The 57,671-nt window shown below is 44.1% G+C and carries 53 protein-coding genes, 1 tRNA gene and 1 pseudogene (1 of these 55 running past the window's edge); 44 read left to right on the plus strand and 11 right to left on the minus strand.

The annotated features are described in order from the left end of the window. Positions 1-203: 203 nt before the first annotated feature. The 7 genes from LPKJCM_RS07395 to LPKJCM_RS07420 all read left to right on the plus strand — a co-directional run bounded on the left by LPKJCM_RS07395 (position 204) and on the right by LPKJCM_RS07420 (position 5,337). Positions 204-276, plus strand: a tRNA-Thr gene (locus LPKJCM_RS07395). 438 nt (positions 277-714) lie between these two features. Next, positions 715-1,209 carry an NEAT domain-containing protein gene (locus tag LPKJCM_RS13575; RefSeq protein ID WP_225364156.1) on the plus strand — a complete coding sequence of 165 codons (495 nt, stop codon included), beginning with the start codon at positions 715-717 and terminating at the stop codon, positions 1,207-1,209. A gap of 78 nt (positions 1,210-1,287) precedes the next feature. After that, on the plus strand, positions 1,288-1,899 hold the full coding sequence (locus tag LPKJCM_RS13580; RefSeq protein WP_225364157.1) for an LPXTG cell wall anchor domain-containing protein: 612 nt from the start codon (positions 1,288-1,290) through the stop codon (positions 1,897-1,899). Next, a complete protein-coding gene (locus LPKJCM_RS07405; RefSeq protein ID WP_057963352.1) occupies positions 1,883-2,695 on the plus strand; it encodes an NEAT domain-containing protein in 813 nt (270 codons plus the stop codon). The genes LPKJCM_RS13580 and LPKJCM_RS07405 overlap by 17 nt, the downstream gene beginning before the upstream one ends. A gap of 17 nt (positions 2,696-2,712) precedes the next feature. Continuing rightward, positions 2,713-3,618, plus strand: a complete 906-nt coding sequence (gene isdE, locus LPKJCM_RS07410; protein WP_057963353.1) for a heme ABC transporter substrate-binding protein IsdE — start codon at positions 2,713-2,715, stop codon at positions 3,616-3,618. Further along, positions 3,615-4,580, plus strand: coding sequence for an iron ABC transporter permease (locus LPKJCM_RS07415; RefSeq protein ID WP_057963354.1), 966 nt, complete (start codon positions 3,615-3,617; stop codon positions 4,578-4,580). The genes isdE and LPKJCM_RS07415 overlap by 4 nt, the downstream gene beginning before the upstream one ends. Beyond that, complete coding sequence (locus tag LPKJCM_RS07420; RefSeq protein ID WP_057963355.1) at positions 4,561-5,337, plus strand: ABC transporter ATP-binding protein; 777 nt, start codon at positions 4,561-4,563, stop codon at positions 5,335-5,337. Before LPKJCM_RS07415 ends, LPKJCM_RS07420 begins: the two co-directional genes overlap by 20 nt. 70 nt (positions 5,338-5,407) lie before the next feature. On the opposite strand, the gene LPKJCM_RS07425 is transcribed toward LPKJCM_RS07420, so the two are convergent. Beyond that, entirely contained in the window at positions 5,408-7,039 is a 1,632-nt protein-coding gene (locus tag LPKJCM_RS07425) for an NAD(P)/FAD-dependent oxidoreductase (protein WP_057963356.1), read from the minus strand. Positions 7,040-7,381: 342 nt separating this feature from the next. Here LPKJCM_RS07425 and LPKJCM_RS07430 point away from each other — a divergent pair, with 342 nt between their 5' ends. The 4 genes from LPKJCM_RS07430 to cydC all read left to right on the plus strand — a co-directional run bounded on the left by LPKJCM_RS07430 (position 7,382) and on the right by cydC (position 13,568). Next, the gene (locus tag LPKJCM_RS07430) at positions 7,382-8,836 is read left to right on the plus strand and encodes a cytochrome ubiquinol oxidase subunit I (protein WP_057963357.1); all 1,455 of its coding nucleotides are present in this window, start codon (positions 7,382-7,384) and stop codon (positions 8,834-8,836) included. Beyond that, entirely contained in the window at positions 8,829-9,842 is a 1,014-nt protein-coding gene (cydB, locus tag LPKJCM_RS07435; RefSeq protein WP_057963358.1) for a cytochrome d ubiquinol oxidase subunit II, read from the plus strand. The genes LPKJCM_RS07430 and cydB overlap by 8 nt, the downstream gene beginning before the upstream one ends. A gap of 256 nt (positions 9,843-10,098) precedes the next feature. After that, positions 10,099-11,829 carry a thiol reductant ABC exporter subunit CydD gene (gene cydD / locus LPKJCM_RS07440; protein WP_057963359.1) on the plus strand — a complete coding sequence of 577 codons (1,731 nt, stop codon included), beginning with the start codon at positions 10,099-10,101 and terminating at the stop codon, positions 11,827-11,829. After that, positions 11,826-13,568: a thiol reductant ABC exporter subunit CydC gene (gene cydC, locus LPKJCM_RS07445; protein ID WP_057963360.1), complete on the plus strand. Its 1,743-nt coding sequence runs from the start codon at positions 11,826-11,828 to the stop codon at positions 13,566-13,568. The genes cydD and cydC overlap by 4 nt, the downstream gene beginning before the upstream one ends. A gap of 213 nt (positions 13,569-13,781) precedes the next feature. On the opposite strand, the gene LPKJCM_RS07450 is transcribed toward cydC, so the two are convergent. Further along, positions 13,782-14,759 carry a polyprenyl synthetase family protein gene (locus LPKJCM_RS07450; RefSeq protein WP_057963361.1) on the minus strand — a complete coding sequence of 326 codons (978 nt, stop codon included), beginning with the start codon at positions 14,757-14,759 and terminating at the stop codon, positions 13,782-13,784. A gap of 183 nt (positions 14,760-14,942) precedes the next feature. Here LPKJCM_RS07450 and LPKJCM_RS07455 point away from each other — a divergent pair, with 183 nt between their 5' ends. Then, positions 14,943-16,271 (plus strand): dihydrolipoyl dehydrogenase family protein, encoded by a 1,329-nt coding sequence (locus LPKJCM_RS07455; RefSeq protein WP_057963362.1) that lies wholly within the window; start codon positions 14,943-14,945, stop codon positions 16,269-16,271. 340 nt (positions 16,272-16,611) lie between these two features. Here the strand turns inward: LPKJCM_RS07455 and helD are convergent, their stop codons facing one another. Then, positions 16,612-18,921, minus strand: coding sequence for an RNA polymerase recycling motor HelD (gene helD / locus LPKJCM_RS07465; protein WP_057963364.1), 2,310 nt, complete (start codon positions 18,919-18,921; stop codon positions 16,612-16,614). Between the two features lie 183 nt (positions 18,922-19,104). On the opposite strand from helD, the gene LPKJCM_RS07470 reads away from it, so the two are divergent. The 19 genes from LPKJCM_RS07470 (at position 19,105) to LPKJCM_RS07560 (ending at position 37,771) form a co-directional block, all read left to right on the plus strand. Then, the gene (locus LPKJCM_RS07470) at positions 19,105-20,052 is read left to right on the plus strand and encodes an NAD(P)-dependent oxidoreductase (protein ID WP_057963365.1); all 948 of its coding nucleotides are present in this window, start codon (positions 19,105-19,107) and stop codon (positions 20,050-20,052) included. Between the two features lie 269 nt (positions 20,053-20,321). Continuing rightward, entirely contained in the window at positions 20,322-21,338 is a 1,017-nt protein-coding gene (gene trpS / locus LPKJCM_RS07475) for a tryptophan--tRNA ligase (RefSeq protein WP_057963366.1), read from the plus strand. Positions 21,339-21,361: 23 nt separating this feature from the next. Next, positions 21,362-22,294: a Ppx/GppA family phosphatase gene (locus tag LPKJCM_RS07480; RefSeq protein WP_057963367.1), complete on the plus strand. Its 933-nt coding sequence runs from the start codon at positions 21,362-21,364 to the stop codon at positions 22,292-22,294. A 217-nt stretch (positions 22,295-22,511) separates the two neighbouring features. Beyond that, positions 22,512-23,762 (plus strand): hydroxymethylglutaryl-CoA reductase, degradative, encoded by a 1,251-nt coding sequence (locus LPKJCM_RS07485; protein ID WP_057963368.1) that lies wholly within the window; start codon positions 22,512-22,514, stop codon positions 23,760-23,762. 9 nt (positions 23,763-23,771) lie between these two features. Next, a complete protein-coding gene (locus LPKJCM_RS07490; protein ID WP_057963369.1) occupies positions 23,772-24,743 on the plus strand; it encodes a hypothetical protein in 972 nt (323 codons plus the stop codon). Between the two features lie 23 nt (positions 24,744-24,766). Further along, positions 24,767-25,483, plus strand: a complete 717-nt coding sequence (locus tag LPKJCM_RS07495; protein ID WP_057963370.1) for an NAD-dependent protein deacylase — start codon at positions 24,767-24,769, stop codon at positions 25,481-25,483. A gap of 20 nt (positions 25,484-25,503) precedes the next feature. Continuing rightward, positions 25,504-26,352, plus strand: a complete 849-nt coding sequence (locus tag LPKJCM_RS07500) for a DUF72 domain-containing protein (RefSeq protein WP_057963371.1) — start codon at positions 25,504-25,506, stop codon at positions 26,350-26,352. A 330-nt stretch (positions 26,353-26,682) separates the two neighbouring features. Next, positions 26,683-28,710: a methionine--tRNA ligase gene (gene metG, locus LPKJCM_RS07505; protein WP_057963372.1), complete on the plus strand. Its 2,028-nt coding sequence runs from the start codon at positions 26,683-26,685 to the stop codon at positions 28,708-28,710. 106 nt (positions 28,711-28,816) lie between these two features. Further along, entirely contained in the window at positions 28,817-29,593 is a 777-nt protein-coding gene (locus LPKJCM_RS07510; RefSeq protein ID WP_057963373.1) for a TatD family hydrolase, read from the plus strand. Continuing rightward, positions 29,590-30,156 (plus strand): ribonuclease M5, encoded by a 567-nt coding sequence (rnmV, locus tag LPKJCM_RS07515; protein WP_057963374.1) that lies wholly within the window; start codon positions 29,590-29,592, stop codon positions 30,154-30,156. Before LPKJCM_RS07510 ends, rnmV begins: the two co-directional genes overlap by 4 nt. After that, complete coding sequence (rsmA, locus tag LPKJCM_RS07520) at positions 30,149-31,039, plus strand: 16S rRNA (adenine(1518)-N(6)/adenine(1519)-N(6))-dimethyltransferase RsmA (RefSeq protein WP_057963375.1); 891 nt, start codon at positions 30,149-30,151, stop codon at positions 31,037-31,039. The genes rnmV and rsmA overlap by 8 nt, the downstream gene beginning before the upstream one ends. A 97-nt stretch (positions 31,040-31,136) precedes the next feature. After that, the gene (locus LPKJCM_RS07525; protein ID WP_057963376.1) at positions 31,137-31,385 is read left to right on the plus strand and encodes a Veg family protein; all 249 of its coding nucleotides are present in this window, start codon (positions 31,137-31,139) and stop codon (positions 31,383-31,385) included. Between the two features lie 149 nt (positions 31,386-31,534). Next, the gene (gene ispE, locus LPKJCM_RS07530) at positions 31,535-32,407 is read left to right on the plus strand and encodes a 4-(cytidine 5'-diphospho)-2-C-methyl-D-erythritol kinase (RefSeq protein WP_057963377.1); all 873 of its coding nucleotides are present in this window, start codon (positions 31,535-31,537) and stop codon (positions 32,405-32,407) included. A 144-nt stretch (positions 32,408-32,551) separates the two neighbouring features. Continuing rightward, positions 32,552-33,235 (plus strand): metal ABC transporter ATP-binding protein, encoded by a 684-nt coding sequence (locus LPKJCM_RS07535; protein WP_057963378.1) that lies wholly within the window; start codon positions 32,552-32,554, stop codon positions 33,233-33,235. Continuing rightward, a complete protein-coding gene (locus LPKJCM_RS07540; RefSeq protein ID WP_057963379.1) occupies positions 33,228-34,031 on the plus strand; it encodes a metal ABC transporter permease in 804 nt (267 codons plus the stop codon). Before LPKJCM_RS07535 ends, LPKJCM_RS07540 begins: the two co-directional genes overlap by 8 nt. Positions 34,032-34,127: 96 nt before the next feature. After that, positions 34,128-34,946 (plus strand): pur operon repressor, encoded by an 819-nt coding sequence (gene purR / locus LPKJCM_RS07545; RefSeq protein ID WP_087069590.1) that lies wholly within the window; start codon positions 34,128-34,130, stop codon positions 34,944-34,946. 20 nt (positions 34,947-34,966) lie between these two features. Continuing rightward, a complete protein-coding gene (gene glmU / locus LPKJCM_RS07550; protein ID WP_057963380.1) occupies positions 34,967-36,343 on the plus strand; it encodes a bifunctional UDP-N-acetylglucosamine diphosphorylase/glucosamine-1-phosphate N-acetyltransferase GlmU in 1,377 nt (458 codons plus the stop codon). 76 nt (positions 36,344-36,419) lie between these two features. Beyond that, positions 36,420-37,400, plus strand: coding sequence for a ribose-phosphate diphosphokinase (locus tag LPKJCM_RS07555; RefSeq protein ID WP_057963381.1), 981 nt, complete (start codon positions 36,420-36,422; stop codon positions 37,398-37,400). Then, positions 37,400-37,771 carry a DUF3899 domain-containing protein gene (locus LPKJCM_RS07560; RefSeq protein WP_057963382.1) on the plus strand — a complete coding sequence of 124 codons (372 nt, stop codon included), beginning with the start codon at positions 37,400-37,402 and terminating at the stop codon, positions 37,769-37,771. Before LPKJCM_RS07555 ends, LPKJCM_RS07560 begins: the two co-directional genes overlap by 1 nt. A gap of 240 nt (positions 37,772-38,011) precedes the next feature. On the opposite strand, the gene yidA is transcribed toward LPKJCM_RS07560, so the two are convergent. The 3 genes from yidA to LPKJCM_RS07575 are packed head-to-tail and all read right to left on the minus strand — an operon-like array spanning position 38,012 to position 41,013. After that, entirely contained in the window at positions 38,012-38,821 is an 810-nt protein-coding gene (gene yidA / locus LPKJCM_RS07565; protein WP_057963383.1) for a sugar-phosphatase, read from the minus strand. Between the two features lie 17 nt (positions 38,822-38,838). Beyond that, a complete protein-coding gene (locus LPKJCM_RS07570) occupies positions 38,839-40,173 on the minus strand; it encodes an HD domain-containing protein (protein ID WP_057963384.1) in 1,335 nt (444 codons plus the stop codon). Between the two features lie 12 nt (positions 40,174-40,185). Then, positions 40,186-41,013: a lipoate--protein ligase family protein gene (locus LPKJCM_RS07575; RefSeq protein WP_057963385.1), complete on the minus strand. Its 828-nt coding sequence runs from the start codon at positions 41,011-41,013 to the stop codon at positions 40,186-40,188. A 165-nt stretch (positions 41,014-41,178) separates the two neighbouring features. Between LPKJCM_RS07575 and LPKJCM_RS07580 the strand changes: the two genes are divergently transcribed. The 5 genes from LPKJCM_RS07580 to LPKJCM_RS07600 all read left to right on the plus strand — a co-directional run bounded on the left by LPKJCM_RS07580 (position 41,179) and on the right by LPKJCM_RS07600 (position 46,153). Then, entirely contained in the window at positions 41,179-41,613 is a 435-nt protein-coding gene (locus LPKJCM_RS07580; RefSeq protein ID WP_057963386.1) for a YwiB family protein, read from the plus strand. 55 nt (positions 41,614-41,668) lie between these two features. Then, positions 41,669-42,286 carry a DNA-directed RNA polymerase subunit delta gene (gene rpoE / locus LPKJCM_RS07585; protein ID WP_057963387.1) on the plus strand — a complete coding sequence of 206 codons (618 nt, stop codon included), beginning with the start codon at positions 41,669-41,671 and terminating at the stop codon, positions 42,284-42,286. Positions 42,287-42,447: 161 nt separating this feature from the next. Beyond that, positions 42,448-44,064: a CTP synthase gene (gene pyrG / locus LPKJCM_RS07590; protein ID WP_057963388.1), complete on the plus strand. Its 1,617-nt coding sequence runs from the start codon at positions 42,448-42,450 to the stop codon at positions 44,062-44,064. A gap of 452 nt (positions 44,065-44,516) precedes the next feature. Then, on the plus strand, positions 44,517-45,800 hold the full coding sequence (murA, locus tag LPKJCM_RS07595; RefSeq protein ID WP_057963389.1) for a UDP-N-acetylglucosamine 1-carboxyvinyltransferase: 1,284 nt from the start codon (positions 44,517-44,519) through the stop codon (positions 45,798-45,800). A 98-nt stretch (positions 45,801-45,898) separates the two neighbouring features. Next, positions 45,899-46,153, plus strand: coding sequence for a type B 50S ribosomal protein L31 (locus LPKJCM_RS07600; protein ID WP_057963390.1), 255 nt, complete (start codon positions 45,899-45,901; stop codon positions 46,151-46,153). A gap of 130 nt (positions 46,154-46,283) precedes the next feature. Here the strand turns inward: LPKJCM_RS07600 and LPKJCM_RS07605 are convergent, their stop codons facing one another. Then, positions 46,284-47,231, minus strand: coding sequence for a GRP family sugar transporter (locus tag LPKJCM_RS07605; RefSeq protein ID WP_057963391.1), 948 nt, complete (start codon positions 47,229-47,231; stop codon positions 46,284-46,286). Positions 47,232-47,452: 221 nt separating this feature from the next. Then, positions 47,453-48,673: pseudogene (locus LPKJCM_RS07610) on the minus strand (multidrug efflux MFS transporter). Between the two features lie 59 nt (positions 48,674-48,732). Between LPKJCM_RS07610 and LPKJCM_RS07615 the strand changes: the two are divergent. Continuing rightward, on the plus strand, positions 48,733-49,452 hold the full coding sequence (locus tag LPKJCM_RS07615) for a class A sortase (RefSeq protein WP_057963392.1): 720 nt from the start codon (positions 48,733-48,735) through the stop codon (positions 49,450-49,452). A gap of 5 nt (positions 49,453-49,457) precedes the next feature. Here the strand turns inward: LPKJCM_RS07615 and LPKJCM_RS07620 are convergent, their stop codons facing one another. Beyond that, positions 49,458-49,916 carry a low molecular weight protein-tyrosine-phosphatase gene (locus LPKJCM_RS07620; RefSeq protein ID WP_057963393.1) on the minus strand — a complete coding sequence of 153 codons (459 nt, stop codon included), beginning with the start codon at positions 49,914-49,916 and terminating at the stop codon, positions 49,458-49,460. 150 nt (positions 49,917-50,066) lie between these two features. Here LPKJCM_RS07620 and LPKJCM_RS07625 point away from each other — a divergent pair, with 150 nt between their 5' ends. The 7 genes from LPKJCM_RS07625 to LPKJCM_RS07655 all read left to right on the plus strand — a co-directional run bounded on the left by LPKJCM_RS07625 (position 50,067) and on the right by LPKJCM_RS07655 (position 56,383). Beyond that, the gene (locus LPKJCM_RS07625; RefSeq protein WP_057963394.1) at positions 50,067-50,834 is read left to right on the plus strand and encodes a hypothetical protein; all 768 of its coding nucleotides are present in this window, start codon (positions 50,067-50,069) and stop codon (positions 50,832-50,834) included. Between the two features lie 57 nt (positions 50,835-50,891). Then, the gene (locus LPKJCM_RS07630; protein WP_057963395.1) at positions 50,892-52,274 is read left to right on the plus strand and encodes a UDP-N-acetylmuramoyl-tripeptide--D-alanyl-D-alanine ligase; all 1,383 of its coding nucleotides are present in this window, start codon (positions 50,892-50,894) and stop codon (positions 52,272-52,274) included. Positions 52,275-52,452: 178 nt separating this feature from the next. Beyond that, complete coding sequence (gene cshA / locus LPKJCM_RS07635) at positions 52,453-53,967, plus strand: degradosome RNA helicase CshA (protein WP_087069591.1); 1,515 nt, start codon at positions 52,453-52,455, stop codon at positions 53,965-53,967. 192 nt (positions 53,968-54,159) lie between these two features. Further along, positions 54,160-54,519 (plus strand): holo-ACP synthase, encoded by a 360-nt coding sequence (gene acpS / locus LPKJCM_RS07640; protein WP_057963396.1) that lies wholly within the window; start codon positions 54,160-54,162, stop codon positions 54,517-54,519. Positions 54,520-54,522: 3 nt separating this feature from the next. Then, positions 54,523-55,647, plus strand: coding sequence for an alanine racemase (gene alr, locus LPKJCM_RS07645; RefSeq protein WP_057963408.1), 1,125 nt, complete (start codon positions 54,523-54,525; stop codon positions 55,645-55,647). Positions 55,648-55,712: 65 nt separating this feature from the next. After that, entirely contained in the window at positions 55,713-55,997 is a 285-nt protein-coding gene (locus LPKJCM_RS07650; protein ID WP_057963397.1) for a hypothetical protein, read from the plus strand. Positions 55,998-56,008: 11 nt separating this feature from the next. After that, positions 56,009-56,383, plus strand: coding sequence for a type II toxin-antitoxin system PemK/MazF family toxin (locus tag LPKJCM_RS07655; protein WP_041805701.1), 375 nt, complete (start codon positions 56,009-56,011; stop codon positions 56,381-56,383). Between the two features lie 116 nt (positions 56,384-56,499). On the opposite strand, the gene cbpA is transcribed toward LPKJCM_RS07655, so the two are convergent. Next, positions 56,500-57,144 (minus strand): cyclic di-AMP binding protein CbpA, encoded by a 645-nt coding sequence (gene cbpA, locus LPKJCM_RS07660; protein ID WP_020281983.1) that lies wholly within the window; start codon positions 57,142-57,144, stop codon positions 56,500-56,502. Positions 57,145-57,448: 304 nt separating this feature from the next. After that, positions 57,449-57,671 carry the 3' portion of an L-lactate dehydrogenase gene (locus LPKJCM_RS07665; RefSeq protein ID WP_057963398.1) on the minus strand. The gene runs 734 nt beyond the window's last position, so the window shows 223 of its 957 coding nt (coding positions 735-957); its start codon lies beyond the right edge, outside the window — the gene reads right to left on this strand; it ends in the stop codon at positions 57,449-57,451.

The following is a 57,671-nucleotide window of genomic DNA, read 5'->3' on the forward strand; positions in this document are numbered from 1 at the left end:
TCATAAAAAATACCTCCAAAGCTAAAGTTTTTACTTTAACTTTGGGGGTATAGCTCAAAATGTCCGCTTTTTTATTCTAATGATAAATAAAAAAACTGTCATCAGTAATAGATAAAAATCTATTACCAACAACAGATATTGTAGAACCTTTACTATCGGTGCTTTTTTTGATAATATCAATTTGTGCTGATCGATTCAATTATGCCGTTGTAGCTCAGAAGGTAGAGCATTTCCATGGTAAGGAAAAGGTCCCAGGTTCAAATCCTGGCAATGGCTGTCAGATGTTTTAATCCATAAACGGTTCAAGTGCTTCTAACCCTTTTAACGAGCGTTAGAAGCATTTTTACTAAGTCTGCATTCCCGACCCTTGCACCCAGGTAGGGCCAATCAACCCTTTTCTGATGATGTCAAAGATCGAGCCAGGAAAATCTGAGTAGTCGCCGATACAATGCGGCTATTCGTTACGGATCAGATTTATTTTTTGAGTGGAAAGGCGCCAAAATCATACTTGTCAATGGTTTGTGGTGCGACAGCCTCGATTAATGAATCCTATTCGCTGGTTGGATGGATTCCTATAAATATTTTGTCAAGAAAGCGCTTCAGAAAAAGTAATGCTTTTTGCCGGTCAATTCACAAATTTGTCGTTATTAATGTCCTCACAAATGGTAAACTTACTGTGTACAATTATTTTTATACCTAGAGGGGGATTTTCGCATGAAAAAACGTTTTGTGCATTTTATTCAATTTATTTTCGTAGCAATTATTTTTGCATTTGTGGGGGCAACAGGCTCAAGCAATGCCAAGGCCGATTCAGTCAGCCTAAGTGACGCATCTTATACGGTACCAATTACTTTATTAAAAAGTGGTAGCAGCTCACAATCAATGGCCAACCACTTTTTTGACCAGACTGCCAAAGTAACGGTATCTAAAGGAGTTTATACCACAGTCATTACGACTAACGGTGCCAACTATATCGCTAGTATGACCATGGGTGGGCAAAGTGTGGCACCTGTGGTAACTTCTGGTAATAACGGAACCCTGACGTTTAATTTAACCAATCCAAGCAACAACATGCCAGTGAGTTTTGTGCTTTACAATATTCCGGTTATTCAAAGAATGGAAGAATCTGCCAACTTTTCCTTTGACTGGGCAGATGCTGTAAAAGTGCCTGGTTCAGATTCCACGTCAACAAGTAGTCCCACTGATTAAAGTACAGCAACCACACCGTCAGACACCAGCAGTAGTGCCACAACGCCGGCTGCCAGCAGCAGTTCAACTGAAACACCAGTGCAAACGGCCACGCCAGTCGCAACCAAAAAGAAGGCTACTGCTCAAGCAAAAGTACCAACCACGACTCGGAAGTATGTGGTTTTAAAAGGTGACTCGAACGCCAAATCAATGGCAAACCAATACTACACTCGAACAGCGGTAATCAAGAAGGTTGCCAAACACTATAACGTTCAACTGAAGGTTGCTTACAAGAAGAGCTTAAAGTTGGGATCAAAGGCTGTTCGCCCCGTGACTATCAATGGGCGTAAAGTAAAGTCATCAGTTGTTAGTTATGGTCAAACCAGTAAATACTACACCATGACTTATTCATTTAATATTTCATCATTCAAAACATTGAAGAAAGTCATCAAGGGTTCAATCCACGTGGTTGTTCCACAGGCACAGATCAATACAACTTGGCCAGTCCGCTTTAAGTTTAGTCAAAAAGCACCTGCCAAAGCCAGCAAGCACATTGTAATTGCAACTCCCGTTAGCAAAGCAGTTGCGCCAAGCCAAACCAAATTACCACAAACCGGAGAGGCTAAACAGACCGGTCTATCAATGCTTGGATTAGTTTTGGCATCAGGATTATCATTTGTTTGGGGGAGTAATCATGGAATCGTCAAATAGAACGAAGTGGCTCTTGGGCCTCTTTGTTGCCCTTTTTCTATTCATCATCTCCTTCACTTCAGCTAATGCACAAACCATCGCTTACCATCCATTGCGTTACGGAACTAATCAAACCTCAATGGCAGATGGCTATTTTGTTAAGCCAGCTAATGTGGTGGTTAAGAATCATTTATATTATGTGACGATGGAAATAAAAACCGCTAAAAGTTTGTCATCATTTCCTGTCAAAGTTAACTGGGTGAATGGGAAAGCGCCTTTAAATGTCCGCCGAATGAAAGATCGGGCAGGAAATTCATTGATGTACTATTCATTTTATGCTAATAATTTAAAAAAAAGGATCAATGCCAAACTCGCAATCGATGTCCCAAAGGTATACAAGGCTCACCATCTGATTTCCTTCAAATTTAGTACCGCTGGACTACCAAGTTTGGGACACAGTCATGTCGTTGCCACGCCAAAAAAGACGCCAACGACACCTAAAGCGTCTACCAGTGCTAGTACAAAATCACAGCAAACTAGCAGTCAGCCTAAAGCCAAACAGCCAAAGAAGACTAAAAAGACAGCAAACAATCCAAAGAAAGCCAGCTCAACCAAGAAAAAGCAGCCAAAAGCAAAACATCTTACTGCTAAGAAAGCTTCATCAAAACCCAGCAAATCCAGTAGTAATCTTACTAAGCCAGCTCAGAAAACTTCAAGTAAACCACAGTCCAAAAAAAGTGGGGTTCCTTGGATTGTCGGTGGCGTCACTGTCATTGCCGGGCTCTCAGCCGGGTTGTGGATCTACTTTAAGCACTAGAGGGGGCAATAACAATCATGAAAGGATCTCGTAAGATCGCTTTAATTGTGCTCTCGCTTGTGTTGGTGATTGGGGTGGCTGCCGGCTTCTTCATGAGTCGCGTTGGTACGGCTAACCATCAGAAAAAAGCCAGAATTGTTGCCACGACATTTGCGGTTGTTCAAATTGCAGATAAGCTTGATCTGCCATTAGTCGGCGTGCCGACGACTCAAAACAAAATTCCAGCGCGTTATGCTCATGTTGCTCGGGTTGGCAATCCGATGAATCCGAGTGTTGAAAAGATTGCCAGTTTGAAGCCGACGGTTGTCTATTCAGTGACGACTCTTCAAGATCAATTTGGGAAAGCGTTCAAGGAGCGACATATTACGCCTCATTTTCTTAATTTGACCAGCGTTTCCAAATTGAAACAAACGGTGACTGAAATGGGAAAACAGTATCATCGCACTCATAAAGCCAAACAGGCTGTTGATGAAATCAATCACACGGAACAACAAGTTCAAATGGTTGCCAAACGCCATCCCGAAAAACCTCGTGTGCTTGTCTTAATGGGCCTACCTGGGGCTTCATATATGATCGCGACTAATCAATCTTACGTTGGTGATTTAGTATCAATTGCTGGGGGTCACAATGTTTTTTCCTCCAAGACACAGGAGTTTGTTTCACCGAATGATGAAGCAATCAAAAAAGCGCAACCACAGGTTATCCTGAGGTTAGCGCATGCATTACCTAACATTGTGATTCCACAATTTGATTCAGCCTTTAAATCTGATCCAATGTGGCGGACACTTCCAGCCGTTAAGAATCACCGGGTTTATGATCTCGAAGAGCCCAATTTTGATGCAACTGCTAATATGCGTGCTTCAAGAGCCTTGATGATTGTTTCGAATTGGCTATATCCGAAAGAAGGGGGCCAAACGAAGTGACCAAATCTGAAAAAGTATGGTATCCAATCATTTTGGTGATGCTTGTCATCACCATTTTGTTTGCGATGATGCTTGGAGCCAGCTTCATTACTCCGCAGCAAATGGTAACCGCTTTTAAAGGTGGCAACCCTAATCAACTGGATATTTTAATCAACATTCGCTTTCCACGAATTCTAGCGGCCATGCTTTGTGGCGGCATGCTTGCAGTAGCGGGGGCCGCCAGTCAGGCTGCTTTTCGAAACGTGTTGGCAGATCCGAGCATTCTAGGAGTCACCAGCGCCTCAGATTTCTTTATCCTCATTGGTGCTATATTGATTCCGGCGTTTCCTGGGAGTAAACTGCTCTTCTCTATTTTGGGTGGTTTGTTTGCGTTAGCACTATTAACTAGGGGGCCAGCACTCAAGAGTCCGTATCGGTTAATTATTATCGGTGTGGCGATGATGCTGACCTTCACGGGCTTTGAGCAGCTTTTTGCCAATGGCTTTGGCGGCCAGACACTTGGTTCGTTTAACGGGATTACCTGGTCACAGACCGAGATGCTATTATTGTTGGGTGTCAGCGGGATGATCGCTGCGGTCATCATTTCTCCATGGGCTAACTATCTCAAGCTATCCACCGAGCAGTTGCAAACAAAAGGGGTTTCAGTGTCACTGATGCGAATTGCATTGCTTTTGGTGGTTGTCTACCTTTCCTCTGGCGTTTCTTCAGTTGTTGGAACTGTTCCATTCATGGGAATCGTTGTGCCCAATGTTGTCCGTTATTTGGTTGGGCGAGATTATCAAACCATTATCCCGTTGTCGATGTTAGTGGGTGCTTGGTTGCTGTTAGTTGTTGACACTATCGGCCGAATTGCCGTGTTACCCAGCGAGCTGTCGGCTGCGGTCATTATGACCGTCATTGGCGGTCCGTTCCTAATCTTGATGCTGCAAAGGAAGAATTTTAATGGACTTAAATCAAGTTAGTTATCATTATCCACAACAACCAATTCTTTTAAACCACATTAGTGCACGGGTTCCAGTAGGGCACATTTTGTCGATTATTGGTCCAAATGGTGCCGGTAAATCAACGTTACTGAAGTTAATGACTGGAATCATTCAACCGTCCGCCGGCCAAGTTCAATTGGATGGGCAGCCGATTAGTTCGATTCCGCAAAAACAATTGGCCACTAAGGTTGCATTGGTCAGCCAGCAAAACGATATTTTTGATGATATGAAAGTCATTGACGTTGTTAAAACCGGCAGGCTGGCCCACCATAATTTGTTAGCAACGATTGCGGATGATGAAGTGGCCCAATACATCCAAGCTACCCATTTAGATGCGCTGGCACAGCGCCCGATGTCTTCGTTGTCTGGCGGCCAACGCCAACGGGTTTGGTTGGCTTCAGCTCTTGCCCAGGATCCCAACTATTTACTGTTAGATGAGCCAACTACTTATCTGGATATTCATTATCAAGCAGAACTAATGGCTATTTTGAGCCGACTAAATCAGCAGAAACACATCACGGTTATCATGGTGCTCCATGATATTAATCAGGCATTTAAGATTAGTGACGTACTATGGCTGGTTAAGCAAGGGCAATTGGTCAAGGTTGCCCCTCCAGCTGAATGTTATGATCGTCAGTTGTTGGCATCGATATTTGAAACAAATATTCAGATCGTTGATGTGCCCAATTATGGTAAATATATTGTTGAAATTCCAGAAGTTAGGGCTGAATCATAATTGAGTCAAAAAATAAACTCAGCGTAAATTGCAGTATTGCAATTTACGCTGAGTTTATTTTTTATATCAATTACTGATTATTTTTGTAAATGGATTTTGGGACTCCATAACGTGAATGACCCCAAGTCTTCTGCAACCATGGAACGAACCAGTAATCCAATCCAATTGAACGACCAGATCCGTTCATCAATGCAATCGCCGCAAAGACGATCCAAGCGTGCGGCCAACTGGCAATTCCCATAAAGAAGATAATGATTAATGCCAAATTAGCAATCCAGGTAAATAGGCCAAAGAACAACAGACAGCCAATAATTGCTTCAATTGCTGTCAGACCAAAACCAACCGGAATAATGACGTTGTATGAAAAGGCGTCAACCATTAAGACAATTCCCAAGAACATTCTCAAGGGGACACTCCACAAAGCGTTACTCTGTCGAGCGGTAATGCCAGGTAGGACGGTCCGATTATTATTGACCCTGAAGAATTCGTCCAGGATATACTGCATCATGAAGTAACCCGAATGAATTCGCATAAAGTAAAGTAAGTTGGTCCCATGCTTCATAATGGTTGCCAGCCAGCCACGCACCCGCTTGCCGCCAAAGACCTGTGCAATACCGTAGTAGGCACCAAATGAAACGGTAAAGCCCATATTCTTGTCGTGGAACTCAGTGTAGTTATGGTTGCCTTCAATGTCAGCAGCAATGTTAGCCGAAGAAACGGTGGCTTCATTTTCAGCTTCCTGCGCAGTTTGTGGAACAGCCCGCTCTGCGCCTTGTTCAGTGGCATTAGCATCATCACCGGCAACGTAGATACTTTTATCTTCAAAGCCTTTGGCCTGAAGATATTGGTTGGTAACCAAACGACCGCCACGGCCAGCGTCAATCCCGAAACTGTCGGCAACGTGGTTGGTTTTAACACCAGCGGTCCAAATCAAGGTGTTGGTTGGAATTGAATCCTGATCTTTAATGTCAACACTGTCCGGATTAACTGAGGTGATCATTGAAGAAGTTCGAATTTCAACGTTATTCTTCTTGATGTATTTCTCAGCATGAGCAGCGTTTGTTCGATCCAACATATTAATGATGGTTGGTGCGGCTTCTACCAGTAAGACGTGGATTTCACTTGGATCCAGTTTGTAGTCCTTTGCCAATACTTTCTTATAGTCAATCAGTTCACCAATTGTTTCGGCACCGGTAAATCCAGACCCACAAACGACGATGGTTAACATGGCTCTTCGTTTGTCAGGATCGCGTTCGATGGCACCTTTGGCAACGATATTTCTGATGTGGGCTCGAAGTCGTAATGCATCTTCCATTGACCAAAGTGTGAAGCCGTTCTCCTTAACACCAGGGGTGCCAAAGTCGTTTGGTTCGCCACCCATACTGATGAGTAGGCTGTCAAATGGGTAAGTCCCATTTTCACCATTGACAACTTTTTTGTCCTTATCAACGGAAGCAACATTATCCGTAATCAGCTGAACATTCTTTTGTTTGTGAAAAATTCGTTCCAGATCATACTGAATGCTGTTTGGGTCAACCCGTTCGGTGGCAACTTCGTGCAGCCGAGTGAGGTAAGTGAAGTACGAGTGACGATCGATCAAGGTGATTTTGACGTCAGAGTTGCTTTTGAAGCGTTTTGCCAATTTTTTGGTTGCGTAAACGCCCGCAAAACCGGCACCAATGACGACGATATTCTTTATCATGAAAATTTCCCCCTTTGAAATAATTAGAATAAGATTGCTTTAGAAAATTACAATAATAGCATAAACTAATCTTATCACCCTTATTATAAATGTGGGGTAGGCAATTGTCTAATGAAAGCCATTGCAATAATTTCACAAACATTTTTGCCCAAAAATGGGGCGCCAGTTGGATTGATTGATGGCGGTTACATCATTTTGAACAGATTGGGGCAACCGGTGTGCAGGATTATGAGTAATTGCTGATAATTAATACTGATTTTGATTGAATGTTGACCCGTTTCTATATACAATGGGGGTATATGAGGATAACTCATTAATATTTAGTAAGGGGGGGATACAATAATGTTAAATATTGGTGTCACGATGCTTGGGTTGTCGCGGTTTCAATTCGCGATGACCACGGTGTTTCACTTCTTCTTCGTACCATTTTCCATTGGTTTAGCTTTTATTGTTGCAATTATGGAAACATGTTATGTTGCGACCAAGGATGAAACATACAAAAACATGACAAAATTTTGGGGGAAGATTTTCCTGTACAGTTTTGCCGTTGGTGTTGTAACTGGTATTATTCAAGAGTTCCAGTTCGGAATGAACTGGTCGGATTATTCAAGATTCATGGGGGATATTTTTGGTGCGCCACTGGCAATTGAAGCTTTGGCTGCCTTCTTCATGGAGTCTACGTTTATTGGTCTTTGGATGTTCACCTGGGATCGCTTCAATAAAGTGGTTCACTGTTTATTCATTTGGCTGACTGCTTTTGGTTCAACATTATCCGCACTCTGGATTTTGGCCGCCAACAGTTTTATGCAAAATCCAGTTGGTTATGCGATGAATGCACCGCAACACAAAGTTGAAATGACCAGCTTCTCTGCTGTTATTATGAACCGTCAGCTGTGGAATGAATTCCCACACGTTATTTTCGGCGCATTTTTAACGGCTGCATTTGTTGTTGCAGGCTGTTCCGCATGGCGTTTACTTAAGAAGGATCATGAACACTTCTACCGTAAGTCCATGAAAGTTTCATTGATTATTGGATTGATTGCCTGCTTAGGTTCAGTATGGTCAGGTGATACGCAAACGCGTTATCTTATCAACAATCAGCCAATGAAGTACGCTGCAATGGAAGGCCTTTGGAAGAATTCTACTCAAAAAGGCGATTGGACGATTATCCAAGGAACTAAGAATCATAAGACAACTTGGTCAATTGAAATTCCTTATGTGTTGAATATTTTAGGCCACCACAGTTTGAACGGAACCTTTAAAGGACAACAACAAGTTAATAAGGAACTCAAAGCAAAGTATAATAAGAATGGCGAAACACGTAACTACTATGTTCCGACTAGAACCTTATTCTATAGCTTTAGAATTATGGCAGTTTCTGCCGGCTTGTTTGCATTAGTTGCCATTATTGGATTATGGTTCAACCGTAAGAAATCACAAAGCATTATGAGGCAACGCTGGTTCCTATATCTCATGGGCTTGATGATTTGGCTGCCGTTTATCGTTAATACCTGTGGCTGGTTCGTCACCGAATTTGGCCGTTATCCATGGGTTGTTTATGGATTGCTGACCATCGCTGATGCCGTTTCACCAACGTCTACCGTGGCAAGCTTGATGTTTACCAACATCGTTTACTTCTTGATCTTTGCATCGCTGGGTGCTGTCATGATTATCCTGAGTCATCGAGTTCTCAAACAAGGCCCAGATTCAGTTGAGACTGATGGCTACTCAAGCGAACCACAACCATCAGACAAAAAGGTAGATCCATACGAAATGGGGGCGGCTCATAATGACTAGTTATCAATTTATTTGGTTCCTATTGATTGGCGTGTTGTTTAGTGGCTTCTTCTTCCTGGAAGGATTTGATTTTGGTATTGGAATGTCCGTTCGATTCTTTGCTAAGAACCGGGCTGAACGTGATACCGTTATCCAAACGATCGGTCCGCACTGGGATGGAAATGAAGTTTGGCTGATCACTGCCGGTGGTGCAATGTTTGCATCATTCCCAATGTGGTACGCTTCATTATTCTCAGGATATTACATCGTGTTGTTCTTAATTTTAGTTGCCTTGATTTTCCGTGGTGTTTCATTTGAATTTCGGGCCAACATGCAGACGGATACTTGGCGTAATTTCTGGGAATGGGCATCCTCAATCGGTAGCTTCTGTGCAGCATTCTTATTTGGCATGATGTTTACCAGTATGATTCAAGGGGTTCCGATTGACAAAAATGGTGACATTTTTGGTAGCTTCACGACCTATGTCAACTGGTTCTCAATTGTCGGCGGTGTTGCCGTTTCGCTGCTTTGCTTCATTCACGGGTTAAACTTCTTGCGTTTGAAGACCAGCGGTGAATTAAGGCAACGAGCAGAAAAGTGGAGCAAAGTCCTCTATCCGGTTCTATTGGCAGGCGAGGTAGTCTTTGTTATCTTACTTTACTTAACAACTGACTTCTTCACTCGTAAGCCAATGTCAACTTGGGGAATCTTGATTGCGCTGGTTATCTTTACCTTAGCTGCATGGTGGGGCGCACAGTCCAGCCACGATTGGGCATCATTCATTGCAAGTGGGCTTTCCTTAATCAGTGTCGTTGTTTTGATTTTCAACGGCTTGTTCCCACGGGTGATGATTGCGACTAACAATGCAAATTCAATTTTAATTAAAAATGCTTCAAGCTCACCATACACGCTGCATTTGATGACGATTTTAACATTCACGATCTTGCCGATTGTTCTCATTTACTTCATTTGGAGTTATTGGGTATTCTACAAGCGAATTAAGTCACCGAAGCAAGTTGCTGAATAGTCTTCTCTGACCCAACTCGTTCAGAAAGATGACTTTTAGCTATGTATGCAGATGAACTAAAAAGCCAGTGATAAACGTATTTTCGTTTATTACTGGCTTTTTTGGGTTGTCCAGAATGTTTGTGGGTGTCGTCAGAATGTAAAATCGCTGGTAAAACCAAATAAACCCAGAAATAAACCGCTCACATATTTCATTGTGCGCAACAATTCTTTATACTAGGTATTGTAATTAATTTTGTTCTGGGGGAGTGAAAAGTTTGATTGATAAAAGATTGTTTGATCTGCCGGGAATGAAAAAGTATGTCGTCATTTTAGGGATACTGGTCTTCATCCAGGCAATCGCAATAATTGCTCAGGCTCGTGCACTGTCAATTGCGATCGTGAACTTGTGGAATCTGCAGTCGATCAACACAATTATTGGCCCAATCATTGTGTTTACCGTTGCATTTTTAGCGCGGCATTTATTGACAGTCGCTGAAAACCACGTTCTATTTCCATTTGTCGAAAAGACGAGTGGCGATATGCGTGAAGATTTAATGGCCAAAATCTTTCGATTGGGACCTGCTGAAATTGACAAACGAGGAACTGGCAACATTGTCACGATGGCACTTGAAGGCATTGATCAGGTTCAGACCTATTTGATGTTGGTCGTGATCAAGATTTTGGATATGTCAATTACACCATGGCTAATCCTGCTATATGTTCTGTTTCTACGTTGGGAACAAGCAATTTTCTTATTTGCTATATTTCCGGTTATCATTTTATTTATGATTATTCTTGGACTTGCAGCTCAAAGTAAGGCTGATCGGCAATATGAGGGCTACCAATGGCTTTCTAATCACTTTGTGGATACCTTACGGGGACTTCCAACCTTGAAGCAGCTGGGCCTTTCTAAGCGCTATGCCGACAATGTTTATGAAGTCAGCGAATCTTATCGGAAAGAAACCATGTCTACGTTAAGAATTGCTTTAACGTCTACTTTTGCATTGGACTTTTTTACCACCTTGTCGATCGCGGTAGTGGCCGTCTTTCTAGGATTTGATTTGATGGATGGTAAAGTGATGCTTCTGCCGGCGCTGACAATTCTGGTACTCGCACCAGAGTATTTTCTGCCAATTCGGAACTTTGCGAATGATTACCATGCTACCTTGAATGGTAAAAACGCAATGAGTGCCGTCATGGATGTGCTTCATGAACCTGAAATGAGTCAGCGGGAAGTTTTACCTGATTTGAAGTGGAACGATGATTCAACATTGAAGTTGAACCAGGTTTCTTTGACCTATCCGGGAAGCAAGGAACCAACCCTAAAAGATATTTCAATTGATGTCAAAGGGATGCACAAGATTGGGATTATTGGCGCATCAGGGTCTGGAAAGTCTACCCTGATTAACCTGATTGGCGGATTCCTATCCCCGGATGGTCAAAATCAAATCTCGATTAACGGCCAGCCACTGCCACATTTGAACCAAGCTAACTGGCAGAAAAACTTTCTGTATATTCCCCAAAACCCATATCTCTTTCACGCCACTTTAGCGGCTAACATTTCCTTTTACGTAGCCGGAGCTTCTGAGGCTGCGATTACCAGTGCCGCGGACAAAGCTGGTCTGAGTGACTGGATCAAAACCTTGCCTAACGGACTCAACACCATGATCGGTGAGGGAGCTCGAACGGTCAGCGGTGGTCAGGCACAGCGGATTGCTTTGGCGCGTGCCTTTCTCGATCCAAACCGAAAAGTGCTTTTATTTGATGAACCGACCGCTCATTTGGATATTGAAACCGAAGCCGGTTTGAAGCAGGATATTTTACCGGTCTTCAATAATCACTTGGTATTCTTCGCAACTCATAGGCTGCACTGGATTGGTGAAATGGACTACGTTTTGGTGATGGATCATGGCCGATTGGTTGAACAAGGGATCCCTGACCAACTCGCCCAGCGAAATGGCGATTATGTCAAACTTCGTTCAGAAATGGAGGCGGCAGACCTATGAAGAATCTAAAAAAAACGTTTGAAAACGATACCTGGGTCATGCCTTATCTGCGCAAATATAAAGGTTTATTGGTTCTGGTCTTATTCCTAGGTTTCATGACCTTCTTTTCCGGTGGGGCGTTGATGTTTAACTCGGGTTATCTAATTAGTGAAGCTGCCAGACAGCCGGCCAGCATTATTTATATTTACGTGCCGGTTGTTTTAGCCCGCGCCTTTGGGATCGCCCGACCAGTCTTTAGATATGTTGAACGGTTGACGAGTCACAATTGGGTGCTTAGAATCGTCTCTGATTTCAGGAAAAAGTTGTATCAAACTGTTGAACAAAAGGCCTCTGCCATTCAACGTTCTCATCAAACTGGTGACATTTTGAGTATTCTGGCAGATGATATTGATCACATTGAAAATTTGTATCTGCGAACCGTTTTTCCGATGGTTATTGGTTGGCTGTTGTACATTTTTATGGTGATCGGAGTCGGATCTTTGAACTGGGGCGTTGGTCTATTAATGCTGCTGTTATTGGGTATTATTACCATTGTGATGCCTCTGGCTTCTGTAGCAACCAACGGCGTTCGTGAATTTAAGCAGCATCAGATTCAACATACCTTTTATACCAATTTGACTGATGAAGTTTTAGGCTTAGGTGATTGGCTCATTTCTGGCCGTTATAACGATTTTATTAATCTTCAAAAGAAGCCAATCAAATCGATTGCGGCCTTACGAAAGCGCGACCATTACTTCCAGTGGTGGCGGTCATTTCTAGTTCAAATTGTCATTTTACTCACTACGTTGGTGCTATTGGTTTGGTCAGCAAATCAATTTACATCATCCAAATCTTTGGCTAATTGGGTTGCTGCCTTCGCACTGGCGATTTTTCCTGCAGTGTCCCCATTTGTCAATATGAGTCAAGGTGCCAGTGAATGGCCGGTTTACAAGCGCTCAATTGAACGAGTGAACGCGCTGGACGACGGTGGTGTTCAACCCGTTGAACAGACGTCTTTGGCTGAACCATTTAACCAGCTTTCCATCAACAATTTGACTTTCAAATACGCAGATGGCAACAGAAATGTGGTTAAAAATATCTCAATGACGATTCACCCAGGGGAGAAGGTTGCACTGCTTGGACCCAGCGGAACTGGGAAGAGTACCTTTTTGAAATTGGTAGTTGGTGATTTGACGCCATCAGATGGTCAAGTACTGATTAACCAGCAAAACATCTTAAGTCTGCAGGATGTCCGCTCATCTTTGTTCGGTATTCTTGACCAGCAACCGTATCTTTTTGACACGACGGTGATGAACAATGTCCGATTGGGAAACGTGAATGCAAGTGACCAACAGGTAAAGGATGCCATCGCAGCTGTTGGACTTAAGGATTTAATTGAGTCTCTGCCCGACAAGTACGATACCCAAGTTCAAGAGGCGGGTAAACGTTTTTCTGGTGGTGAGCGTCAGCGGCTGTCACTGGCTCGAATTTTACTCCAGGATGCACCGATTATTATTTTGGATGAGCCAACGGTTAGTTTGGATCCAATCACTGAAAAGAAGTTATTGGACAAAGTATTTGAGTTACTCCACGACAAGACCATCATCTGGGTAACTCATCATTTGGCAGGTATCGCCCATGTCGATCAAGTTCGTTTCATGGAAAACGGCCAGTTCGATATGCAAGGTACCCCGCAGGAATTGTATAAGACTCAACCAAGATTCAGACAACTGTACGATTTGGATAGAGGAAGAGTGTGACGGGAGCCGGTTAGCTTTTGAGCATTAGTGTGATAACAGTAGTTGACGCTGGTCTTGCGTCGGCTACTGTTATCGGACTAAGCGGAGAAAGCTGGCTCACGGAGCACGTTTCGGTCAGTAACGGGCTTTGACCTTGAGTCACGTTAAGCACAAAAAATTGCCACAACTCGTGGGACAACGTGTCCTTTGGGTTGTGGCAATTTTTTTGAAATTTTACTGTTTTCGGGTCAATAATAGCTGAGTCAACGCCTGCAGATCGTGCTTGGCCTTTTGCTCAGGCAATTGGGCAATCAATTGTTGGGCTTTGGCCGTTAATTGATTAGCCGCTTGGATTGCCTGATTCAAACCACCTGACTGCACAACAATTGTTTGTATCTCAGCAATATCATCGTGCGTCAGTTGTTCGCGCTTATCCAACAGCGGTTTTAACTGTTTTCGAGCTGTCTGTAGGGCAAGTATCAGTGGCAGCGTGTAGACCCCGGACTTTAGGTCTTCAAGGACCGGCTTCTTTGTCTGGTGAGGATCACCACTGTAATCTAAAATATCATCTAAAATCTGGTAGGCTTGACCGATTGCCAAACCGATTTGGCCGCCAAGCTTGAAAATTTCGTTAGATGCCTGGGAGACAAGCGCACTTTGCTGGAAACAAAGCCTAAATAATTCGGCAGTCTTGCCGGTAATTTCATGAAAATAATCTGCCTCCGTCATTTGTTGATTGAAGTTGTACTTCATTTGATCCAATTCACCAGCCAAAATGGTTTGCATGGCATCGACGTGTCGCTTCATATTCACCGGGTCCTGCGTTGATTTGAGCACCTGGTTAAAGTAACACGTGAAGAGGTAATCACCGGCATAAATGGCGTTTTTTTGGCCATATTCGGTATGAATCGTCTCAACGCCTCGACGAATTGGTGATTCATCAATGACATCATCATGAATCAGGGTTGCGACATGTAACAATTCAACCGCAGCAGCACCGGCCTTAATTCTAGCGGGATCTCCCCCTTGGCCAAACTCTGAATATATGTAAAAGAAGCCGGGGCGCAAGAATTTGCCGCCGGATTTTAACAACTGGCTGATCTTATGGTGAATCGGTTGGTTAGGAAGGTTAACGGCGTTTAACAAATAGGGTTCCAAAGCTATTAATTTTAGATTAATGCGCGGAAATTGGCGCCAAAGTGCATGGACCATGATATACCTCAATTTAATAAAATTTTAATTACATTATCTAAGATACAAATTCCATGGTGAGTTGTCAATCAACGCAACGTGGAAATATTTCCGAAGTGTTGTACAATAGATTTAAGGTTCAGAAATGATCACTGTGTCATATTAGCAATTAATGATTAATTTAGCCTTTATGGAGGAATAGGAATGACAAAACAATACGATGTCGTTATTCTTGGTGGCGGGGTTGCCGGTGGGTCTCTGGCACACTCGCTTAGAAGACAGCATAAAACCGTGGCAGTCGTCGAAGACAATTTGTTTGGTGGCACCTGTCCCAACCGGGGATGTGATCCAAAGAAAATTTTAATGTCTGGCTTAGAGGTTACCCAAGTTGTCAGCGATATGCAGGGAAACGGGATTACCGGCAGTGTGTCGGTTAATTGGCCGGATCTTATGCGTCACAAGCGGCAGTATACGAATCCAATTTCAGATGCCACTCGAAATGGCTTAATTTCAGATGGGGTGGATACCTATCATGAACATGCCCATTTTAATTCTGACGGGCTGCTTGATGCTGGTAACCAAATCCTGGCTGGGAAGCAATATGTTATTGCAACTGGTCAGCGCCCGGCCATCTTGGCCATTCCCGGCAGTCAATTTTTCAAAACCAGCACTGACTTTTTGAACCTGGATAACCTGCCAAAGGACGTGACCTTTGTCGGTGGTGGCTACATCGGTTTTGAATTGGCCGGCATTGCCCGAGCTGCCGGAGCAACTGTCCATCTGGTTCATCATAATAATCGGCCTCTCAAACAATTTGATCAGCAATTAGTCTATGAGGAAATCAAGCGACTATCCAAGCTGGGAGTTGATTTTCATCTGAACACTGACGTTGAGAAGATCACACAGGTTGGTGAGCAATTTGTCTTGTCGGGAGAAAAATTTCGACTGCCGACGGATATGGTCTTCTGCACGGCGGGGAGGATTCCCAATGTGGACACACTTGGTTTGGAAAATGTTGGGGTGAAGGTCGACCAACACGGTGTTATCGTGGACGATCACTTAAAGACGTCGAATCCAAACATCTTTGCAATGGGGGATGTGGTCAGTACCAAACGTCCCAAGTTAACGCCGGTTGCCGGTTTTGAAGCGGGCTATTTGGCAAGCTATTTTAACGGTGCAACCGATCCGATTCAATTTAAAGCAATCCCAACAATTGTGTTTGGCCAGCCGTCACTGGGCCAAGTGGGATTGCCGTCGAGTGTGGCGACTGATGATAGTCGATATATGCTGATTACCAATGATATGACCAAGTGGTACAGCTATCATCGATTAAACGAACCATTGGCCAAGGCAAAGGTGGTTATTGATCGTGATGCAGAAACCGTCGTTGGGGCAACTGTGTTAAGTAATCACGCCGATTATTTGATCAATATCTTAACGATGATGATCGATCAGCAAATGAAAATCGGCGACTTCAACCAACAAATCCTCGCTTATCCTACTGTGGCGAGTGATGTGCAGTATTTGATATAGAGAGTGCAATTTGGAGCGTTTAGCAAGTACACCATAAGCCATCCAGACGGAAACCGAGTCAGGTTTTCGGCTGGATGGCTTATGGTGTACTTGCTGCTCCAAATTGCACGTTTCAACAAAGTAAAAGCAAAGAGAATGCGGAAACCGAGTCAGGTTTTCGGCTGGATGGCTTATGGGTTACTTGCTGCTCCAAATCGCACGTTTCAGCAAACAAAAAGTGACAACGCGACTGTAAAACGCGTCTTCCACAATTTACTGAAACCAAAAACTGGGGCTGTGATCAAAAGTTAATTTAATCACAGCCCCAGTTCCTCATTTAATGATTGGCTATCTTTCTACATCACTTGCGAATCTTTTTCTCGATTTTAATTTTGCGATCAGTCAAGCTCTCATCTGAAATTAGTGGTGTCACATCACCCAAACTGATCAGGGTTAAATGGTGCATGGCTCGGGTGATAATCGTGTATAGGGTGCCGAGCAAACTTTCATCCGGATAGTTTTTCTCGGAGGTATCCCAAGCAATCACAGAATCAAATTCCAAGCCCTTTGCCAAATAGATTGGCAATACCAAAATGCCCTTTGGCAGTGTTCTGTCAGCATCCTGTAGTAAAGTCACGTTCCCTAGGGCATGCAGCTTTTCATAAACCTGTTGGGCTTCCGTCATATTTTTGGTTAAAATCGCAACGGTCGCGTATTGGGCCTGCTGGTCGGTAATCACCTTACGAAGCTGTTTAATGCCGTCATTGAAGTCGGATGTTAGAACTAATTCTGGGATGTCGCCGGGACGGGTAAACGCCTCAATGTCATCCCCATTCGGCAAAATCGATTTAGCAAAGTTGGTAATCGGCAGCGTTGAACGATATGACCGCATCAAACTGATGAGTCGTGACCGACGAACATGGAAGGCAGCGTTTAATTTATCAAGAATTTCTTTCGGCTGTTCAACGTCCTTGAACAGTGCCTGCTCACTGTCACCCAGCAATGTCCACTTAGTCTTTGGGAATGCGTAACGTAGATATTTGAGCTGAGCAACTGAATAATCCTGCATTTCATCAACGAACAGGTATTTCATGGTGTTATTTTGGCCGCTGTTACACATGTAGTCGCGCATATAAAGCAATGGGGCACAATCGTCAAGCTTAATGGCGTGAAACTCAATCGAATGATTAAATTCATCAACCGACTGCAGCCATTGGGGCGTTTCAATTGTTTGCGGCAGGTCAACTTTTTTCAAGAAGTCGCCATATTGCAGGTAAGCGTCAAAGAAGTTATCGTTAAAAATCGCATCATAGACGACCCGCAGCCGAGCACTAACAATTTTTCTGGCAATAAAGAATCGCTCGGCATCTTCGTTTTGGAACTTGCCAAGTTCCTTGCCGGCCAATAGATCGTGGTATTGCTCATTACTCATTTGATCGATTTCGTCATTAACCCAATCGGCTTTGGTTTCATCATCAATTCGGCGTTTTAAGCGTTTGATCAATTCATTCTTGGTGTGCAAAAAGCGGTCATATACCTTGGCAGCCTTTGGAAAGCTGTCGAAAATATCTTGAATTTCCTGCTTGGAAAAGAAGATCGAGTCATTGAAAATAATATCGCTGAAGAAGATTTGGGATGGCTGCAGGTTGTCGCAGTATTCCTGAACTTCATCCATAAATTTAGCAGACTCCTTGAACCCACGGACCAATCGCTGTTGTTCAGTCAATTTCCCGTCAGTTTCATATCGTTCAAACAAACTTTGAACGTTTAGCCCTTTCAGACGGTTATCGATAAATTCATCAAAGGTGACCTGGCGCATATTCCGCTCACCCAGACTGGGGAGAACTTCGGAAATATAGTGGCTGAACAGTTTATTAGGCGAAAACAAAATAATTTGATCCGCTTCCAAGGTATCGCGGCTATGATACAGTAAAAAGGCAATGCGCTGCAGAATAGCGGACGTTTTACCTGAGCCGGCGACCCCTTGGACGACCAGCAAATGACTGGTGGTGTCCCGAATAATATCGTTTTGTTCATGCTGGATGGTGGCGACGATGTTTTGCATATACTCATCATTTTGTTCGCCCAAGGCACTTTGAAGCATTTCATCACCAACGGTTTCGTTGGTATCAAACATGTTGCGGATATCGCCATCGACAATCTGAAATTGACGCTTCTTTTTTAAATTAGTCAATTGGCGGCCCATCGGCGTGTCGTAAGCGACCTCGCCCAACGTACCATTGTAGTAAACACTGGAAATGGGTGCCCGCCAGTCGTACACCAAAAACTCACCGTCCTCATTTTCGAATGAGGCGATGCCAATGTACAATTTTTCTGTTTGATCTTCACCATCGTCTTGGATATCAATCCGGCCAAAGTACGGTGATTTTTTTAAATCTTTGAGCGTGGAAAGTTGGGTTTTTAAAATACTTTCATTTTCAGTTAAGCGAGAAACCAATCCGCGCTGCTGTTGGAGTTCGGCACTGGTTTCAATTCGATCATCGACCTCAAAGTAATTCACTGAGGTATTGTCGGAATAGGTTTGTTGAACCTTTTTGGTTTCTGCGTGGGCGCGGTTAAATTCATCATCGGTGCTGATAATTTTTTGATCAATTTTAGCAACCACTTCATCCACCCGTGACTGTTCGATTTTCTTTTCGTTATTTTCCAAAAGGGTTCCTCCATTCGGATTCGACTCGACTGTGAATTAAGCATGCTTCGACAATTTTAGTTGGAATTAACACCATTGTCAATTGTGTTGCCCCTGAATGTGGTATAGGGACTTTTCTTTGTTTGAGCCAGGTTGAAGCGTATACTTTTTGTTGAGATCAAAACGAATGAAAGGGATGTAAAAATGAAAATTCTCGACTTATTTAATTTAACCGGTGAACAACGGGCCAAACTCGAATCACTTGGTGAGGTGCAGGTTATTGAACCGGCGGAGTTGAATGACAACAATATTAAAAATATCAATGGTATCTATGGTTGGAATAAAAAGGCCCAAAACGTGCTGGGACAATCGACTGAGTTGAAATTTGTGCAGTCCAACTCTGCTGGGGTGGACTACATGCCACTGAGCGACTTCGCTGACAAAGGCATTACGTTAACCAACGTTAGCGGCATTCATGCCGAACCGATTAGTGAGATGGTTGTGGCATACGTTCTAGCCTTTGCCAGGGGAATTGTCACCAGTCAAGCTGCCCGCCGTGATCAAAAATGGATTGGCGATCAAGTTCGAATGCAGAATTATACGATCAAGAATCGAACGGCAGTCATTTTTGGGACTGGTCATATTGGCCGGGCGATTGCTGAGAAGCTACAAGCCTTTGGCACCAGAACGGTTGGGGTTAGTCGTCATGGCAAACCGGTGGCTCATTTTGACCAGGTCGTCGGTGACCAAAAGGGGGTTCTTCAGGCTGCCAAGGCTGATTTTGTTATTAATATCATGCCATTGACCCCAACAACCCGTTATTTCTTCAATCAGGCCTTCTTTGATCAAATGACCAATCAGCCAATTTTCATTAATGTCGGTCGCGGCCCTTCGGTGGACACTAAGGCGTTGATTGCGGCGTTGGATCAACATCAATTGGCGGGCGCCGGACTGGACGTTTTTGAATCAGAACCATTGCCAAGTGACTCACCGCTTTGGGGGATGGAGAATGTCATTTTAACCCCACATATTTCCGGTGGTTTCCAAGAATATGGTGATGAGGCATTTGCCATTTTGTATCAAAATATTGCCAGCTTTATTCAGACTGGTGAGGCTGCCATCAATAAAGTTGATTTATCTGCAGGATACTAGGCAAAACTTCCCGTATTTTACCCGCAAACAGGGTTTACTTTTTAGCGGTTTATCAGTAAAATTAGATTGTTATTAAAAACTGAGTAGAATCGTCAACAACAGAGAGGCTGACCTGCTGAAAACAGCTGTGACGAAACGAATTGGAGCGTAAAAGGGTGACACCCATATCGTCTCGAGCGGTAACTTGATATAAGTTACAATTTAGGTGGTACCACGTATAAGCGTCCTATTGTTAAATCAATAGGGCGTTTTTTGAAAGGATGGTTACAATGACGAAAAAAATTATTTTGACAGGTGACAGACCCACGGGCAAGCTACATATCGGCCATTATGTGGGTTCATTAAAGAACCGGGTTGAACTTCAAAATTCCGGAGATTATGAAACATTCATCATGATCGCTGATATGCAGGCACTGACTGACAATGCCCGTGATCCTGAAAAGATCCGTCACAGCTTGATCCAAGTGGCATTGGACTATTTGGCAGTCGGCATTGACCCGCAAAAGTCGACCATTTTGGTTCAGTCACAAATTCCAGCCTTGCCAGAGTTGACGCAGCACTATTCCAATTTAGTGACCGTTTCCCGGTTAAATCGGAATCCAACGGTTAAGAATGAAATTAGACAAAAGAAGTTCGGCCAAAGTGTGCCGGTTGGCTTTGCCATGTATCCAATTAGTCAGGCTGCTGATATTACCGCTTTTAAGGCGACAACCGTTCCTGTCGGTGATGACCAAGAGCCAATGTTGGAGCAAACCAGAGAAATTGTTCGGATCTTCAATTCTGTCTACAATGACGACATTTTGGTTGAACCGGAAGGCTACTTCCCACCAAAAGGAATGGGAAGAATCCCCGGCCTTGATGGCAACGCCAAGATGAGTAAATCTTTGGGGAATGCGATTTATCTTGCTGACGATGAAGACACCATTCAAAAAAAGGTCATGTCAATGTATACCGACCCCAATCACATTCACGTTGAAGATCCGGGTCAAGTTGAGGGCAACACCGTCTTCACCTACTTGGATATTTTTGATTCAGACAAACCAAAAGTTCAGGAACTAAAAGATCAGTACAGCCATGGTGGCCTTGGAGATGTTAAGATTAAGCGTTACTTGAACGATGTCTTACAAGCTGAATTAAAACCAATTCGTGAACGCCGTCAACGGTACGCAGAAGATGAACAGGGTGTTTACCAGATTCTCAAAAAGGGCAGCGAACGCGCTAACGAGGTTGCCAATCAAACCCTTAAAGAAGTTCGCGATGCAATTGGCATTAACTATTTTGACTAATATGTCCAGAAAGGGTGGCAGGGATGGAAAACCTTGTAATTTTGGATATTGGTTCCAATTCGGTCAGAATGGCAATTAATCAAATTTCTGATGATGGCAGTTATCGCGAAATCAAACGGATTAAAAGTGACAGTCGTCTTTCTGAAGGCATGGGTAGGGGGAAGGTTCTTCAATCTGCGGCAATGGAACGAACAATTAAGTCACTTTTGGACTTTAAACGAATTTATTCACAGTACGAGGCCAAGCGCGTTGTTGGGATTGCCACGGCCGCCGTTCGCCAGGCTAAAAACCAAGCCAAGTTTCTAAAGGCCGTTCAAGATCGAATTGGCATTTCACTAGAAGTTCTTTCAGGTAATCAAGAAGCTTATTATGATTACTTGGGCGTGATTAACCGACTCGGTATCAAGAATTGCCTGATTTTAGATATCGGTGGCGCCAGTTGTGAGTTAATTCGGGTCAATGATGGGGAAAGTTCAAACCTCACCAGTATTCCGATTGGGGCAGTCAACATTACTGAAAGATACCATTTAAATGATAATATTACTGGTGCCAACTTATTTAACGCACAGGTTAATATTAGAAAGATCTATTCAAGAATTGATTGGTTAAACCGGGCAGCTCACCAGCCACTCGTTCTTTTAGGGGGTGCCAATCGAACGTTGGCCAGAATTAATCGGCGTCGTCAAAATATGGTGCGAATTGATGCCATTCATGGCTATCATTTAACTGCCGAACAGGTTAATCGAACTTACCTGAATTTGTTGAAGGGTAACGTCAATCGGCGCCGAAAAATTCAGGGCCTCGAACACGACCGTGCCGATATTATCGTCGGCGGGCTTTTGCCGTTAATTGTTTTGATGGACAAAATTGAGGCCAAGAAAGTGTTGTTTTCAGAAAGTGGTGTCAGGGAAGGCATCATTACTGAATATATTCAAAAGGAATATGGCACCAAGTAGAGTGGGACATAAAGCGGTTAGTTTCCAGAATATAAGCAAGAAATCCGAATATCCCGGGCTTGGATATTTGGATTTCTTGCTTATATGGCCGGAAACTGCTTTATTTCCCACGTTTCAGCAATATAGTAGGCGTAGTCGAACTCACAAAGTAGGGGTCGGACAGCAAATAATTTTGTTTCACCCTCTTTGGCCCCTCCAGCAGATTGATGGTGATATGATGGAAAATAAATGGGATCATTTTTATAAGAAATCTTATGAAGAACGTCTTAAGATGATTGCTGAAGCCACTCATTTATCAGCGGCTCAATTGACCCTGCTTCGGCAGCAGTTGAACCCGGTATCTGGAGAATTAGTTGAAAATAATTTAGTGGACTATTCGCTTCCAGAAGGAATTGCGGTTGGCCTGGTTGTCAACGGCCAAGAACATTTGGTGCCGATGGTCACGGAAGAACCGTCGGTGATCGCTGCTGCCAGTAATGGTGCTAAACTATTGTCAGCTGGTGAGGGAATAAAGTGTCGGTGTTCTGATAAATTGGTGAGCGGTCAAATAATTGTTAAGGGTGCCGATCCAGATCAGGTCACCAAGTTTGTCCGTGATCATCATCAGCAGCTCATTCAAATTGCCAACCAAAGTCATCCAAGTATTCTAAACTATGGCGGTGGCGCTAAACGGCTTGATGTCCGGGTCCTCTCCAATCAGTTCCTGTCGGTCGATTTGCTGGTTGATACCGGAGAGGCGATGGGGGCTAATATCGTCAATACGATGTTGGAAGCCGCGTCAAACTGGCTTTCCGATCAACTGGCCGTTGAAACCACGATGGCAATTTTGACAAATTTTGCCGATCATGCACTGGTTAAGGTCACCGGCACGGTTGCGGTCTCCAAATTAGCCACCAAATCGTTGTCTGGCAGTCGAGTAGCCCAGAAGATCGCCGATGCCAGCGAAGTTGCTCAGTTGGATATCCAACGGGCAACAACGCATAACAAGGGGATTATGAATGGTGTTGACGCTGCTGTGATCGCTTTTGGAAACGATTGGCGGGCGGTTGAAAGTGCTGCGCATGCCTTTGCAGCGCGGGGGGATTCTTATCAGGGATTGAGCAAGTGGCGAGTTGTGAACGACCAGCTGGTGGGTCAAATGACGCTGCCAGTCCCGATCGGATTTGTCGGCGGTGCCAGTAAGGTTTTGCCATTAGTCGGCATTAACAAGCAGATTGCACAGCTTCATAACTCTCGAGAGGAAATGCAGGTGGTCGCAGCAATCGGCTTAGCTCAGAATCTGGCTGCCCTAAAAGCCCTGGTAACCGAGGGGATTCAAAAGGGCCATATGAACCTTCAACTGAGATCCCTCGCCCTTTCAAACGGTGCAACCGTCAAAGAGCTGCCAGCCGTTGTTAAACAACTTGGCACGGTTCATAATCCTAATTCACAAACAGTTAAAGAAATCTTGAAAACAATTCGCAGATAGGAGAAGAGAATGGATAACAATATTGATATCGAGTTAAATAAAGACGTTCACGGCTTGATTGACGCCGTTAATAACTTCTTCCCGGGGAAGGTCACCGTTACCTTCATTGGCCAACTGCAATCCGGATACGTTAGGCACGATCAGGCCCAAACCGTTCAAGACGGTAAGAATGTCATTGTTCAGATTGCCGATTTAAGTGCACCCAACTATACGGCTTCACACGAACTGTTGCATTTATTGATGGTTCTTCGCGGCTTTCCACAGGTCTTTTATTCACTCACGACCGGCGATGATACCCTGGATGAACAGTTAAAAATGATGGGCACTGAGCTCTACGACATCGTCTCGCACTTCGTGGTGGTTTCCGAACAACGTAAGCACAACCTGATCGATGATGAGATCGAAGGCATGTACCTCAAAGGGGTTTACGCAACCATTAAACCTGAGCCCAAGCCCCTGGACGATCAGATGATGCTGCGGTTAACCACGTTACTGGACGCACTGGTCTTTTATGGCGAGGGGATCGATAAAGTTGCCGATAAATTCAAGCAGGATTTCCCGATTTCATTTGAAGCAGCCAAAAAGCTCTATCAAGTCATTACCGACAAACCAACTGATTCACCGTTTGGTCTGCGACGTAACGTTGTGAAGCTATTTAAAGCCTTTGACGAACAATTAAAGGACTGGGAACTGCCAGCGCTGCATAACACGGAATTCACAACGCTGACCAGTGTTTTGTCCGAGCGTCAGCTGGGGTTAAAAGTGAAACAGTTATTTGAAATTTATCACTCCGATCTAGTTGAGGTTAACAGCAACACCAAGGGTTACGTTGGTTTCAATCGAGTGGATGATCAGAATTCGTTCGTTCTGGCCAATCCCAAAGGCAACCAGGATGATCCAGCCTTTTTCAAAGCGGTTTATGATAAAAGTGTCAAGCAGTTGTTTGATGATCTTAAAATGCCTTATATCGTTCGCAAATAATGAACTTTTAAAGGAGGAATACGATGATTGATTCAGAATTGCAAACTGAGTTTGATAACGCAAAAAGAATTGTCTTTCTGACCGGTGCCGGCGTTTCAACGGCCTCGGGGATTCCTGACTATCGTTCAAAGAACGGGCTGTATACCAATGATAAATCTGACAAACCCGCTGAATATTATTTAAGTACCGATTGTCTTCGCGGTGAGCCCAAGGTTTTTTGGGAATACGAAAAGTCGAATATGTATTACCCGGATGCTAAGCCGAACGTGATTCATGAGCGTCAAGCTGAATTCACCCAAAAGCGCAATGCGGTCGTCGTGACGCAAAATATTGACAGTTTGTATCGTAAGGCGAATACGCAGCATTTAGTTGAGTTTCATGGCAATCTGTACAACGTATACTGTCAAAAGTGCCATAAAAAGTTCGATTACAAAGACTATTTAAAGAGTATGTATCATGAAAATTGCGGTGGCATCTTGCGGCCGGACATCGTGTTGTATGGTGAGGGACTTGACCCAGTCGCAATTTCCAAGAGTGTTGAGGCTGTATCTAAAGCCGATCTAATTGTGATTGTCGGCACTTCAATGCGGGTATACCCGTTTGCCGGCTTGATTGATTATCGTTCTCAAAACGCCAAGGTTTTGGCAGTAAATGAGGAGCCGCTGCAGTTTGGTTTTCCATTTACGATGGTCAAAGAAAATGCCGTTGATTTCTTTAGCGATTTAACAGTCACTGTCTAAGCATTCAGGAGGTGGGTTGATTGATTACCATTGGGTTAACCACGTTTTCGGAGCACCCCTCATTGATTGATGGTGCGAAACGCAAAGTCCGCTTAACTGAATATAGTGGGCATTTTCCGGTTGTTGAACTGGACACACCGTTTTATGCGATTCCAAAGGTTGAGGCTGTGACTAACTGGCAAAAACAAGTTCCCAAGAATTTTCAATTTATTTTGAAAGCTAACCGGGTCATGACAATGCACGATCAGGGCAGCGCCGATCCGGTAGATAATGAGCAGCGTTTTTCGGCTTTCAGTGAGTATAAGCGGGCGATTGCACCCCTGATGGCTGCCGGTCAACTCAAGGCAATTTTGTTTCAATTTCCACCGTATTTTGCAAGGAAGATTGCGACGATTCAGTATCTAAGACGGATTAGCCAGTTGATGGCGGGGTATCCCGTTGCCGTAGAGTTTCGCAACTCAACTTGGTATGGAGAGGAGATTACCGATGACGTTGCCGGCTATCTAAAGGAATTGGGAATGACGCTGGTGGCGGTGGATGAACCTCACACGACCAATGCGGGCGTACCGTTTGAACCACGTGTGACCACAGATAGTTTAGCGTTATTGCGACTACACGGCAGAAACGTCAAGGGCTGGACAGAGCAGTCGGCGGATTGGCGGGGAAAACGGACGTTGTACCGCTATTCTGGTGAGGAACTAGCCGATTTTAGAAAAGTGGTTTTGAATCTCGATCAGCAGGCTAAGGAAGTTTGCATTATCTTTAACAACAATAGTGGCGGTGATGCAGCGGATAATGCTTTACAGCTGAAGAAGATGCTGGGCATTGAATTTGGTGGTTTGTCGCCGGTGCAGATGGATTTGTTTTGAATGAGTGCGATACGGAGCGGTTAGCAACCGGAGGCTAAGGGTGGTCGGGTGAAAATCATTTTGATTTTTACCCGGCGGCCCTTAGGTGCAGGTTGCTGCTCCGTTGAGCACGTTACCACTAGGTAAAAGCAAACCGACACCAAGTTGCTGCTCCAGTCAGCACGTTACCACTAGGTGAAAGTAAACCCACCACCGATTCAAAGCAATATGTAACTTCGACACAGAGCCATCTCACCCCAAAATCCAATTCCCATCGCCATTCCAAAAAATATTTGCTATACTGGATTGTAATATCCTAAAGAATAATTAAGCATGAAAAGAGGACCTTTCATGGCAGAAAGTAAGCCAACATTTTATATCACAACACCAATTTATTATCCATCCGGGAAGCTACATATTGGCAATTCCTATACAACGATTGCCTGTGATGCCGAAGCGCGTTTCAAGCGGGCGATGGGCTATGATGTTTTCTTCCTTACGGGGACGGATGAGCACGGACTGAAAATTGAACAAAAAGCTGAACAGCTGGGCATGTCACCAAAAGACTACGTCGATAAAATGGCTGCTTCAATCAAACAACTTTGGAAAAAACTGGAAATTTCTAATACGAAATTTATTCGAACCACTGATGACTACCACGAGAAGGCAGTGGCGGATATCTTCCAGAAATTACTGGATAATGGCGACATTTATCTGGGCGAATATACTGGATGGTATTCCGTATCCGACGAAGAATACTTTACTGAAAGCCAGCTTGCCGAAGTCTATCGAGATGAAAACGGCAAGGTGACTGGCGGTAAAGCACCTAGTGGTCACGAAGTTCAATTGGTTCACGAACAGTCGTATTTCTTCAAAATGAGTAAATATGCTGATTGGCTGTTGCAATATTATAAGGATCACCCTGATTTCATTCAGCCGGCAACCCGGATGAACGAAATGATCAAAAACTTTATTGAACCCGGGTTGGAAGACCTGGCCGTTTCTCGGACAACTTTTACCTGGGGCGTGCCGGTTAAGTCGGATCCAAAGCATGTCGTTTATGTTTGGATTGATGCGTTGACCAACTATATCACCGCTTTGGGTTATGATGGCAAGGACGACAGTAACTTTAAGAAGTACTGGCCAGCCAATGTCCAAATGGTGGGGAAAGAAATTGTCCGTTTCCATACCATCTACTGGCCAATTATTCTCCATGCCTTGGGTCTGCCGCTGCCTAAAACCGTTTATGGTCATGGTTGGCTGTTGATGAAAGACGGCAAAATGTCCAAATCTAAGGGCAATGTCATTTACCCTGAGACCTTAGTTGACCGTTATGGTTTGGATGCGCTGCGTTATTACTTGCTTCGGGCAATGCCTTATGCCAATGATGGGTTATTTACACCGGAAGACTTCATTGACCGATTGAACTTTGATTTGGCCAACGACCTTGGTAACTTATTGAACCGAACGGTTTCTATGATTAACAAATATGACGACGGTGTCTTGCCCGCTTATCACGCCGACATCAATGAAGCCGACAATGAATTGGAAGAGACGGCCGCAACTGTCATTGCTAATTACAAGCAATTGATGAACGATTTGCACTTCTCTGATGCTTTGGCCGAGACTTGGAAATTGGTAGCTCAGACCAACAAATATATCGATCAAACGGAACCATGGAATTTGGCAAAAAAGCCTGATGATAAGGTTAAGCTCGATGCCGTAATGGCCCATTTGGCTGCCGGATTACGAGTCATCGCCGAATTAATCAGTCCTGTTATGACCCACGCACCCAAAGAAATTTTTGCTCAGCTGGGGATTAAAGAGGCCATTGACCTTGAAGGGCTGAAGTTTGAGGACGTTCCTGCCGGCGTTAAAGCCGTTTCCAAGGGGACGCCAATCTTCCCACGGGTTGAAGTTGATGATGAGGTCGATTACATCAAGCAGCAAATGACCAAGACCGATAAAGCCAAGGGCCGGGCTGCCATGCAAAAAGCGGCTGAGGCTGACTTTGATCCGGAAACAACTAATCTGAATTTGACTAAGAAAGAAGTCCGTTTTGACGCCTTCGAAAAGATTGAGCTCAAGGTTGCCGAAATTAAGGACGTTAACAAGGTTGAAGGGGCTGACAAACTGCTTCAATTCCGGTTGGATGCCGGCGATGATGGTGATCGCCAAATTTTATCGGGAATCGCTGAGTGGTATCCAGATTATCAACAGTTAATTGGTAAAAAAGTGATCATTGTGTCGAACTTAAAACCACGAAAAATGCGGGGTCAGGTCAGCCAGGGAATGTTATTGTCCGTTGAACATAAGGACGGAAACGTTGAGCTGGTGACTGTCGGCTCTCACTTGGAAAATGGGGTCACACTGGAATAAAGCCCCAATTTGTGGCAAAGTAAACATTGTGAGAGACTAGGGATTGGCAACAAGACGCGAGTTTTGTCACAATCCCTATTTCTATTTAAAAAGTTTGGAGCAAATAATGAAAATTTTTGATTCACACACCCATTTGAATGACGAACACCTCTATTCAAACGCCGACCAATATTTCAAGCATGCACAAAACTTGGGAGTCGTTAAGCTTGCTAATGTCGGGTCCAACCAACAGTTGAACGATCGTTCCTTGGCATTAGCGGCAAAATATCCTGATATGTACTCAATTATCGGCTGGCACCCAGAAGATTCAATCAATTATCACGAACCGCAAGAGCAGCTGCTGATTGAACAGCTGCAGAGTCACAAAGTCGTTGCATTGGGTGAAATTGGCTTGGATTATCATCAAACAAGTTCGCCGAGGGATGTTCAAAAACGCGTTTTTAAACGCCAAATTGACATTGCCAAGCAACTTCATCTGCCAATTTCGGTTCATAATCGGGATGCTTTTGAGGACACTTATGCCATCCTAAAAGAAATGGATGTTTCCGGTATCCGAGGGGTGATGCATAGCTTTAATGGTGATCCCGAATGGCTAAAGAAATTTTTAGACTTGGGGATGCTGGTGTCATATAGCGGTGTCGCCAGTTTTAAGAAAACACATGAAGTTCATGATGCCGTGCGGCAAACCCCGTTCGACAGCATGTTGGTGGAAACTGACGCGCCTTACTTGTCACCGGAACCGTTGCGTGGCAAACAAAACGAGCCCGCTTATTCGCTTTACACCGTAGAAGCATTGGCTCGAATTTGTGATGTTAATCCGGATGTGATCGCAGCGCATACCTATCAAAATACGATGCGCCTATTTGGAATCGAGGAATCATGAAAAAAATTAAAGAAGTGATTGTCGTTGAAGGCAAAGACGACACCAAACGAATTCAACGAGCAGTCGACGCCGACACTATTGAAACGCGTGGCTCGGCGATTCCAGAAGAAACGCTGAACCTCATCAAAAAGGTCGCCCAAACTCGTGGGATTATTGTCTTTACTGATCCGGATTTTTCCGGTGAAAAAATCCGTAAAGTTATTTCTGGAGAAGTTCCCAACGCCAAACATGCTTTTATTACCAAGAAGCAGGGCGTGCCCAGCCGATCCGACGGGTCGCTTGGTGTTGAGCACGCCAGTGTTGAATCGATCCGTGAAGCCTTGAGTCAGGTTTACACTGAAGATGACGCTGCCGGCGAATTGATTTCAAAAGCAGAGTTGATGAAATACGGCCTGATGGGGAACCCAAGTGCCAAAAAACGGCGGGAACGACTGGGTGAAATTTTGCGAATCGGATACGTTAACGGAAAACAGCTGCAGCACCGCCTTAGAATGTTTGGAATCAAACACGATGCTTTTTTAGCTGCTGTTGAACAGATTAACCAGGAGGAAGCTAATGACTGAATACCCACAGATTGCCAGTCCAACCCGGACCCAAGCAATTTTGAATCGTTATCATTTATCTGCCAAGAAGAGTTTGGGACAAAATTTCCTAATCGATTTGGGTGTCCTGGATAACATTGTTGAGGCAGCCGAGATTACCAAGGCTGACAACGTGATTGAAATTGGACCCGGAATTGGGGGACTCACTGAGCAGCTGGCCAAGGCTGCCCACAAGGTAGTGGCCTTTGAAATCGATGCTAACTTGCTGCCGGTTCTGGATGAAACACTGGCGCCCTATGACAATATCGAAATTATTAATCAAGATATTCTCAAGGCCAACTTGCCCAAAATCATTGATGAGGTCTTTGATGCCGGAAAGCCACTCAAAGTGGTGGCCAATTTGCCTTATTACATTACAACCCCAATTGTGATGGACTTAATCACTGGAGGGACGCACTTTGATACCATAGTGGTAATGATGCAAAAAGAAGTGGCTGAGCGGCTGAATGCTAAGCCATCAACAAAACCCTATGGATCATTATCCGTGATCGTCCAAGAATTGAATCAGGTTGAGATTTCATTCATTGTTCCTAAAACCGCCTTTATTCCACAACCTAAAGTCGATTCCGCTATTGTTAAATTAACTCCTAAAAGTAAAAGGCCGGTTGAGCCTTTTGATCAGAAGGCTTTTATCAGTTTTGTCCGCGGCTGTTTTATGCATCAGCGAAAGACGCTCTGGAATAATTTGCAGGGAATTTTTGGTAAAACTGGAGAGGTTAAGTCAGCCATTAAAGAGGTTTTGGCTGCTGTAAATATTGATGCAGGTGTTCGGCCTGAAAGCCTGACTGTCGACCAGTTTGTGAACCTTGCTAACACCTGTCATACTTTGAAAAATTTAATCTAAATATTAGTGTTTTATTATTGCCAGATGGATAAAATTATGGTAAAAATTGCATTTCTATTACTCTTATGATATAATTAGCTATCGTGAGGTGAGTAGAATGCCAGTGACTTTATCTGTTATCAAGCATAAGATGGACGATCATATCGGCCAGCACGTCCTTGTAACTTCTCAAATTGGGCGAAGAAAGACTACCAAACGCCAGGGGATTTTGAGGGAAACATTTCCTGCTGTTTTTGTGGTTGAATTAGATCCGGGGAAGGCTAATTTTGAGCGAGTTTCATACAGTTATACAGATATTTTAACCAAAAATATTGAAGTTGATTTTGATGCTTCTCAAGCAGTTTAGCTGTTGAATAACAAGATCTTTTGGGGCCTGTGAGGCCTTTTTATTTTGGAAACTTTTAGAGTAGACTGTCTTTTATCCGTCAATAACTGACATTTTATTAATAATTTAGTATAATTTTGTTATTAATTAAACGAAGGGGGTTGATCCAGGTGAAGCGAATCGTTAGAGCACCAGCAAAATTGAATCTTGGCTTGGATGCCCCCTTCGTTCATCCGGATGGATCGATTGAATGGCGGATGGTCATGACTTCGATTGGCCTGAGCGATCACATTCAGATTAATGCCACTAGCAGTCATTCGGCCATTCGAATCTTGTCAAACAGCGGCTTTCTGCCAAACGATCGACGAAACTTAGCGTATCAGGCTGCCCGCTTATTTTTCGACCAAGTCGGCTTTAAAGTCGGTTTGGAAATTTCGATTGAGAAAAAGATTCCCGTGGCAGCTGGACTAGGTGGCGGATCGTCAGATGCTGCTGCTGTTTTACGCGGGCTCAATGACATGTTTCAGACCGGTTTATCCTTTGAGGAATTAGCCAAAATCGGCATTCAAGTAGATTCCGATGTCCCCTATTGTGTGTACAGTCGAACGGCATTGGTCAGTGGTCGTGGAGAAACGGTTACGCCACTGCCCAAGCTTCCCAAGATGTGGTTTGTTTTGGCTAAGCCGCATGTCAGTGTGTCAACGCCTAAAATTCTCAAGCAGCTTGCAACAACGGCCGTCACCCATCCACCGATTGACGAACTGTTGGCAGGAATTGAAAATGAAGATTATGACCGGATTGTGGCTCACATTGGTAACTCACTGGAAGGGATCACCACCGCCAGCCACCCGCAAATCAACACGCTAAAATCACGCTTGATTGAATATGGTGCCGATGGTTCGCAAATGAGTGGCAGTGGACCAACCGTTTTTGGGATCTGCCGAACCGAGTCAAGAGCCCATCGGGTATACAACAGTATTTCCGGTTTCTGTAATGAAGCCTACATTTCCCAACCGGAATGTGACTCATATCCAGTTATTTAAATGACTCGAAACGGGCTGCCGACAAAGCTTAAGTTTTGTTCAAGCAGTCCTTTTAATTTGCCAACAGCGATTGACAAAAACTGAATTTAATCTAAACTAAAATAGTAATAATTACTTTTTACAAAGTTGTGGAGGGATTTTCATTTGAGTGAAACACTAATTTCGGTTGAAGATTTATCGTTAAGTTTTGCCAATCATCAAGTGCTCGCTGACCTCACTTTTGCGGTTCATCGAGGCGAGTTTCTTGGCGTGATTGGCGAAAATGGGGTGGGTAAAACCACCCTGATCAGGGTTATTTTAAACCAGCTTAAACCGTCGGCAGGGCGAATTAAGCTGGAAAACGGCTTAAAAATCGGCTACGTTCCGCAATTTCGCAACGTTGACGTTGAGTACCCATTGTCAATTGAGGATTTTATCTCACTCAATTTTACTGGTATTAAGTTGCCGTGGTTGTCCCGAAAAGAAAAACAGAAGATTCAGACCGTTATTAACCAGGTTAATCTTGAACATATCTCAAAGCGCCCACTGGGGTTGGCATCAGGGGGAGAAAAGCAGAAAGCCTATCTTGCCCAGGCGTTGATTAATGATCCCGATTTGCTGATTTTGGATGAATCAACCGCCAGTCTTGATCCCAATACTAAGCGGGAGTTGCTGGACGTGGTCAAACGACTCAATCAAACCTTGGGGCTGACGATTATTTTCGTTTCCCACGATATGCAGGTCATTCATGAATATCCGGATCACTTTCTGTGGCTGACGAAGAATGGTTACACCGCTGGGCCAATCAGTGAACTGCATAATGATTCTAAGGAGGGCGAATATGTTTAGTTTTGAATTTATGCAAAACGCCTACCTTGCGGGCACGTTGATTGCCATTGTCAGTGGGATCATGGGCGTCTTTGTTGTCGCCCGCAATATGCCTTTTATGACCCATACGCTGTCAGAAATTGGTTTTGCCGGGGCAGCCTTTGGTATTTTCGTTGGCTGGACGCCATTAAACGGGATGCTGGCATTTACCACGGTTAGTTCAATCTTAGTTGGTGAGCTGAGTGGCGCGGTGGAGTCTCGCCGTGAGTCGGTCATTAGTGCGATTTCTGGTTTATTCATTGGACTGGGGATTTTATTCTTATCGTTGTCCAATAAAAATGCCAGTTATGCAACCAACATTTTATTTGGAAGCGTCATTGGAATCAGCCGACAAGAAGTGGTTCAAATGGCATCCTTGTCTGTTTTGGTACTGATTGTCCTCTTCTTTATTTTTAGAAATCTGAAGGATGACTCATTTGACGCAGTCGGAGCCAAAACCAATCATATCCACAGTGCACTGATTTCAATTGTCTTTTTGGTGCTGTTGGCATTCAGCGTCAGTGTTGCTGCTCAGATCGTCGGCTCCTTACTGATCTTCGTCTTATTGACATTGCCGGCTGCCAGTTCAAAGTATTTTGCTCATACCGTCATTCAAATGATGCTATTAGCAATCGGCTTTGCAATCTTTGGTGTTTGGCTTGGACTTTACCTTGGCTATATCACCAACTGGCCGGTGACCTTCTTTATTGCCAGTATTGAGGCGGCCATTTATGGATTAGCACTTATTTATAATTCAATTACCAATAAGAGCCGTTAAATTTAAGTTATGATGATATTTTGCTAGATATTCCCCCGAAAGACGAACAATTATGATAAAATCAAATAGATATTACATAAACTCGAGGTGGAATTTTTGAAAGTAAGAAGAAGTGATCGACTGATTGATATGACCCGTTATTTATTGGAGCGGCCACACACACTTGTGCCGTTGACCTTTTTTGCGGATCGTTACGATTCAGCCAAGTCCTCGATTAGTGAAGACTTATCTATTTTAAAACGAACATTTCAAAACCGGGGGACCGGTCTGCTTGAAACCATTCCTGGTGCCGCTGGTGGGACCAGGTTTTTGCCGTACATTCTCAAAGAAGAGGCTCAAGAAGTGGTCAACAAATTAATTGCGGAAATGTCCTCTGACACCCGTTATCTTCCGGGTGGTTATGTCTACATGTCCGATTTGTTAGGCAGTCCGGCAACCTTGAGAGAAATTGGTCGCATTTTTGCGACTCAGTACCTGAACCAAAGTGTCGATGCGGTCATGACCATTGCAACTAAGGGTGTTCCCATTGCTCAAAGTGTGGCTGACTTCTTAAACGTCCCGTTTGTCATCGTCAGACACGATACTGAAATTACCGAGGGATCTACTGTGAACGTGAATTACGTTTCCGGTTCATCAACCCGAATTGAAAAGATGTCTTTGTCAAAGCGTAGTCTAAAGCCTGATTCAAACGTTCTGATTGTTGATGACTACATGCGTGGCGGGGGAACGGTCGGCGGCATGATATCGATGGTCGAGGAATTTGACGCAAATCTGATTGGCGTCGGCGTCGTGGCAGAAAGTACTGCGCCAAACGGTCGGACAATCGGTGATTACACGTCATTGATGCGCGTGGACGCTGAAAACAACACGGTTGTGTCACAGCCTGGGAACTATATCGAGAAAATATTTAATTAAGCATTGGGGAGAAATAGATAATGGCAACAAAAAACACAATTATATTGGCAGCCGGTAAGGGAACCCGGATGAAATCCAAGCTTTACAAGGTTCTGCACCGTTTGTGCGGTAAAACGATGGTTGATCACGTTCTAACTGCTATCGAAAAAGCCAGTATGGATAATGTTGTAACGGTGGTTGGTTTTGGTGCCGACTCCGTCCAACAGAATCTCGGCAGTCGAACGCAATATGTTGTTCAGGAACAACAACTCGGAACTGGGCATGCTGTTTTACAGGCCGAAAAGCTGTTGGGCAATTTGGATGGGATGACGATGGTTGTCAGTGGTGACACGCCATTATTGACCACCAAGACATTTGAAGATTTGTTTAGGTATCACCAAAATAAAAAAGCCAAAGCGACGATTTTGACTTCTAAAGCACCTGATCCAACCGGGTACGGTCGAATTGTCCGCAACGATTTGGGAATTGTTGAAAAAATTGTTGAGCAAAAAGATGCCACCAGAGAAGAACAGGCGATTGATGAAATTAATACCGGTGTTTATGTTTTCGACAACCAGGCATTATTTGATGCGCTGCATAAGCTTACGAACGACAATGCCCAGGGGGAATACTATCTGACTGATGTCATTGAAATTTTGAAATCTGAAGGCGAAACCATTGCTGCCTATAAAATGGATGATTTTGACGAGTCGATGGGGGTCAATGACCGGATTGCTTTAGCTAGAGCAACTAAAATCATGCGCAATCGAATTAACCGTCGGCACATGATGGACGGTATTTCAATGATTGATCCGGAACGAACGTATATCGATGCTGATGTTAAAATCGGCTCCGATACGATTATCGAACCAGGTGTTCAGCTAAAAGGCCACACCATTATTGGAAATGACTGTTATATTGGGGCGAATTCTGAAATTCGTGACTCAATCCTGCATGATCACGTCACTGTGACATCTTCTTTGATTGAAGAGTCTGAGATGATGGATCATTCAGACATTGGACCGAATAGTCATTTGCGTCCAGAAGCCAAAATTGGCAAGCACGTTCATCTGGGCAACTTTGTTGAAATCAAGAAATCATCAATTGACGAGGGGACCAAAGTTGGCCATTTGACGTATGTTGGCAATGCCAAACTCGGCAAGAACATCAACGTCGGCTGCGGTGTCATTTTTGCCAACTATGACGGTGCTCACAAGCATGAAACAACCGTTGGCGATGACTCCTTCATTGGCAGTAATGCCAATTTAATTGCACCGCTGGAAGTTGCGGACCACTCATTTATCGCTGCCGGATCCACCATTAATAAGACAGTTAATCAATACGACATGGCGATTGCCCGTGCCCGCCAAACAAATAAAGCCGGCTATTTTAAAAAATTGCCCTATCAGAAAGATTAACTCTGAATTTTAATTAAAACATTGTATAATTAAGTTATTGAGATGTGAGTTAACAAAAAACATATTGGAGGATCATATGGCTCAGCAATATTTTGATTCGAAACTAAAGATCTTCGCTTTGAATTCTAATCGGCCTTTGGCTGAAAAGATTGCAGAAACGGTTGGCGTTCCGCTTGGCAAGACCTCAGTTGACCGATTTAGTGACGGTGAAATCCGCATCAATATCGACGAAAGTATCCGCGGTGACAATATTTTCATCATCCAGTCAACGTCGGCTCCGGTTAACGATAACTTGATGGAATTGTTAATCATGGTTGATGCCTTACGGCGGGCCAGTGCCGGAATGATTAACGTTGTCATTCCATACTATGGTTATGCCCGTCAGGATCGAAAGGCGCGTTCACGTGAACCAATTACCGCCAAGTTAGTCGCAAATATGTTACAGACTGATGGTGTGGATCGGGTGGTTGCACTTGATTTACACGCTGCTCAGATTCAAGGGTTCTTCGATATTCCCGTTGACCATTTGATGGGCGCACCGCTATTGGCTGATCACTTTATCAAGCAAGGCTTTGGGAGCGATGATGTGGTCGTATCTCCTGATCATGGTGGTGTATCACGGGCACGCGCGCTAGCTGAATTTTTGAAGGCACCGATTGCCATTATCGATAAACGCCGTCCCCGTGCTAACGTTGCCGAGATTATGAATATTATTGGTGATGTCAAGGGCAAACGTTGCTTAATGATTGATGACATGATTGATACTGCCGGAACGATTACGTTAGGCGCCCAAGCATTGATGGACGCTGGTGCCAGCGAGGTTTACGCCTGCTGTACACATCCGGTGCTGTCAGGCCCCGCAATCCAGCGAATTCAAGATTCCCCAATCAAACAACTGGTTGTGACCGATTCGATTCAGTTACCCAAAGAAAAACATATCGATAAAATTGAACAGGTTTCAGTGGGACCTTTAATTGGGGATGCCATTAAACGCATCAATGAAAATAAACCAGTGAGTCCATTGTTTAATAATCGATTTCGTGGTGAAGAGAATTAATGGAGGATTGGATTAAAAAGTCACCAGTTTGGTCTTCGGTTATCGTTGCCGTGCTCATTAACTTTTTGCTAATTCTATTCCAAATGCCGAAGATGGTAATTGGTAACTTGGATTTTTTGGTGGGATTGTTTCTGATTGTTTTAGGATCAGTCTTCATCGTTGGATCTGGTCATCTATTTACCGGTTGGCGGTTTCATATTCGAAAGAAGAACGATCTGGAAGCAGAAAACGACCCGAAGCACCCTAAGGCAAAGGATGTTGGTTCAATCAAAAATCAGCCGATCAAGGTTAGCAAATACGCCCGATATTGCTTGGGCGTTGGTGGTTTTTTGATTGTATTAGGTGTCGTTCTAACTAGTTTACCCAAATGAGATTGAGACGAAGGGCTTTTGATCTCAGAATTTAACGCAATAAGGCGATCATTCCTTAATTTTGGAATGATCGCCTTATTGCGTTAAATGGCCGGGATTAACCGTTTGCTGAGTAAGTTAGGCAAACGGTGGTGGCCGTCGTCCTAAGGTTTGTCAATGTGGAAGGGGGGAGTCTCAGTTGCAATTTGGCATATAGTATCGGGTAATACCCCCCTACTTGATTAATTCTTGTTGAAGTTCTTAACGGTTCACGTATTTGTTGATGGCAAATGCAACGCCATCTTCTGTGTTTGGTTTGGTAATAAATTGAGCCGCTTTTTTTACTTCATCAATCGCATTTCCCATGGCGACTCCCAGTCCCGCAGCTTTCACCATCGTTAAATCGTTGCCCTGGTCGCCAATGGCCATCAGGTTGTCTTTGGTTAAATGCAGCTGATCCGCTAATTCACCCAGCGTTTTGCCTTTGCTGGCCTGCTTGTTCATCATTTCAATGAAGAAGGGTTCGGTTTGGACCACGTACAGCTCATCTCGCAGTTTGGCGGTAATCAGTGCCTTTGCTTTGGTAATATTTTTAGGATAATCGACAAACATCGCTTTTGACATGACCAGGTCTCGGGGAATCTCTTCCGGTGATCTGAATTTGATTGGCAGTCGGACCAGGAAACTTTCCGCAATGCCATATGGGTTGGTGTCTCGGTTAGTTGTATAGATACTATCCGTGGTCTCAATTTGATAATTGACGTTCAACTTGCGACTAAGTATCTCAGTTTCCAAAAAGTCCTCGTAGGTGATCGTGTGATTCACCATCACTTGACCATCAAGGGACTGGGCCATTGCGCCATTGAAAGTGATGGCAAATTCATCGCCACCCTTTATGGCCAGCTTATCCAAATAGGGCTGGACTCCGCTGAGCGGTCGGCCGGTACAAAGAACGACTTTAACGCCGTTTTTGCGAGCTTCACTGATTGCGTCGATGGTTGGCTGTGCCAATTCATTTTTTTCGTTCAAGAGGGTGCCGTCAATATCGATGGCAATGAGTTTGATATCCATGGGAGAATCTCCTTTAGCTATTTAATTAATTTGTCATTTCGAATGTGGCGATTAAATTCATCGTATTCAGGCTGGAACAAGTCGACGTTTTCGTCAGGTTTCAAAATTTCTCTCGGGAAGAAGAACCGGTTATCGCCGGTCTGGCGGTCAGAAATTGCTCGAACCAGTGGGCTGACAGACGACAGTGAAACTAGGGTGCCATCATCTTGCATCAAATGAATTTGCTTTTTGTCTGCATGATAAGCATCATAAGGCAGATCAAAACTATTGTCAGTGGCAGTATAGTAGTCCGGGTTGAATCCGGATTGTTCAATAATTTCTCTCAGCCTGGGCAATAAGTCCGCGGTTGATTTATCGAATTTAACTGATTTAAGTGGCTTTCGGTCAATAAAACGACTGGCTAAGTTGCTTAAAATATCATCCGGGTACCGTTTCCAGTGGATGAAGTAGGTGTTTAACACGCCATCATCCAACTGCAGATAATCATCCAGGTTAAAGTCACCCTTGAAAAATGGCAATAAGAGGTAGGGGGTCTGCGGATCGTGATGAATTTCACCGCTAAAGAGGACTTTTGCCCGTTGCAATAAACGGTTCAAAACGACCTCCATTGCTCGAGATACCGGATGGAAGTACACTTGTTGGTACATTTGGAAGCGACTGACGATGTAATCCTCAACGGCATGCATGCCGCTCATTTCAAAACAGATCCCATCTTTGTAGGGCCGCATGACTTCTAAAATTCTGGAAAGATCAAACGTGCCGTATTTAACGCCGGTGTTATACGCATCCCGAAGCAGATAGTCCATCCGGTCTGCATCTAATTGACTGGAGATCATTTCGACAACCTGCTTGTTGGGATAAGTCTTATTAATCACACTGGCCACCTTTTCGGGAAAGTCGGGGGATACCCTGCGTAAAACCTGGTTAATTTCCGTTTTGGACGATGTTATGATCGCTTGGGTAATCTGTTCATGGTTGGTACCAAAGATGTGCTCAAAGGTGTGTGAGTAGGCACCATGGCCAACGTCATGTAAAAGGGCAGCACAGAGGGCGACTAATTTCTCTGAATCATCCCACAGGCCGTCTCCGGGTTCCTTGGACATAAAGTTTTTCTGAAAAGATTCAATGATTCGTCTGGCAATTTCGTAAACGCCAACCGAATGTGAGAAACGGGAATGTTCCGCCCCGTGGAAAATCAGCGAGGTGGTTCCCAATTGGTGAACCCGCCGTAAGCGTTGAAATTCGGTCGTGTTAATCAAGTCTAAGATGACTTGATACTTGACGTAAACGTAGTTATGAACCGGATCTCTAAAGACCTTTTCTCTTTTTAACTGTTGATGTGCGTAATCCAAAAAAATGCCTCCTTAGACAATTGGTAATTGGTCATTTCTCAGCTGAATTTTACGTAACTGTTTGGCCCGCTCCTCAGTGAATGCCGGTGACAGAATGAAATCAGAACCGCTAGTCACGTCCACTTCAATATTCTGCTGATTAACGCTCTCTAAAAATTTGTGTTCGACGTCTTCAAGCGTGATGTTTGGAAAACCAAGCTGTTGGACCGTGGTCATCATGGACTTGTCGACTTTGGGAAAGGTCCAGCGCGTCTGTGAATAGGCATCGGCCTTCTCATAGAATTCGGCAACGGTTTGACTTCTGGCATCCTGGTTGCCGTTAACACTCAGATAAAGCATTAACACCAAGGCATTGGTCGTCCGTCGTTGAGCAATACCAGCAATTTTCTGGCCATTGACTGACAGATCGTATTTTCCGGGACAGTAGGAATTGGTGACTTCAAAACTCTTGATGTCCAGCTGCGGAAACGACATGCTGATCAGGCCTTTAATGAGTTCATAGGCTTGGTCGATGGTGTACACTGTGTCGGGTTGTGGAATGAACAGCGAAATATTTAAGATTCCTGGATCACTGACCACAGCCAATCCACCGGAATTCCGCAGAAAATAATCGTAGTGATTAGCCAACAGGCTTTTGAGCCCATCCGCCAACTTTGGCAGGTGGCGGTCGTTAATCCCTAAAATCAGCGTTTCTTCTGCCGTCGTCCAAAAATGGATGAATGGCGTAAGCGTCCGGTCACAGATTTCAAGTAATGCATTGGTGTCAGCAAAGGCGTCGAGCTTGGTGCTTTTAGAATAAATTTGATTGATCACGGTAATCGGAACGTTTGTAAAAGACATATGCCAACTCTCCGTTTCATAAATTAAACAATCTATTTAATTATAACAGACATGGGCAAGTAAATAGGTAAAGTTGCCGGAATGAAGCAAGCTAACATCAGTGCAAAATCTTGCCGTGGGATATATAATAAATTAGTTAGAACGAGATTTAAAAGAAGGTGTATTATGGACAACTTAACAACGGGTGTTCCAGTTCAAATTCATTTGGAAACCAATATTTTACAGGAAGGTCAGAAATCAAACTTTGTCTTTGATGTCACCGGCCAATTAGTTCGAGTGGGCAGCAGCCTGTATATTCGTTATGAAGAAGAAACCGAAGATGGCGGGGTGCCGGTTACCATTAAAATTTCAGATAATGGCAACGTGAAATTGACCCGCTCCGGTGAGAATCGGCTGCAGTTATTATTTAGTGATGGTAAGCGGATTGCTGCCCGCTATCGAACTCCCTATGGTTTGATGGACATTCAAACAGTTACTTCTGCGTTGGACATGCAAATTTTATATGCACCGCTGCGAGGCAATATCGGGATTGATTATTTGCTCTATGCCGGCGACACATTATTAGGGAAATACAATATTCGATTGCAATTTACAATCTAATCGAGTATAGTAATTTTTAGACTGTTGTTAGACTGTTGAAAGGACGTGTACCAGTTTGGAGTTAGAAGTCTTTAAAGGCCAAAACAAAAATGAACTATCGATGATTGAGGTCGCCCATGCAATCTTGGCACAACGTGGAGACACGATGCCGTTTGCTGATTTAGCCAATGCGGTTCAGGCTTATTTAGGTGATAGTAACGAGGAGATCCGTGATCGTTTATCACAATTTTATACCGATTTGAACATTGATGGCAGCTTTATCTCACTTGGTGACAATCTTTGGGGCTTGCGAACATGGTACCCTTATGAATCAATTGATGAAGCAACTGTCCATACAGAAGAGGACGAAGATCGCCCTAAGAGAAAGAAACGGCGAAAGGTTAATGCCTTCCTTGCCGATGCCTCAGATGATGACGACGTGATCGATTACGATGACGACGACCCTGAGGATCAAGACGATAGCGACTTTGATGACGATTCAGATGATGATGACGATTCAGACGATGAATCAGAAGATCTTGGCAAGTACAATAAAGACTTGCAGGACATCGACGACGATTCAGATGATGAGGACTTACCTGATGGTATTGAAGGCCAGCTCAACGAATTGAATGATGACGATGATTCATTGGACGACGATGATGATGATTACAATTCAAAAGACGACCATTAATTCTTGACTAATATTTAAAAAGTATGTATTATGTTTTTTGGGCTCCTTGAGTTTCAAGGACATCTGAACGATGATTAAATTGTTCCCTATTCACTTTTTTGGATAGGGATTTTTTTATTTTTGAATTCCCCGGCTAACTATCAAGAGGAGAGGATTATATAATGACCAAATATATTTTTGTTACTGGTGGCGTTGTTTCTTCCTTAGGAAAAGGAATTGTTGCAGCATCACTAGGCCGATTGTTGAAAAATCGCGGGTTGAACGTGACCATCCAAAAGTTTGATCCCTATATCAACGTTGACCCAGGCACGATGAATCCCTACCAACACGGAGAAGTTTTCGTCACGAATGATGGCACGGAAACCGACCTGGATCTTGGCCATTATGAACGGTTTATTGACAACAACCTCAATAAATACTCCAACGTGACGACTGGTAAGATATACGACGAAGTCCTCCGAAAAGAGCGTCATGGTGATTATCTCGGAGCAACCGTTCAGGTGATCCCTCACATTACCGGGATGATTAAAGAAAAGATTATGCGGGCTGCCAAAGTTTCAGATGCTGAAATTGTCATCACTGAAATCGGTGGAACGGTTGGTGATATTGAATCACTGCCATTTCTGGAAGCCATTCGCCAAATGAAGACTGAAGTTCGCGACGAGAACGTGTTCTACGTTCATACCACGCTAATTCCTTATTTGAGAGCTGCCGGCGAAATGAAGACTAAGCCAACCCAGCACAGTGTTAAAGAGCTCCGTGGCGTGGGAATTCAACCGAACTTATTGGTTGTTCGTTCAGAAAAGCCAATTACGGATTCAATGCGTAAAAAGATCTCGCTCTTCTGTGATGTGAAGCCACAAGCGGTTGTTGAATCGCTTGATGTGCCGACCTTGTACACGATTCCATTAAACTTACAAAAGCAGGGGATGGATCAGCAGATTCTCGACCACTTTGGCATCGACAAACCAGCCGCTGATATGACTGAATGGAAGAAATTGGAGCATCACGTTCAGCATCTTAAGCGGACAATTCATATCACCTTGGTTGGCAAGTATGTCGGCCTTCAGGATGCCTACATTTCCGTTGCCGAAGCCTTAAAGCACGCCGGCTACGTGGTCGACGCCGATATTGATTTAGAAATGCTTGACTCAGAGAAGATTACCCCAGACAATGTGGCTGAATTGTTGTCCGGTGCAGATGGTGTGATTGTTCCTGGCGGATTTGGTGATCGAGGAATTGAAGGAATGATTACCGCAATCAAATACGTGCGTGAACAAGACATTCCATATCTGGGTGTTTGCCTGGGAATGCAAATGGCCTGTGTTGAATTTGCCAGAGACGTTCTGTCATACCCGGACGCTAACTCAACTGAAATGAATCCACGAACTAAACACAATGTGATTGACCTCATGGCTGATCAAGAAGATGTTCATGATATGGGCGGTACCCAGCGTTTAGGCGCTTATCCATGCAAATTGAAGCCGGGCACGGTTGCCGCAAAGGCCTATGACAATGCCGACGTTATTTCTGAGCGTCACCGTCACCGTTATGAATTTAATAACGCTTACCGGGATGCGATGGAGCAAAACGGGATGGTCATTTCCGGGACTTCACCAGATAATCACTTGGTTGAGGTCGTAGAAATTCCAAAGAACCGTTTCTTTGTTGGTTCACAGTATCACCCAGAGTTCATTTCCCGTCCCAACCGTCCAGAAGGACTCTTTAAGGATTTCGTTGCTGCGGCTAATGATCTATATCTTGAAAAAAATAACTAAACTGTCTATAAATGACGGTGAACCTCGAGACTTGATTTGACTGACAGTCAACAGGATAAATGAAGCGCTGACCCAGCAATGGGATGGCGCTTTTTTTCAGGAGCTTTCGGATGGTGTCACCGACTCTTTGGAGAATCGTCGAAGAAGTAGTTCAAGTCATCTGTTGATTCATGAAACAAACAAGTCGGACAGTTTGATTTTAAAAGCGCTTTTGGGTTCACGAGTTATCGTTTATCGCAAACGAGCGGCTACTTTTGCTTGTAATATTTCGCGATAAACGGCGTCGGAGTAAGCCAACCAGCACTTATCAAATGAAAACCCTTGTACGGAACAATTGTTTTAATTGTTACAGATTGTATAATTCAAGTATAGGTATTGTTTTTTGTGTAGATATTGGATAATATGTTTCATGACATGAAAAATGTGCGAATACAAAAAGCGAGGAATTTTTGATGAGTAAACTAATCATAAATGGAGGGAAACGGCTGTCCGGAGAGATATCGATCGGCGGTGCTAAAAACAGCACGGTTGCGCTTATCCCTGCTGCAATATTAGCGGATACCCCCGTTAGGTTCGACTCGGTCCCAGACATTTTAGATGTTCATAATTTAATGTTAATTTTAAAATCCATGAACGTTTCGTCTGCCTTTAAGGGTGACGTCTTAACAATTGATCCAACTAATATTGTTGAGGCACCGTTGCCAAGTAAGGCAATTAAGAGCTTGCGTGCATCCTACTATTTTATGGGCGCCCTATTAGGCCGCTTTCAGCGTGCCACCGTTAGTTTTCCCGGTGGTGATAATATCGGGCCACGGCCCATTGACCAACATATTAAGGCATTTAAGGCTTTGGGGGCTGAAGTCAGCGAACATGATGGCACCGTCACCATCAAGACCGGACCAGACGGCCTGCATGGTGCCCAGATTTTCTTGGACATCGTTTCTGTCGGTGCGACGATTAACACCATCTTGGCATCGGTTAAAGCCCCTGGAACAACGGTCATTGGCAACGCTGCTAAGGAACCAGAAATTATTGACATTGCCACTTTCTTGAATAATATGGGTGCTAATATTCGCGGGGCTGGTACCGATGTGATCCGAATTGAAGGGGTGCCGACGCTTCAGGCACGAAACACGCATACAATCATTCCCGATCGAATCGAGGCGGGTACCTATCTATCACTTGCCGCTGCTGTAGGTGATGGGATTTTGATCACCAATATCATTCCAGAACATTTAGAAGCGTTCGTTGCCAAATTAGAAGAGATGGGCTGCGACTTAACAGTTTATGAAGACAGCATTTATGTGGGACCTTCACATGACTTGAAACCAATCCGGATTAAAGTGATGCCTTATCCTGGATTTGCCACTGATCTTCAGCAGCCGTTAACACCGTTGCTGTTCAGGGCGAAGGGTAGAAGTGTAATCATTGATACGATCTACCCCAAACGAATTAAGCACATCACCGAGTTAAACAAACTAGGCGGCAAAGTTAAATCTGAGGATACCGACGAAGGGATCATTGTGGTTGATAATTCACCCAAGCTGATTGGTTCTAAAGTTCAGGCTGGTGAGATTCGTGCCGGAGCATCACTGGTCATCGCCGGGCTCATGGCCCAGGGAACCACCGAGATCTGCCATGCCGACAACATCCTTCGTGGCTACGGCAACATCGTCGATAAGCTGCGGGGTGTGGGTGCCGACGTTAAATTAGAAGTTGAAGAAAGAGTCAATTGATGATTGATTGACGATTTTATTTATGGTACACTAACAAAGTTGACTAATCGATAATCTCTGGGTCATTGAATTGATTCAGGGCAAAGGAGCGATATATAATGAAAAAAGGAATTCATCCAGCATATCAACAAGTTGTATTTCAAGATTCATCTACAGGTTTCAAGTTTATCTCAGGATCAACTAAAACCTCTGATGAAACCATTAAGATGGACGATGGCAACACTTACCCATTGATCCGTGTTGAAATTTCATCAGATTCACATCCATTCTACACTGGTAAGCAAAAGTTCAACCAAGTAGATGGTGCCGTAGATCGTTTCAACAAGAAATACGGTCTTACAGACAACAAATAAGCGTTTCAAAAACGAGGAACTCAAGGGTTCCCCGTTTTTTGTATTGGCATAACTTGGTACTGTGGCCAGCACAGTTTGCCAATCTCTTTTAAATGAAATTGGTACTGCGATCATAGAAAATGACGGATTATTATGACAGCATTTTTAAGTTAGTGATTAAAATACTACCGATGATGACTAACACGGTCCCAATGACAATTTTAACCATCTGATCGGCGGTTTTATATTCATGTAGGATGTAAATGCCACCAAACGTTCCCACAACAATCCCTAGCTGTGAAAGGGTCGTGGCGGTTGCCTGCCCGATAGCCGGGTTTGCGGCAGAAATGAACATGAACAGGTTACCGATCGCCCAGGTAATGCCGGTTGTAAAGTTCTTGACGACTGGCATTTTGAAGAGCTGATATTCATGAAGGACAAACAGGGCAATCAGGATTGAGCCAATGATTTGCCCAATTGCCTGTGGGGTGACGATGGCGGTCATGTAGTTGATCCCGTCGTTGGCGTTGTGGATGCGCGACGTGATAAAGCCAAATCTTACCAATAAATTTGGAAAGATAAAATACAGTGCAAAGCCAATCGTTGATACTAATAACGCTAGCAGCCCTTCACTATAGCTTTTGGGGTGACTTTTTGAAATGCGCTTTTCTGCCTTGGATCTCGCTGCAATTGCCAAGGCACCGATGGTCACCAGGGCAATTGAAATGATGCCAAAAACCCAGACTCTAACGGTGGTCCACTCGCCAAGAATCGTCGCTGCCAACAGGGCGTTAGCAACTATTTGGGCAGCTGTTGAAAGTGGAAAGGCCGCAGAGCCACCCATTTTCTTGTAAGCGATAAATTGACCGGCGGTTCCAACAGCCCAGAAGAGCCCGGAACATAGCCCAACCAGCCAGATGCGCCAGGAGACTTGAATGCCGCTTGGGTTGACGAAAAAGAGGTAGACACCAAGCCCCAGAATCAGGGCACCGCATGACTCCCCAAACGTTTGCTGGGCCGCAGAGCCACCCATTTTTGTTCCAATAATGCCGGTGGCACCCCAAGTGAGCGGCGGGATTAACGCTAATAAAATACTCATAATAAATTCTCCTGATATTTAGTTTTCTAAAATTTTGAATAACAGGAAAAATTATATCACACCGGCAACGAAAAGATGATTCGGACTTGGCCAATCACTGGTAAAAATTTCAGAAATGACGGCAGTCACTTGATAAAAAATAACGATTTCACTCGCCCAATCCGACATGGAGTCAGAAAAAAACAACCTAAAAGTAGATTGTTTTATTTGATGGTTCGATTCTATTGTTGTCGTGCCTGACGCATCTCACGTGTATTGTTGAATACCAATGTAAGGTTAATAACAACCAGTACGGCCGTTGAAATGAAAACGCCGGCATAATCAAACGAAGTTGCCACCACTGACCCAATCATTGGGCCGGCAACATTACCCATTGCTTGGAATGACTGGTTCCAACTGAAGACACGACCGGTAACGTGCGGTGGTGTGTTTTTGGCAAGAATCGACTGGACCGCGGGCAGCATTGAAGCGTTGGCTACCCCGATCAAAAACCGTAAACCTATCAATTGTCAGACGTTAGTGACAAATGCCATTGGGACATAAACGATAATCGCCAGGATGAAGCCGACCAGCAAGACGCGATCGGCGCCGATCCGATCTCCCAGTCGACCAAGTACAGGGGCAGCCGCCAAAGTCGCAATTCCCGGCACCGCAGCGACAATCCCGCTATAAAACGTGGTTGCTGGGCTGTTATCCATGATTTGGCGGACATATAATGCTAAAATTGGAACGATGGAGTTGTTGGCAGCTTGAATAATCATGGTCGTCACAAACATTCCCAGTACTAACTTTGAGTTGGCCAGTTCGCCAATTACCTCACGGGTGTTTAACATCTTCGACTTGGCAACGGGTTTGAAATCTTCATGTACCATTAAGGTGGTGACTAGGAAAACACCGACGAACAAGGCTCCCGTGATGAAGAATGTCACTCGATAACTGAAGAATGAGGCTAAGGTACCCCCAAGTAATGGGCCAAGAAGGGCACCAGACACGTTGCCGGTTACCAAGGTTCCAAGTGCCTGGCCGCTTCTGCGTTTCGGCACCTGAGTGGCAATCAAGGCGTTTGCGTTGCTAATGTATCCAGAGAAGACCCCCTGAAGGAGTCGCAGGCCGATTAATTGCCAAACGTTGGTAACCAATCCCATCAAGATGAAAACGATGGCCATTCCGGCAGACGCTCTGACCAGCATCAATTTGCGGCCGGTTCGGTCAGCCAGTTTCCCCCAGAGTGGTGATGCAATGGCAGTCACAAAGTAGCTGGCCGCAAACGCTAATCCACTGTAAAGGCTTAATTCGTTATGTGTGAAATGGCCCAGCGAATCAACGTATAGCGACAGGAACGGCATGACTTCGCTGAAGCCGATTCCTGCCATGAAGGTTCCAAACCAAAGAACGGCCAGATTACGCCGCCAGGAGTTTGGACCAACTTGTTTTGTTAACAATGAGGTTCCTCCTTTATTATTCTGTACATATTAAAATTCCGTGTGGTGTGGAGGTAGTTATGAGAAAAGGACTTCTCAAAAAAGTATTGATTAACGTGGTTTTTGTGCTGCTGTTAATAGTCGCTTTGGGGATGATTTTTAATCGCCCAATTAAGAATGAACTGATCAAATCTTATCAACCCAAAATAACGCGGCAGACCGTTGCCAAAACTGAACGGCGGGCCAAAGCGCAAACTAAACGTCACAAGCAAAATGTCAGTTATGATTTCAAAAAGTTGAAATCCCTTGATTTTCAAACTGCTGCTCGAGCGCGAATGAATACGAACGCCATCGAGGTTGTCGGTGAAATTTTGCTGCCCAAATCACACATTCATTTGCAAATTGGGTTGGGAGTGGCCAATAACACTTTGGCGTTAGCCGCTGGGACGATGCGCCCTGATCAACAGATGGGCAAGGGCAACTACCCGTTGGCTGGTCATCACATGGTCAATCGCCACGTATTGTTTGGCCCCCTTTATTTTAAGACTAAAGTCGGTGATCAGATCTATCTGAGCAATATGACTCGAGTCTATCAATACAAGGTTTACCAGCGAAAGTTCATTGCTGCTACCAGGGTTGATGTTGTCCGCCAAACCAGGCAGCCAATTGTTACCTTAATTACCTGTGATGCCACTGGAGCCGGTCGTTTAATGATCCGCGGTAAGCTGCAGAAGAGCTATCGAGTCAGCCAAGCAACACCAAAATTAAAACGAGCCTTATTGGGACCCGTCAATAATTAGATCAATTAGCGCTTAATTTTATCCAGCCACTTTGGCAGGGTTTCTGATAACTGACGGTAAGTTCGACCAAATTTGTGGTCAAACCAGGGATCTGGGATCTCTTCTCCCTGCTTTTCCGGAATAATGTTGTAGCACAGGAAAATCTTTTTCCGATCTGCTATCGGCGCCATCTGATTGAGATAAAAGATGTTTTGATTATCCATTGCGATGATGTAATCAGCCTGATCAAAATCATCTTTGGTGATGGGTGTCGATACTTTGTTGCCGACTGATAGGCCGTGTTTCGCTAATTCGGCAATCGCCCCGGGATGCGGGGGATTGCCCTGCTCTTCGGTACTAATTGCTGCAGAAGCAACGGTAATTTGATTTTCCAAATGGACATCTTTCACCATTTGACGAAACATGACCTCGGCCATGGGTGAACGGCAGATGTTTCCCAGACAAACAAATAATACGTTAGTCATATTAATAACCTCACACTAATATTACGTTAACCACCATGTTACCAATGAATTAAGAAAAGGGCAAATTGGGACATTTCTGTCTTAATTATAAGACATCTAAAGGCGAGGGTAGTACAATTAGTTTAGATATAAATACGGGGTAATGAAACGATGAAGGGCAATTTGATTTTTATAAATACGAATCCAATCTCCAACATGATTTTATCATCAGGGATAACTGCGGCCGATTTCATTAACGGCTTGGACGAATTGCCTCAAAATATTATTTTGTTGAATAATGATGATCAGGCTGCTAATGGATACAACTCCCATTCAAAGTTTAACCTTATTAACGGAACCGGGGAGATTCGAACATATTTGCTTCGAAATCCCGATCAGAAGAAAAAGTTTATCGATTTCGACATGGAGGATAGTGTGAACAATCTGTCACCATTTGAGATCGCTGAATTGCTGTATCTCGCTCATATGGGGACGCCGATGGGCCGACCCTTTTCATCTAAATTAAACAATCATTATATTTACTTGAGTCAAGACAATGGGACAATTCGCTCGTACTACCGCCGTTTTTCGGATTTTAATCACGTTTTGGAAATTGCAATCAAACGGAATTTACGGGTGACCCACAATACTTTGAGAGTGTTTTTACGGCCACTTGCGATCAAGGACATTGACCGCTCGATTCTCTTGGATTTAATTACCAAAGCAAATGACGGTTTGTTCATCTCGTTTGATTCGCTGCGTGAACGATCCCGGACTTATCATATTCCTCTGCGGATTTTAAGGAACCCGGACCAGGTTTCGATTATCCTGCGGACTGGAAAGGTCGATGAAAATACCATCTATGCGGGTGATTTGACCTATAATTTACAAACATCAAAATGGCATTTAAAATGGCAGGATCAAACGGTGGGTGTTTAGCCGTTTGTTTTTTTGTTATAATTAACTTTAACTATTTAATAATTGGAGCGTTCAATCATGAAAATGACGATTGGTGAAGTTGCGCAAGCAATTAATGCTAACACTGAAAATTTTGACAAAGCAAAGCTGGATGAATCTTTGACCGGCGTCTGCTTTGACAGCCGGAAAATCAAAGCAGGTCAATTGTTTATTCCATTGGTTGCCGAGCATGACGGCCACGATTACATCGACAACGCGATTGTGGGTGGGGCTTCCGCCACTCTTTGGGGAGCCGATCACGTCGATCGACTGCCATTGAAGATTCCTGCTTTGGTCGTTGATGATCCGCTGGCAGCCTTCCAGTCGCTCAGTAAATATTACTTGGATAAGATTAATCCGCGGGTCATTGCCGTGACGGGTAGTAATGGCAAAACGACCACCAAGGATATGATTGCCGCCATTTTATCCAGCACTTTTAATGTGACTAAAACCCAGGACAATTTTAATAATGAAATCGGCCTGCCCTATACGATTCTGCAGATGGAATCAAACACCGAATTTCTGGTTGCGGAGATGGGGATGGATCGACCCGGACAACTGGACTTTCTGTCGAAACTGGCCCAACCGGATGTTGCGGTCATTACGATGATTGGGGAAGCTCACATTGAGTTCTTCGGTACTCGGGATAAGATTGCCGATGCAAAGATGGAGATCACTCATGGATTAAAAGCGGATGGCTTCTTTGTGTATGACGGTGATGAGCCACTGCTCAGAGCCCGTGCTCAACAAGTGGATGTTGTTAAATCAACATTTGGTAGGGAAGCGGTTGACGATATTTTTGCGACCGATTCCAAAGATGGCCAGTATCAAACTGACTTTCACGTTAACTTGTGGCCGGAGATTGACTTCGCTATTCCGATGATGGGTGATTATAACGTGAATAATGCCCTGGCTGCGATTTCAGTTGGGCGGATTTTCCGAATTCCTCCTGAAATAATGGCTCAGAAGTTGACCAAATTTGACTTAACCAAGAACCGGACCCAGTGGCTCGTCGGCGCTAAGGGTGAACGCATCTTGAGTGATGTCTACAATTCCAACCCAACTGCCGCAAAAGAAGTCCTGAACGCTTATCAGAATACGAGTGTTAATGGCCGGCGGATTGCGGTACTAGGTGATATGCTGGAGCTTGGGACACAGTCAAAAGCTATGCACGCATCTCTGGTCGAGGCACTTGATCCGGCGTTCATCCCGGTGGTTTACTTGATTGGGTCTGACATGGCCGCACTTTATGAGAAATTAAAACCGGTCTATGCACCAGAGAATCTGCATTACTATCAAGCGGATCAGCTGGAACAATTGACGACCGATCTTCAAGCTGAATTGTCTGCCAATGATGAGGTGCTGTTGAAGGCTAGTCACGGTCTTCATTTAGAAAATGTTGTTGCTAAGTTGGTTAAATAAGGCCATCAGCGCAAGAGTTGGCTTGTTTTGCTTGCTTAATGTTATGTGACGGTGTAAACTAAAAAGGTTATTTTGTAATAAATGATTGTAGGTCAAGTGGCCGACGCATTCCGGGAAACGGATTTTTCCCCAGTCGGCTGCGGAACCTTGATTGTTTCAAATTTAGGAGGAAACATATTTGAAGTTTAGTGAATTAGGATTATCAGACCACTTATTAACTGCGATTAATAACAGTGGGTTTGAAGAAGCTACGCCAATCCAAGCCGAAACCATCCCAATGGTTCTTAAAGGTGAGGATGTTATCGGTCAAGCTCAAACTGGAACTGGAAAAACTGCCGCATTTGGCTTACCAATCTTACAGAAGATTGATTTTAACAATCCAAATGTTCAAGCCCTGATTATTTCACCAACCCGGGAGCTGGCAATCCAGACACAAGAAGAAATCTATCGATTAGGAAAAGATGAAAAAGCCAAGGTTCAAGTTGTTTATGGTGGTGCAGATATTCGCCGTCAAATCAACGCTTTAAAGGGTCACCCACAGATTGTGGTTGGAACACCTGGCCGAATCCTTGATCATATTAGACGCCATACTTTGAAGTTAGAGCACATTAAGACCTTAGTGTTGGATGAAGCTGATGAGATGTTGAACATGGGATTTTTGGACGATATCGAGGATATCATCAAACAAACCCCAACCGAACGTCAAACATTGCTTTTCTCAGCCACCATGCCCGCTCAAATCAAGCGAGTTGGGGTTCAGTTCATGCGTGACCCTCATCAAGTAACGATTAAGGCCAAGGAATTAACCACTGACTTAATTGATCAGTATTATGTTCGGGTAAAAGAATACGAAAAATTTGACACGATGACCCGTTTCTTTGACGTTCAGGATCCAGAAGTGACGATTGTCTTCTGTCGGACTAAGCGTCGGGTTGACGAAGTTTCTAAAGGACTGGAGGCTCGTGGTTACAAGGTTGCCGGGCTTCACGGTGATTTGACTCAGGCTCGTCGAACTCAAATTATGCAGGAATTTAAAGCCGCTAAGATTGATATTTTGGTTGCTACTGATGTTGCTGCTCGTGGAATTGACATTTCAGGTGTCACCCACGTTTATAACTATGACATTCCTCAAGATCCTGATGGCTATGTCCATCGTGTTGGTCGTACCGGCCGTGCCGGTAAGCATGGGGTTTCAATTACCTTTGCGACACCTAACGAAATGGATTATCTTCGAGAAATTGAAAAGCTGACCAAGGTGCGCATGCTGCCTTTGAAGCCACCGACAATCCAAGAAGCCTTCGTTGGCCAATTGAATTCTGCTGAATCAGATATTGCCGACTTAATCAAGAAGACTAATACTGATAAGTATGAAAAGATGGCCGATAAGCTGCTTGACGAGTATGAAGCGACCGATTTGGTTGCTGCTCTCCTTAACGACGTTACCCGCGACAACGTGAAGGTTAAGATTACCCCTGAGCGGCCATTGCCACGTCATGGCCATGGTGGTCATCGTAATGATCGTCGTGGTGGCGGTCATGGTGGACACTACAAGGGCTCAAAGAGTCATCGAAATGGCGACCGGAATAATGGCGGACGGAATCGTGGTCATTATGAAGGTAGCAATGACCGTAAGCATTCTGACAGACGGTCATCGAATAACAAAAAACGACGTTTTACGATTAAGAATAGCTAATTAACGTCTTCAAAGAGGTGATTATTCAGCGATGAATGGTCACATTTTTGTTGTATCAGGGTGGTCAAAGTTCGTGTCGGCTGATTAGGTCAATGACCATTTGATTGATGATAAGTCTTTCGAATCTTCCCCAAGTCGACCGATTTTATGTTAAACTTATTCTATCTTTTTGGTTTGCGAGGGATCTAAAAAATGATTGCAGGAATTGGAATTGACGTTACCGATATTAAAAGAATTGTTGCGGCGGTCGAACGTAACCCACATTTTACAGAGCGGGTACTAGTCGCGGATGAAATTAACCAGCTGGCTGAATTGTCTGATAAGCGCCGGTATGAATATATTTCGGGCCGCTTTTCTGCCAAGGAAGCCTATTCAAAAGCGTTCGGATCAGGGCTTGGGTCAAGGGTTCAGTTTAAAGATCTTTGTATTGTCAATAACGAAGCCGGCAAGCCGTTTTTTTCAAAACAACCATTTGATGGGAACGCTTTTGTCTCGATTTCTCACACTGACGATGTTGTGGTTACCCAAGTTATTTTAGAGAATCGGGGTTAGATGATGACGACAGGAAATTTACGAAATGCTCAAGTGACCGTTGATTTGGCTGCGATTTATTCAAATGTTCATCACGCCAAACAGCGATTGGATGAGGGAGTGGACTTATTCCAAGTGGTTAAAGCTGACGGTTATGGGCACGGAGCGGTTCAAGTCGCTGAAGTTGCCCAAAAGGCTGGGGCGACTGGCTTCTGTGTTGCTATCTTAGACGAAGCCCTCCAGCTTCGTCGGGCGGGGATTACGTTACCAGTGTTGGTATTAGGCATTACTGATCCTGAATATGCGCCATTGGCAGCTTCAGAGAATATTTCCCTCACTGTCGGGTCAGTCGATTGGCTTAATCAAGCTGTCAAGTTACTTGAAGCCAGCTCTTTTCAAGGCCGGTTAAACATTCATTTGGCGTTGGATACTGGCATGGGCAGGATCGGCTTTCAAACTGCCGATGAGCTTAAAGTGGCGGTTAGTGTTCTTAAGGCACATTCTGATCGTTTGTTTTTCGAAGGCATTTTTACGCACTTTGCCACAGCTGATAGTCCTGATGATGCCTATTTCAAAATGCAGTACCAGAATTTCCAAGATTTCATGGCCGTACTTGAAAAACGCCCGAAATACGTTCATGTGGCGAATTCCGCTACCAGCTTGTGGCACAAAGTTTGCGGCGGTAATATGATTCGCTTTGGGATTGCTGCTTATGGCTTGAATCCATCCGGTAGAGATATTACTCAGCTTCCATACCAGCTGATGCCCGCCCTGTCGTTGACCACTGAAATTGATTTTTCAAAATTAGTTAAAAAGGGCCACTCAATTGGCTATGGTGCCACCTACACGACTGATAGTGATCAATGGATTGGGACCGTTCCAGTCGGTTATGCGGACGGCATTCCGCTAGCAATGCAGGGCTTCTTCGTTTTGGTTGATGGAAAGAAGTGTCCGATTGTCGGGCGGGTGTGCATGGACCAATTTATGATTCGGCTGCCACACAATTATCCTTACGGCACGACGGTCACCATCATTGGCAAATCTGGCGATGCCGAGATCACGGCAGATGACGTTGCCGATTATCTGCATACGATCAGTTATGAAGTCATTTGTGGGTTAAGTCCGCGACTACGACGAAAATATGTATGATTTTTCTGTAATTTCATGGTATATTAGACAGTACAGTAATCTGGAACATATAGGGGAAAATACCAATGGAAAAAGCAACTAATTCAAAGCATTTTTCAGTTATGATCAACGATCAAATTGCGAACCGTTTGGAGCAGTTTAGTGCAACGGTTGGAATATCCGAAAGTGCAGCGGTTGAGATTGCAATCAACTACTTTTTTGATGATCCCAAAGTCATTGATGGCCTAATGCGGGGGTATCGGGAAATGGGTAGTTTAAACCGTGAGATCAGTAAGGACTTTTCCTGCTGTGAAGAAGACGCTGATATCCATTTAACTCAGTATCGTCAAAGATTACGGAATTTACAGTAATGTAAGTTACGATGATGGGAGGTATGAGGGTGACTGACGTTATTTTTAAACGTGGAGACATTTTTTATGCTGATCTATCACCAGTTATCGGTTCCGAGCAGGGCGGGATGCGACCGGTTTTGATTGTCCAAAATGACATTGGCAATCATTATAGTCCGACCGTCATTGTTGCCGCAATTACCGCCAGAATTTCTAAGCCGAAGATGCCGACTCATGTGGGGATCTTGGCTGGAAATGGGATAGAGAGAGATTCAGTTATTTTACTCGAGCAGATCAGAACCATTGATAAGCAACGATTGAAGGATAAGGTGACGCATCTCGATCCACCTATTATGAGCAAGGTCGATAAAGCAATTAAGATAAGCTTGGGATTAGCTAAAGGCTAGTGACGGACCGCAATACATAAAACATCACACAACGCTAGATTAAGTAATATGTTTATAAGCGAAAACGGACACCTCATTTGAGATGTCCGTTTCTTTAATATTAATGGGAATTTCGATTAATTTTTTTCTTCTTGTAAATTTTCGACCTCGGGGACTCTAAATTCTTTCCGTTCTAAGGCGGCAATGATTCTGTTCAAGCGATCCTGATCAACTTCGGCAGGGAGTGTGAACATGATGCGGTGGACCAACTCACCTTCCTGAGCGTCCAGGGAAATCACACTGGCGATGCTGGTGTACTTGGTGATGATTTTAGCGATTTCCTCAAGGTCCCCACGTTCGCCACTTGCAACAACGGTTAACACATAGCTGCCGATATTAACGTTCCAAGACTGTGACAACATGTCCAATAGGCGGGTATGGGTTAGGATGCCATAGAAGTTATTCCGTTCATCCAAAACGGCAATGTAGGGTAGATCTTTAATTGAGAAGAACACCTGAAAGAAGGCAGAATTCACGTTGATGAACTTAGTGGCATTCTTTAAAAGGGTCGTAACGGGAAGTGACATGTCGCCACCCCGTGATTTATGACGGTAAATGTGCATCTTGTAGATATTGCCACGGAAAATTTTGCCGGTTTCATCCAGAATTGGGACACAACGATAACCAGAATCCTCGAGCGTCTGTAAAGCCTCTTCCAAGGTAGCGTCCTCTTTAACAGTAACCAGTCGTTCCTTTGGCTTTACTAATGTTTTTAATAGCATGTTTAATTCCTCCAACTTAACCTGTATATAATCATCATAACATAGCCAAATTTAGAAAAGAACATTAAAGCTTGAATTATTCTCATTAACCTTTAAATTAATTAGAATAATTATTTAAAATTCGATTGCGAACTATCCGGCTACTAGAAACAGTCACTAGCGAGTAACAGGGAATCGCTTGGTCATTGATGCCATCAAAAAAGACGGACAATCAGTGTAAACGCAACTGATTGCTCGCCTCATTTGATTGTTTAGACCAGATGATGACATGCATTATCCTTTAGTTAGTATTAAGTCTAAAAGATTAAAGCTCGGCCATGCCATCGGCAGTTGTCTTTTGCAGTGTCTCAGCAGATGCCTTCATAGCGGCAGCTTCATCTGCATTAAGCGGTACTTCAACAACTTTTGAAATCCCTGAACCATTGACAACAGCAGGCGAACCGATATAAACGTCGTGAAGACCATACTCACCATCCATTGGGGCACCAACTGACAGTACGGCATTTTCATCGCGCAGGATAGCTCGA

This window comes from Lentilactobacillus parakefiri, assembly GCF_002157585.1.
Taxonomy (GTDB): domain Bacteria; phylum Bacillota; class Bacilli; order Lactobacillales; family Lactobacillaceae; genus Lentilactobacillus; species Lentilactobacillus parakefiri.

Coding starts and splice junctions, on each gene's coding strand:
- LPKJCM_RS07525 (WP_057963376.1), top strand. CDS start 31,137: ATGCCAGTGACTTTATCTGTTATCAAGCATAAGATGGACGATCATATC.
- LPKJCM_RS07540 (WP_057963379.1), top strand. CDS start 33,228: ATGTTTAGTTTTGAATTTATGCAAAACGCCTACCTTGCGGGCACGTTG.
- rnmV (WP_057963374.1), top strand. CDS start 29,590: ATGAAAAAAATTAAAGAAGTGATTGTCGTTGAAGGCAAAGACGACACC.
- LPKJCM_RS07615 (WP_057963392.1), top strand. CDS start 48,733: ATGAGAAAAGGACTTCTCAAAAAAGTATTGATTAACGTGGTTTTTGTG.
- LPKJCM_RS07650 (WP_057963397.1), top strand. CDS start 55,713: ATGGAAAAAGCAACTAATTCAAAGCATTTTTCAGTTATGATCAACGAT.
- pyrG (WP_057963388.1), top strand. CDS start 42,448: ATGACCAAATATATTTTTGTTACTGGTGGCGTTGTTTCTTCCTTAGGA.
- cbpA (WP_020281983.1), bottom strand. CDS start 57,144: ATGCTATTAAAAACATTAGTAAAGCCAAAGGAACGACTGGTTACTGTT.
- cydC (WP_057963360.1), top strand. CDS start 11,826: ATGAAGAATCTAAAAAAAACGTTTGAAAACGATACCTGGGTCATGCCT.
- LPKJCM_RS07430 (WP_057963357.1), top strand. CDS start 7,382: ATGTTAAATATTGGTGTCACGATGCTTGGGTTGTCGCGGTTTCAATTC.
- yidA (WP_057963383.1), bottom strand. CDS start 38,821: ATGGATATCAAACTCATTGCCATCGATATTGACGGCACCCTCTTGAAC.
- LPKJCM_RS13575 (WP_225364156.1), top strand. CDS start 715: ATGAAAAAACGTTTTGTGCATTTTATTCAATTTATTTTCGTAGCAATT.
- glmU (WP_057963380.1), top strand. CDS start 34,967: ATGGCAACAAAAAACACAATTATATTGGCAGCCGGTAAGGGAACCCGG.
- LPKJCM_RS07470 (WP_057963365.1), top strand. CDS start 19,105: ATGAAAATTCTCGACTTATTTAATTTAACCGGTGAACAACGGGCCAAA.
- LPKJCM_RS07560 (WP_057963382.1), top strand. CDS start 37,400: ATGGAGGATTGGATTAAAAAGTCACCAGTTTGGTCTTCGGTTATCGTT.
- metG (WP_057963372.1), top strand. CDS start 26,683: ATGGCAGAAAGTAAGCCAACATTTTATATCACAACACCAATTTATTAT.
- rsmA (WP_057963375.1), top strand. CDS start 30,149: ATGACTGAATACCCACAGATTGCCAGTCCAACCCGGACCCAAGCAATT.
- LPKJCM_RS07575 (WP_057963385.1), bottom strand. CDS start 41,013: ATGTCTTTTACAAACGTTCCGATTACCGTGATCAATCAAATTTATTCT.
- LPKJCM_RS07510 (WP_057963373.1), top strand. CDS start 28,817: ATGAAAATTTTTGATTCACACACCCATTTGAATGACGAACACCTCTAT.
- isdE (WP_057963353.1), top strand. CDS start 2,713: ATGAAAGGATCTCGTAAGATCGCTTTAATTGTGCTCTCGCTTGTGTTG.
- LPKJCM_RS07490 (WP_057963369.1), top strand. CDS start 23,772: ATGGATAACAATATTGATATCGAGTTAAATAAAGACGTTCACGGCTTG.
- acpS (WP_057963396.1), top strand. CDS start 54,160: ATGATTGCAGGAATTGGAATTGACGTTACCGATATTAAAAGAATTGTT.
- LPKJCM_RS07485 (WP_057963368.1), top strand. CDS start 22,512: ATGGAAAATAAATGGGATCATTTTTATAAGAAATCTTATGAAGAACGT.
- LPKJCM_RS07620 (WP_057963393.1), bottom strand. CDS start 49,916: ATGACTAACGTATTATTTGTTTGTCTGGGAAACATCTGCCGTTCACCC.
- LPKJCM_RS07555 (WP_057963381.1), top strand. CDS start 36,420: ATGGCTCAGCAATATTTTGATTCGAAACTAAAGATCTTCGCTTTGAAT.
- LPKJCM_RS07600 (WP_057963390.1), top strand. CDS start 45,899: ATGAAAAAAGGAATTCATCCAGCATATCAACAAGTTGTATTTCAAGAT.
- LPKJCM_RS07625 (WP_057963394.1), top strand. CDS start 50,067: ATGAAGGGCAATTTGATTTTTATAAATACGAATCCAATCTCCAACATG.
- LPKJCM_RS07450 (WP_057963361.1), bottom strand. CDS start 14,759: ATGGTCCATGCACTTTGGCGCCAATTTCCGCGCATTAATCTAAAATTA.
- LPKJCM_RS07655 (WP_041805701.1), top strand. CDS start 56,009: ATGATGGGAGGTATGAGGGTGACTGACGTTATTTTTAAACGTGGAGAC.
- trpS (WP_057963366.1), top strand. CDS start 20,322: ATGACGAAAAAAATTATTTTGACAGGTGACAGACCCACGGGCAAGCTA.
- LPKJCM_RS07405 (WP_057963352.1), top strand. CDS start 1,883: ATGGAATCGTCAAATAGAACGAAGTGGCTCTTGGGCCTCTTTGTTGCC.
- LPKJCM_RS07425 (WP_057963356.1), bottom strand. CDS start 7,039: ATGATAAAGAATATCGTCGTCATTGGTGCCGGTTTTGCGGGCGTTTAC.
- LPKJCM_RS07605 (WP_057963391.1), bottom strand. CDS start 47,231: ATGAGTATTTTATTAGCGTTAATCCCGCCGCTCACTTGGGGTGCCACC.
- cydB (WP_057963358.1), top strand. CDS start 8,829: ATGACTAGTTATCAATTTATTTGGTTCCTATTGATTGGCGTGTTGTTT.
- LPKJCM_RS07480 (WP_057963367.1), top strand. CDS start 21,362: ATGGAAAACCTTGTAATTTTGGATATTGGTTCCAATTCGGTCAGAATG.
- LPKJCM_RS07420 (WP_057963355.1), top strand. CDS start 4,561: ATGGACTTAAATCAAGTTAGTTATCATTATCCACAACAACCAATTCTT.
- LPKJCM_RS07580 (WP_057963386.1), top strand. CDS start 41,179: ATGGACAACTTAACAACGGGTGTTCCAGTTCAAATTCATTTGGAAACC.
- LPKJCM_RS07630 (WP_057963395.1), top strand. CDS start 50,892: ATGAAAATGACGATTGGTGAAGTTGCGCAAGCAATTAATGCTAACACT.
- alr (WP_057963408.1), top strand. CDS start 54,523: ATGACGACAGGAAATTTACGAAATGCTCAAGTGACCGTTGATTTGGCT.
- LPKJCM_RS07495 (WP_057963370.1), top strand. CDS start 24,767: ATGATTGATTCAGAATTGCAAACTGAGTTTGATAACGCAAAAAGAATT.
- murA (WP_057963389.1), top strand. CDS start 44,517: ATGAGTAAACTAATCATAAATGGAGGGAAACGGCTGTCCGGAGAGATA.
- LPKJCM_RS07455 (WP_057963362.1), top strand. CDS start 14,943: ATGACAAAACAATACGATGTCGTTATTCTTGGTGGCGGGGTTGCCGGT.